At 72.3% G+C, this 56,367-nt stretch carries 53 protein-coding genes (2 of these 53 only partly in view); 30 read left to right on the plus strand and 23 right to left on the minus strand.

Going from position 1 to position 56,367, the window contains the following annotated elements:
- From ACFZAM_RS25180 to ACFZAM_RS25195, 4 genes are all read right to left on the minus strand, one after another.
- A protein-coding gene (locus ACFZAM_RS25180) for an arylamine N-acetyltransferase (protein ID WP_391049484.1) crosses the window boundary here: on the minus strand, positions 1 to 695 show its 5' portion. 142 nt of this gene lie to the left of the window's left edge; 695 of the gene's 837 nt are visible here — the first part of the coding sequence; its start codon is at positions 693 to 695; its stop codon lies beyond the left edge, outside the window.
- Between the two features lie 47 nt (positions 696 to 742).
- Positions 743 to 1,642 carry an aminoglycoside phosphotransferase family protein gene (locus tag ACFZAM_RS25185; protein ID WP_391049486.1) on the minus strand — a complete coding sequence of 300 codons (900 nt, stop codon included), beginning with the start codon at positions 1,640 to 1,642 and terminating at the stop codon, positions 743 to 745.
- 112 nt (positions 1,643 to 1,754) lie between these two features.
- Entirely contained in the window at positions 1,755 to 3,302 is a 1,548-nt protein-coding gene (locus tag ACFZAM_RS25190) for a lysyl oxidase family protein (RefSeq protein WP_391049488.1), read from the minus strand.
- A 181-nt stretch (positions 3,303 to 3,483) separates the two neighbouring features.
- Positions 3,484 to 4,029: a CchlQ gene (locus tag ACFZAM_RS25195; RefSeq protein WP_188285437.1), complete on the minus strand. Its 546-nt coding sequence runs from the start codon at positions 4,027 to 4,029 to the stop codon at positions 3,484 to 3,486.
- A gap of 188 nt (positions 4,030 to 4,217) precedes the next feature.
- On the opposite strand from ACFZAM_RS25195, the gene ACFZAM_RS25200 reads away from it, so the two are divergent.
- Positions 4,218 to 5,351: a Rieske 2Fe-2S domain-containing protein gene (locus tag ACFZAM_RS25200; RefSeq protein WP_391049490.1), complete on the plus strand. Its 1,134-nt coding sequence runs from the start codon at positions 4,218 to 4,220 to the stop codon at positions 5,349 to 5,351.
- Here the strand turns inward: ACFZAM_RS25200 and iolD are convergent.
- The 5 genes from iolD to ACFZAM_RS25225 are packed head-to-tail and all read right to left on the minus strand — an operon-like array spanning position 5,348 to position 11,134.
- A complete protein-coding gene (iolD, locus tag ACFZAM_RS25205) occupies positions 5,348 to 7,213 on the minus strand; it encodes a 3D-(3,5/4)-trihydroxycyclohexane-1,2-dione acylhydrolase (decyclizing) (RefSeq protein WP_391049492.1) in 1,866 nt (621 codons plus the stop codon). The genes ACFZAM_RS25200 and iolD overlap by 4 nt on opposite strands.
- On the minus strand, positions 7,210 to 8,106 hold the full coding sequence (iolB, locus tag ACFZAM_RS25210; RefSeq protein WP_391049494.1) for a 5-deoxy-glucuronate isomerase: 897 nt from the start codon (positions 8,104 to 8,106) through the stop codon (positions 7,210 to 7,212). Before iolB ends, iolD begins: the two co-directional genes overlap by 4 nt.
- Positions 8,103 to 9,188, minus strand: coding sequence for a 5-dehydro-2-deoxygluconokinase (gene iolC / locus ACFZAM_RS25215; protein ID WP_391049496.1), 1,086 nt, complete (start codon positions 9,186 to 9,188; stop codon positions 8,103 to 8,105). Before iolC ends, iolB begins: the two co-directional genes overlap by 4 nt.
- Positions 9,185 to 10,033, minus strand: a complete 849-nt coding sequence (locus tag ACFZAM_RS25220) for a TIM barrel protein (protein ID WP_391049498.1) — start codon at positions 10,031 to 10,033, stop codon at positions 9,185 to 9,187. Before ACFZAM_RS25220 ends, iolC begins: the two co-directional genes overlap by 4 nt.
- Positions 10,034 to 10,093: 60 nt before the next feature.
- Positions 10,094 to 11,134, minus strand: a complete 1,041-nt coding sequence (locus ACFZAM_RS25225; RefSeq protein ID WP_391049500.1) for a Gfo/Idh/MocA family oxidoreductase — start codon at positions 11,132 to 11,134, stop codon at positions 10,094 to 10,096.
- 131 nt (positions 11,135 to 11,265) lie between these two features.
- Between ACFZAM_RS25225 and ACFZAM_RS25230 the strand changes: the two genes are divergently transcribed.
- The 15 genes from ACFZAM_RS25230 to ACFZAM_RS25300 all read left to right on the plus strand — a co-directional run bounded on the left by ACFZAM_RS25230 (position 11,266) and on the right by ACFZAM_RS25300 (position 24,195).
- Positions 11,266 to 12,099, plus strand: a complete 834-nt coding sequence (locus ACFZAM_RS25230) for a UTRA domain-containing protein (protein ID WP_391049502.1) — start codon at positions 11,266 to 11,268, stop codon at positions 12,097 to 12,099.
- 217 nt (positions 12,100 to 12,316) lie between these two features.
- Positions 12,317 to 13,324 (plus strand): substrate-binding domain-containing protein, encoded by a 1,008-nt coding sequence (locus ACFZAM_RS25235; protein ID WP_391049589.1) that lies wholly within the window; start codon positions 12,317 to 12,319, stop codon positions 13,322 to 13,324.
- Positions 13,325 to 13,365: 41 nt separating this feature from the next.
- The gene (locus tag ACFZAM_RS25240; protein ID WP_391049591.1) at positions 13,366 to 14,400 is read left to right on the plus strand and encodes an ABC transporter permease; all 1,035 of its coding nucleotides are present in this window, start codon (positions 13,366 to 13,368) and stop codon (positions 14,398 to 14,400) included.
- Positions 14,397 to 15,254: an ATP-binding cassette domain-containing protein gene (locus ACFZAM_RS25245; protein WP_391049504.1), complete on the plus strand. Its 858-nt coding sequence runs from the start codon at positions 14,397 to 14,399 to the stop codon at positions 15,252 to 15,254. The genes ACFZAM_RS25240 and ACFZAM_RS25245 overlap by 4 nt, the downstream gene beginning before the upstream one ends.
- Positions 15,251 to 16,390, plus strand: a complete 1,140-nt coding sequence (locus ACFZAM_RS25250) for an ROK family glucokinase (protein ID WP_355339048.1) — start codon at positions 15,251 to 15,253, stop codon at positions 16,388 to 16,390. Before ACFZAM_RS25245 ends, ACFZAM_RS25250 begins: the two co-directional genes overlap by 4 nt.
- Positions 16,387 to 17,022 (plus strand): hypothetical protein, encoded by a 636-nt coding sequence (locus ACFZAM_RS25255; protein ID WP_355339051.1) that lies wholly within the window; start codon positions 16,387 to 16,389, stop codon positions 17,020 to 17,022. Before ACFZAM_RS25250 ends, ACFZAM_RS25255 begins: the two co-directional genes overlap by 4 nt.
- A 121-nt stretch (positions 17,023 to 17,143) precedes the next feature.
- Entirely contained in the window at positions 17,144 to 18,415 is a 1,272-nt protein-coding gene (locus ACFZAM_RS25260; RefSeq protein ID WP_391049506.1) for an alpha/beta fold hydrolase, read from the plus strand.
- A gap of 138 nt (positions 18,416 to 18,553) precedes the next feature.
- Complete coding sequence (locus tag ACFZAM_RS25265; RefSeq protein ID WP_391049508.1) at positions 18,554 to 19,186, plus strand: MBL fold metallo-hydrolase; 633 nt, start codon at positions 18,554 to 18,556, stop codon at positions 19,184 to 19,186.
- 49 nt (positions 19,187 to 19,235) lie between these two features.
- On the plus strand, positions 19,236 to 20,015 hold the full coding sequence (locus ACFZAM_RS25270) for an exodeoxyribonuclease III (RefSeq protein ID WP_355339059.1): 780 nt from the start codon (positions 19,236 to 19,238) through the stop codon (positions 20,013 to 20,015).
- Positions 20,016 to 20,110: 95 nt separating this feature from the next.
- The gene (locus ACFZAM_RS25275; protein WP_391049510.1) at positions 20,111 to 20,551 is read left to right on the plus strand and encodes a DUF6278 family protein; all 441 of its coding nucleotides are present in this window, start codon (positions 20,111 to 20,113) and stop codon (positions 20,549 to 20,551) included.
- A 175-nt stretch (positions 20,552 to 20,726) separates the two neighbouring features.
- Positions 20,727 to 20,978 carry a TfoX/Sxy family DNA transformation protein gene (locus ACFZAM_RS25280; RefSeq protein WP_188285422.1) on the plus strand — a complete coding sequence of 84 codons (252 nt, stop codon included), beginning with the start codon at positions 20,727 to 20,729 and terminating at the stop codon, positions 20,976 to 20,978.
- Positions 20,979 to 20,986: 8 nt separating this feature from the next.
- The gene (locus ACFZAM_RS25285; RefSeq protein WP_188285421.1) at positions 20,987 to 21,730 is read left to right on the plus strand and encodes an amino acid ABC transporter ATP-binding protein; all 744 of its coding nucleotides are present in this window, start codon (positions 20,987 to 20,989) and stop codon (positions 21,728 to 21,730) included.
- A gap of 17 nt (positions 21,731 to 21,747) precedes the next feature.
- Entirely contained in the window at positions 21,748 to 22,695 is a 948-nt protein-coding gene (locus tag ACFZAM_RS25290; protein ID WP_355339066.1) for a glutamate ABC transporter substrate-binding protein, read from the plus strand.
- A gap of 16 nt (positions 22,696 to 22,711) precedes the next feature.
- Positions 22,712 to 23,356, plus strand: coding sequence for an ABC transporter permease subunit (locus ACFZAM_RS25295; protein WP_391049513.1), 645 nt, complete (start codon positions 22,712 to 22,714; stop codon positions 23,354 to 23,356).
- The gene (locus tag ACFZAM_RS25300; protein ID WP_355339072.1) at positions 23,353 to 24,195 is read left to right on the plus strand and encodes an amino acid ABC transporter permease; all 843 of its coding nucleotides are present in this window, start codon (positions 23,353 to 23,355) and stop codon (positions 24,193 to 24,195) included. Before ACFZAM_RS25295 ends, ACFZAM_RS25300 begins: the two co-directional genes overlap by 4 nt.
- Before the next feature lie 22 nt (positions 24,196 to 24,217).
- Here the strand turns inward: ACFZAM_RS25300 and ACFZAM_RS25305 are convergent, their stop codons facing one another.
- Positions 24,218 to 25,864 (minus strand): CocE/NonD family hydrolase, encoded by a 1,647-nt coding sequence (locus ACFZAM_RS25305; protein ID WP_391049515.1) that lies wholly within the window; start codon positions 25,862 to 25,864, stop codon positions 24,218 to 24,220.
- Between the two features lie 284 nt (positions 25,865 to 26,148).
- On the opposite strand from ACFZAM_RS25305, the gene ACFZAM_RS25310 reads away from it, so the two are divergent.
- The 4 genes from ACFZAM_RS25310 to ACFZAM_RS25325 are packed head-to-tail and all read left to right on the plus strand — an operon-like array spanning position 26,149 to position 31,034.
- The gene (locus tag ACFZAM_RS25310) at positions 26,149 to 28,023 is read left to right on the plus strand and encodes a transketolase (RefSeq protein ID WP_355339077.1); all 1,875 of its coding nucleotides are present in this window, start codon (positions 26,149 to 26,151) and stop codon (positions 28,021 to 28,023) included.
- A complete protein-coding gene (locus ACFZAM_RS25315; RefSeq protein WP_355339080.1) occupies positions 28,020 to 29,210 on the plus strand; it encodes a cation diffusion facilitator family transporter in 1,191 nt (396 codons plus the stop codon). Before ACFZAM_RS25310 ends, ACFZAM_RS25315 begins: the two co-directional genes overlap by 4 nt.
- Positions 29,211 to 29,230: 20 nt before the next feature.
- Positions 29,231 to 30,226: a GDSL-type esterase/lipase family protein gene (locus ACFZAM_RS25320; protein ID WP_391049518.1), complete on the plus strand. Its 996-nt coding sequence runs from the start codon at positions 29,231 to 29,233 to the stop codon at positions 30,224 to 30,226.
- Between the two features lie 55 nt (positions 30,227 to 30,281).
- Positions 30,282 to 31,034, plus strand: coding sequence for a ZIP family metal transporter (locus ACFZAM_RS25325; protein WP_355339086.1), 753 nt, complete (start codon positions 30,282 to 30,284; stop codon positions 31,032 to 31,034).
- On the opposite strand, the gene ACFZAM_RS25330 is transcribed toward ACFZAM_RS25325, so the two are convergent.
- Positions 31,003 to 31,779, minus strand: a complete 777-nt coding sequence (locus tag ACFZAM_RS25330) for a hypothetical protein (protein ID WP_391049520.1) — start codon at positions 31,777 to 31,779, stop codon at positions 31,003 to 31,005. The two genes, ACFZAM_RS25325 and ACFZAM_RS25330, sit on opposite strands and share 32 nt — an antisense overlap.
- 109 nt (positions 31,780 to 31,888) lie before the next feature.
- Here ACFZAM_RS25330 and ggt point away from each other — a divergent pair, with 109 nt between their 5' ends.
- A complete protein-coding gene (ggt, locus tag ACFZAM_RS25335) occupies positions 31,889 to 33,883 on the plus strand; it encodes a gamma-glutamyltransferase (protein ID WP_391049522.1) in 1,995 nt (664 codons plus the stop codon).
- A gap of 24 nt (positions 33,884 to 33,907) precedes the next feature.
- Here ggt and ACFZAM_RS25340 read toward each other — a convergent pair whose 3' ends face one another.
- Entirely contained in the window at positions 33,908 to 34,474 is a 567-nt protein-coding gene (locus ACFZAM_RS25340) for an isochorismatase family protein (protein WP_391049523.1), read from the minus strand.
- 68 nt (positions 34,475 to 34,542) lie between these two features.
- Entirely contained in the window at positions 34,543 to 34,980 is a 438-nt protein-coding gene (locus ACFZAM_RS25345) for a MarR family transcriptional regulator (protein WP_391049525.1), read from the minus strand.
- 150 nt (positions 34,981 to 35,130) lie between these two features.
- Here ACFZAM_RS25345 and ACFZAM_RS25350 point away from each other — a divergent pair, with 150 nt between their 5' ends.
- The 7 genes from ACFZAM_RS25350 (at position 35,131) to ACFZAM_RS25380 (ending at position 43,979) form a co-directional block, all read left to right on the plus strand.
- Complete coding sequence (locus tag ACFZAM_RS25350; protein ID WP_391049527.1) at positions 35,131 to 36,705, plus strand: hypothetical protein; 1,575 nt, start codon at positions 35,131 to 35,133, stop codon at positions 36,703 to 36,705.
- A 177-nt stretch (positions 36,706 to 36,882) separates the two neighbouring features.
- Entirely contained in the window at positions 36,883 to 37,725 is an 843-nt protein-coding gene (locus ACFZAM_RS25355; RefSeq protein ID WP_355339104.1) for a nitrilase-related carbon-nitrogen hydrolase, read from the plus strand.
- A gap of 3 nt (positions 37,726 to 37,728) precedes the next feature.
- On the plus strand, positions 37,729 to 39,087 hold the full coding sequence (locus ACFZAM_RS25360) for an aspartate aminotransferase family protein (protein ID WP_355339107.1): 1,359 nt from the start codon (positions 37,729 to 37,731) through the stop codon (positions 39,085 to 39,087).
- On the plus strand, positions 39,084 to 40,490 hold the full coding sequence (gene hydA, locus ACFZAM_RS25365; RefSeq protein WP_391049529.1) for a dihydropyrimidinase: 1,407 nt from the start codon (positions 39,084 to 39,086) through the stop codon (positions 40,488 to 40,490). The genes ACFZAM_RS25360 and hydA overlap by 4 nt, the downstream gene beginning before the upstream one ends.
- Before the next feature lie 28 nt (positions 40,491 to 40,518).
- Positions 40,519 to 41,532 carry a TIGR03842 family LLM class F420-dependent oxidoreductase gene (locus ACFZAM_RS25370; protein ID WP_188281266.1) on the plus strand — a complete coding sequence of 338 codons (1,014 nt, stop codon included), beginning with the start codon at positions 40,519 to 40,521 and terminating at the stop codon, positions 41,530 to 41,532.
- Positions 41,533 to 41,673: 141 nt separating this feature from the next.
- Entirely contained in the window at positions 41,674 to 42,552 is an 879-nt protein-coding gene (locus tag ACFZAM_RS25375) for an inositol monophosphatase family protein (protein WP_391049532.1), read from the plus strand.
- Positions 42,553 to 42,563: 11 nt separating this feature from the next.
- Positions 42,564 to 43,979 (plus strand): NAD(P)/FAD-dependent oxidoreductase, encoded by a 1,416-nt coding sequence (locus ACFZAM_RS25380; RefSeq protein ID WP_355339509.1) that lies wholly within the window; start codon positions 42,564 to 42,566, stop codon positions 43,977 to 43,979.
- Between the two features lie 367 nt (positions 43,980 to 44,346).
- Here ACFZAM_RS25380 and ACFZAM_RS25385 read toward each other — a convergent pair whose 3' ends face one another.
- Positions 44,347 to 45,210, minus strand: a complete 864-nt coding sequence (locus tag ACFZAM_RS25385; protein ID WP_391049534.1) for a nucleotidyltransferase domain-containing protein — start codon at positions 45,208 to 45,210, stop codon at positions 44,347 to 44,349.
- 145 nt (positions 45,211 to 45,355) lie between these two features.
- Here ACFZAM_RS25385 and ACFZAM_RS25390 point away from each other — a divergent pair, with 145 nt between their 5' ends.
- Positions 45,356 to 45,823: an SCP2 sterol-binding domain-containing protein gene (locus ACFZAM_RS25390; RefSeq protein WP_355339117.1), complete on the plus strand. Its 468-nt coding sequence runs from the start codon at positions 45,356 to 45,358 to the stop codon at positions 45,821 to 45,823.
- Here ACFZAM_RS25390 and ACFZAM_RS25395 read toward each other — a convergent pair.
- Both ACFZAM_RS25395 and ACFZAM_RS25400 read right to left on the minus strand, forming a co-directional pair.
- Positions 45,796 to 46,692: a TIGR02569 family protein gene (locus ACFZAM_RS25395; RefSeq protein ID WP_391049536.1), complete on the minus strand. Its 897-nt coding sequence runs from the start codon at positions 46,690 to 46,692 to the stop codon at positions 45,796 to 45,798. The genes ACFZAM_RS25390 and ACFZAM_RS25395 overlap by 28 nt on opposite strands.
- A gap of 268 nt (positions 46,693 to 46,960) precedes the next feature.
- On the minus strand, positions 46,961 to 47,464 hold the full coding sequence (locus ACFZAM_RS25400) for an NUDIX hydrolase (protein ID WP_355339123.1): 504 nt from the start codon (positions 47,462 to 47,464) through the stop codon (positions 46,961 to 46,963).
- Between the two features lie 133 nt (positions 47,465 to 47,597).
- Here ACFZAM_RS25400 and ACFZAM_RS25405 point away from each other — a divergent pair, with 133 nt between their 5' ends.
- On the plus strand, positions 47,598 to 48,767 hold the full coding sequence (locus tag ACFZAM_RS25405) for a glycerate kinase (protein ID WP_355339126.1): 1,170 nt from the start codon (positions 47,598 to 47,600) through the stop codon (positions 48,765 to 48,767).
- A 145-nt stretch (positions 48,768 to 48,912) separates the two neighbouring features.
- On the opposite strand, the gene pssA is transcribed toward ACFZAM_RS25405, so the two are convergent.
- From pssA to ACFZAM_RS25440, 7 genes are all read right to left on the minus strand, one after another.
- Complete coding sequence (pssA, locus tag ACFZAM_RS25410) at positions 48,913 to 49,797, minus strand: CDP-diacylglycerol--serine O-phosphatidyltransferase (RefSeq protein WP_391049537.1); 885 nt, start codon at positions 49,795 to 49,797, stop codon at positions 48,913 to 48,915.
- Positions 49,784 to 50,440, minus strand: coding sequence for a phosphatidylserine decarboxylase (locus ACFZAM_RS25415; RefSeq protein ID WP_355339132.1), 657 nt, complete (start codon positions 50,438 to 50,440; stop codon positions 49,784 to 49,786). Before ACFZAM_RS25415 ends, pssA begins: the two co-directional genes overlap by 14 nt.
- Before the next feature lie 193 nt (positions 50,441 to 50,633).
- Positions 50,634 to 51,845, minus strand: coding sequence for an acyl-CoA dehydrogenase family protein (locus tag ACFZAM_RS25420; protein ID WP_355339135.1), 1,212 nt, complete (start codon positions 51,843 to 51,845; stop codon positions 50,634 to 50,636).
- Between the two features lie 3 nt (positions 51,846 to 51,848).
- Positions 51,849 to 52,355: a MaoC family dehydratase gene (locus ACFZAM_RS25425; protein WP_355339138.1), complete on the minus strand. Its 507-nt coding sequence runs from the start codon at positions 52,353 to 52,355 to the stop codon at positions 51,849 to 51,851.
- A 1-nt stretch (position 52,356) separates the two neighbouring features.
- Positions 52,357 to 54,372, minus strand: a complete 2,016-nt coding sequence (locus ACFZAM_RS25430; protein ID WP_391049541.1) for a methylmalonyl-CoA mutase family protein — start codon at positions 54,370 to 54,372, stop codon at positions 52,357 to 52,359.
- Positions 54,369 to 55,745, minus strand: coding sequence for a crotonyl-CoA carboxylase/reductase (gene ccrA / locus ACFZAM_RS25435; RefSeq protein ID WP_355339144.1), 1,377 nt, complete (start codon positions 55,743 to 55,745; stop codon positions 54,369 to 54,371). The genes ACFZAM_RS25430 and ccrA overlap by 4 nt, the downstream gene beginning before the upstream one ends.
- Positions 55,746 to 56,146: 401 nt before the next feature.
- Positions 56,147 to 56,367 carry the final stretch of a TetR family transcriptional regulator gene (locus ACFZAM_RS25440; protein WP_355339147.1) on the minus strand. It continues 571 nt past the right edge of the window, so only the last 221 of its 792 coding nucleotides appear in the window; its start codon lies off the right edge, out of view; it ends in the stop codon at positions 56,147 to 56,149.

Genomic DNA, 56,367 nt, shown 5'->3' on the forward strand with positions numbered 1-56,367 from the left:
GTGCGCCCGCTGAGCGTGGCGCGCCCCTCGGGGGTGAGGCGGGAGCAGATGAGGGACGTGCGGAAGTGCGAGACGGGCGAGGTGCGCTGCCACCAGCAGGTGGCCTCGAAGTCCGCCAGCAGCCGGGGCCGCCGCTCCAGCAGATACTGCGGCTCACCGTCGCGCACGACGACAAGATCCCCCGCGTCCGAGTGGGCGTCGGCGTCGGCATCGGCGTCAGCGTCGGCATCGGCGTCCGCGATCCGGAACACCCCTCCCGGATCGCCCTGTTCACCCCGCTCGGCGTAGCGCAGCGGAAAGTGACTGTGGCGGCCGAAGCCGACATCGGCCAGCCACGTCTCGCCGTCCGCCGTCCGTACCCGCAGCGCGAGATGGTCGTACGGCGGCCCGAGGCGGCCGTCCTTCCCGTACACCCGTGCGGCCAGCAGCTCCACCCCGTAGCCGAGCGAGCGCAGCAGCGCGCCGAAGGCGCCGTTCAACTCGTAGCAGAATCCGCCCCGTCGGTCCGTGACGACCTTCTCGAAGAGCGCGGGCTCGGTGAGCACGATGTCCTGGCCGAGGTGGATCGACAGGTTCTCGAAGGGGACGGCGAGCTGGTGCCGCAGGTGCAGTTCGCGCAGCCCCGCCGCGTCGGGGACGGCGGGCCGTTCGGCCCCGATGCGCTGGAGGTAGGCGTCGGCCTGCGAGGAGTCCATGCGCTCCTTTATACGTCCGCGCGCCCCGGCATCGGTGATCCCGGCCCTCAGACGAGCAGGTCCGCCAGGACATCCGTGGCCCGCACCACCCAGTCCGGATCACCATGCCGCCGCCCCCACACGGCGGCCGTCACCGCGCGGTACTGCGCCCAGCGGCGGGCCCGTTCGCGGTCGATCCCGGCCGCGTCGGCGAAGACCGCGACGCGGCGCAGCAGGGCCGCCTTGAGGTCGGGCGCGGCCAGCAGGTCCTCGTAGCGGCCGCGCAGCAGCGTGGCCGTGTCGTACGCCGGGTCGCCGACGTACCCCTTGGGGTCGATGGCCAGCCACGGCTCGCGTGCGGAGGCCAGCACATTGGTGAAGTGCAGGTCGCCGTGGACGAGGGTGTCCGGCTGGTCGGGGCCCAGCTCCGCGAGGGTGGCGAGCGCGGCGTCGACGGTACGGGCGGGCAGCGGCTGCGCCAACTCGGCGCGGTCCGCGCGCAGTTCGGTCGCCCAGGGCTCCGCCTGGTCGCGCAGCCTGGGCAGTTGGGCGGGCGCGGGCACGGCCAGCCGCCGCGCCAGGGCGCCCGCGAGGGCCACCGCCTCGTCCACGTCGGGGACTTCGGCGAGCGAGCGCGGCTCGGCCCGCTCCAGCAGCATCGCGAACCGCGCGTCGTCGCGCGCGTACAGCCGGACGGCGCCGCGCCCGCGCCACACGGCGAAGGCGTCCGGCTCGTGGACGTTCCCGGGGTGGGGGAAGGAGACCTTGAGGACGGCGGACCGGCCCTCGCCGTCGCGTACGGGCAGCACCACGCCGACCTGCCCGTGGACGACGGCCGCCTCCGGTACGCAGTCCCAGCGCTGGAGCAGTTCGTCGACGAGCGTCGGCAGCCCGGCGATCCACTCGCGGCCCCGGTCCGCCTCCCGCGCCACCGTGCCGCGCGCGAAGTCCTCGGGAATCTCGATCATCACGTCACCCTAGCCCGCGGCCCGCGCGCGAAGGACGCGAAGGACGCGAAAGAAGGGGCCCGGCCGCGAGGAGGGGAGGCGGCCGGACCCCGGATGGTCAACGCGCGCTGGATCAGGGCGCGTTGACCAGCTCGTACGCGGGCACCTTGACCGTGCGGTGCCCCGGCGTGCCGCCGAGGATCACCTTGCGCACCGCCACGTTGTTGCCGTAACTGCTCTCCTTGAGCCGGTGGTCGGGGTTGGCGATCACCTGGATGTAGTACGTGCCGTTCGCCAGCTTGCTGATGTCGAAGGACTGGCCGGGGCGGTACTGCGAGTACGTGTCGCCGTTGCCGACGTCCAGCACCTCGCGCACCGACAGCGCGCTGTGCTCACCGCAGGCGGTCGCCAGATCGGTGTTGTTCGGGTGCCAGTTGGCGTTCTTCACCGTGTAGTCGATGGCGTCGGTGTTGGCCAGGCAGAAGGCTTCCTTGCCGCTGCGGACGATCAGCTTCTTGTCGGAGCTCAGCAGCCGGTAGCTGGCGAAGTCCGAGAAGTGCCAGTGCTGGTGGCCGACGCGCGGGTCCCACTCCATGGTGCCGGTGGGCGTGTAGCCGACCTGCTTGCCCTTGGCGTCGTAGAAGTACTGGTAGGCGTCCATCTTCTCCTTGCCGGGAGTCCGGAAGCCGTCCACGACCAGCGGCGCCGGGCCCGCGTCCCACACGGTGGCGCTGAAGGCCAGGTAGTCGGTGCCGGTGGCCGGGGTGTCGCCCTCACCGCCGTCGCTGCCGTCGGTGATCGCGATGCCGTACGCGGGCAGCGCCCGCAGGTCCGGCTTCGGCACGTTGGACGGCACGCCCGCCGCGCCCGTCGGCCGGTGCGCGGCGGCCCTGAGCGTGCCCGGCGCGGAGCCCGCGCGCGGCTGTCCGCCCGGCAGCGCGGCCGACAGCCGCGACCGCGCCGCGCCCGACCCGTCCTGCACGGTCCGCACGGTCACCTTCACCGTCGGCTGGTCGTTCGGAATCCCGAACACGTCCCGGTACTTCTTCGCCACGGAGATCTTCGCGGTGTACGTGCCGGCCTTCAGGTCGACCCCGCCGTCCGGGCCGATGCCCTGCGAGGCCGCCGCGGCCCAGCCCTTCTGGACGCCCCACACCGAGCCGAGCGTGAACGGGTTGTCGGAGCAGCCGTCCGGGTACGGCGAGGTGGCCGGGGCGTCCGGACGGATGCGGCCCGACGCGGAGTTCGGGCAGAAGGTGTCGCTGGTGCTCGCGACCTTCACGCCCTTGCTGTCGGTGATGGTCACCTGGAGGAAGCCCGGCAGCCCGGCGAAGTCCTTGACCAGCCCGGCGGGCAGCTTCTTCGTGACCGTCTTCGAGCCGCCGCGCGTCACCTGCGCGACGACCACCGGGTCCTTGTACGACTTACGGGTCACGCGGAGTTCGAACGGCGCCTTGTCGGCGGTGAGGTACGCGCCGAGGTCCAGGTAGACGCCGGTGTCGCCGTCGTAGCGGTCAGCGGTGACCGAGGTGGAGGCGGCCACCAGCTTCAGCTTGGGGGTCACGGGCGTCGCCGCTCCGGCGCCGGGTGCGGCGCCGACGCCGCCCGCGACCACGGCGAAAGCCGCCGCGGCCACGAGAGCCGAGCGCCTGAGACGTCGGCTGCCTTGGGTATGCGTCATCGAATTCCTCGCGTCCAGGTGCGGTTGGGTCTACCTGCGAACAGGGACGCGAGCGCGCACAGGTTGCCGCGCGGGCGAAAGAACGCCAATTTCTGTCCTGATAATGCCTTTACGGCATGTCGGGTGTACGCGGGCCGCGCCGTGTGCCCGTTCCGGAATCAGCTCGCGCCGAGCGGGGTCATCAGCTCGCGCCGAGCGCGGCCCGGCAGATCGGGCACCGGTCCTTGCCGTCCCACTCGGACCAGCCGAAAGCCTCCGGTGAAAGGGAAAGACCTTCCAACTCCCTGCGCACGGCCACCCGGTAGGTCCACACCGCGCCGAGATAGGGGTGATAGACGTCGTGGAAGGCGACGGACGTCGAAGCGGCCCCCGCCGCGACCGCCCGCTGAACGGCGCGCAAGTGCTCGAACATCGCCTGGCCCGCGCCCGCGACGGCGGTGGAGGCGTCGATGAAGAGCCGCTCGCGCGCCTCGTAGATCCCGGCGTCGTCGAGCGCGGCGCGCGACGCGGCGTCCACGTCCGGCTCCGCGCCCGGGTTCTGGGCGATCCGGCGCAGGCCCGCGTGGCAGACCCCGGTGGCGCTGATGAAGTCGATGTAGACCGCCCGGCGCCGCGCGTCGGTGCCCCGGCCGTCCTCGTGGCGGCGGCGCAAATGGTCGGCGAGCACGGTGCCGGAAATGGCGATGCCACCGCCGCTGAGCGTCGCGACGAGCGTTCCCCAGTCCACATCTGCCCCCAGTGATGTTCCGCGCCGCCGGTCCCCGTGCCGGGCCCGGCGGAATTCCGCCGCCGGTCCCGGAGATGATCACGACATCGGCACCGGAAATCTACGTGTGGACGCGGACTTGACCAAGTCATGACGATTTGGTGAGGCCGCCACGCGAACGTACTGACCGGTACGTTCGTATTTCTGGTATGACGCTCCCGCAGACGAAGCCCCCATTGCGCAAATACCGCGACGTGGCACCGGAGGAGGACGTCCCCACCACCCGCACGACCGGACTCGACCCGGACTTCTGGTATCCGCTCGCCCGGTCCCGCGACCTCAAGAGCGGCAAGACGCTGGCCGTGAAGTACGCCGGGACGGAGATCGTCCTGGTCCGGCCGGAGAAGGGCGCGCCGTACGCCCTGGAGGACCGCTGCGCCCACCGCCAGGTCCCGCTGAGCATGGGCGTGGTGAAGGACGAGCGGCTGCTCTGCGGCTACCACTGCTGGACATACGACCGCACGGGCGCGTGCGTGAACATCCCCTATCTGGACCGGAAGCGGAAACTGCCCAACGGCGTGCGCAGTTACGCGTGCCGCGAGGCGTACGGATTCGTCTTCGTCTTCCCCGGCGATCAGGAACTGGCCGAGGTCACGCCGATGCCGGAACTGCCCTCGTACGCCGACCGCCGGTACAAGACGCGCGTGCTCGACCGGGACATCGCCTGCCACTACTCGTTCATGCACGAGAACCTGATGGACATGAACCACCAGTTCCTGCACCGCAGTCTGATGGGCCGGATCCGGGCCAAGCTGCTGGACGTCCGCGAGGGCGAGGACTGGCTGGAGGCCGACTACTCCTTCTCGCGCACCGAGGGCAAGCAGTCCCTCGGCGAGCGCCTGATCATCGGCAGCGGCAACGACGACAAGTACGCGGACCTGATGACGATCCGCACCGGCTACCCGTACCAGACGCTGCGGTACTGGACCGACGGCAAGCGCGAGGAGCCCCCGGCCCTCGACCTGTGGAACGCCTACATGCCCACCGACCAGGCCCAGCACCACAATCACACCTACGGTCTGATCATGATCCAAAAGCCCCCGGTCCCCGGCGTGATCCACCTGCTGTGGCCGGTCATCACGCTCTTCACCGAGGGCATCTTCGGCCAGGACCGCGTCATCGTCGAGGCGGAACAGCGCGCCTACGAGAGCCAGGGCGCCGACCTCAACAACGAGGTCTTCCCGATCATCCAGTCCCTCAAGTCGCTGCTCGCCCGCAAGGGCGTGCCGATCCCGCCCGCCGCATGCGGCGGCCCGGCCCAGGGCCCCTCGGACAGGCCCTAAAGACGGGGCCGGGTCCCGGGCGCCGGGCGCGCCCGGTCGTACGCCTCGCGGGCGGCCCGCGTGGCCGGGCGGTCCGACACCTCGGCGACCGGGACGTCCCACCACGCCTCGGCGCCGGGTCCGGGCCGCGCGGGGTCGGTCTCGACGTACACGGCCGTCGCCCGGGGCGACTCGCGGGCGGCGGCCAGCGCGGCGCGCAACTCCTTGGCCGTACGGGCGGTGAAGACCTCGAGGCCGAGGCTGGCGGCGTTGGCCGCGAGGTCCACCGGCAGCGGCTCGCCCGCGAAGGACCCGTCAGGGGCGCGGAACCGGTAGGCGGTGCCGAAGCGTTCGGCGCCGACCTGCTCGGACAGGCCCCCGATGGAGGCGTATCCGTGGTTCTGGACGATCACCACATTGATCGGAACGCCCTCCTGGACGGCGGTCACGACCTCCGTCGGCAGCATCAAGTACGTGCCGTCGCCCACGAGCGCGAACACCTCGCGGTCGGGCGCCGCCAGCTTCACGCCGATCGCGGCCGGGATCTCGTACCCCATGCAGGAGAAGCCGTACTCGACGTGATACTGCCCCACGTCCCGCGCCCGCCACAGTTTGTGCAGGTCACCCGGGAGGGAACCGGCCGCGTTGACCACTACGTCCCGGTCGTGCAGCACCGCGTCCAGCGCCCCGACGACCTCGCTCTGCGACGGCGGTCCCTCGCCGCCGCCGTCACCGAAGGCAGCGTCCGTACGGGCGCGCCAGTCGGCCAGCGCCCGGCGCGCTTCGGAGGTCCGCCCCGGTGCCTGATGGCCCGTCAACTCGGCGGCCAGGGCGGCGATTCCGGCCCGAGCGTCGCCGACGAGCGCCAGTCCGGCCATCTTGTGGCCGTCGAAAGAGGCGATGTTGAGACTGACGAAGCGCGCGTCGGGCGCGAAGAGCGCACCGGACGCCGTGGTGAAGTCCGTCCACCGGGTGCCGACGCCGAGCACCACGTCGGCCTCCCGCGCCGCCGCGTCGGCGGGCGCCGTACCGGTGTGCCCGATGCCGCCGAGCGCCTGCGGATGGTCCCACCGCAGCGCGCCCTTGCCTCCTTGCGTCTCGGCCACCGGAATGCCGGTCGCCGCCGCCAACTCGGCCAGCGCGGACGCCGCTTCGGAGATCCGCACCCCGCCGCCCGCGACGATCAGCGGCCGACGCGCGCCGCGCAGCAGGGCGGCGGCCTCGGCCACCGCGTCCGCGTCCGGCACGGGCCGCCGCACCTGCCAGACCCGCTCGCGGAACAGCTCGTCCGGCCAGTCGTACGCCTCCGCCTGCACGTCCTGCGGCAGCGCCAGCGTCACCGCGCCCGTGTCGACGGGGTCGGTCAGCACCCGCATCGCCTGGAGCAGCGAGGCGGGCAGCATCTCGGGCCGCCAGATCCGGTCGAACCAGCGCGACACCGGCCGCAGCGCGTCATTGACGGTGATGTCGTACGCCCAGGGCACTTCGAGCTGCTGGAGCACCGGGTCGGCGGGGCGGGTCGCGAAGACGTCACCGGGGAGCAGCAGCACCGGCACCCGGTTGATCGTCGCGAGCGCCGCGCCCGTGACGAGATTGGTCGCGCCGGGACCGATCGACGTCGTGCACGCCATCGCCGAGAGCCCGTGCCGGGTCCGGGCGTAGCCGACGGCCGCGTGCACCATCGCCTGCTCGTTGCGCCCCTGGTGGTACGGCATCGCCTCGGGCCCGGCCGCCAGCAGCGCCTGGCCGACGCCCGCGACATTGCCGTGCCCGAAGATGCCCCACATCCCGGCCACCGACCGGTGGCGCACGCCGTCCCGCTCGGTGAACTGGACGGACAGGAACCGGACGAGGGCCTGTGCGACGGTGAGTCTGACGCTCATACGGTGCCGCCCTCCTGCTTCGTGACCGGCGCCTCGTACAACGGCAGCCGGGGGTCGGGGAGTTGGTCCGCCCATGACGCGCGGACCCACGCGTGTGCCGGGTCGTCGCTGATCAGCCAGGCCCGTTCGGCGCCCGGGCCCGCCATCACGTTCAGGTAGTACATGTCGTAGCCGGGGACCGCCATGCTCGGGCCGTGCCAGCCGTCGGGGATCAACACCGCGTCGCCGGTGCGGACTTCGGCGAGGACGTCGGTGGCACCTGCGGGGGAGGGGTAGACGCGCTGGTAGCCCAGCGCGGCCGGGCCGCCGCCGAACTCGTAGTAGTAGATCTCTTCGAGGACCGACTCGTGCGGGCCCGCCTCGTCGTGCTTGTGCGGCGGGAACGACGACCAGTTGCCGCCCGGTGTCAGCACCTCCACCGCGATCAGCCGGTCGCAGGCGAAGACGCCGGCCGCCGCGAAGTTGTTGACCTGGCGGCTCGCGCCGCCCGCCCCGCGCAGCTCCACCGGCACCGCGGAGGCCGGGCCGTACCGCGCGGGCAGCCGCCGCTCGCAGCGCGCCCCCGCCAGCGCCAGGCGGCTGCCGCCGGGGCTGACGACGGTGACCTCCGCGTCGCGCGGCACATACGCGAAGTCGCTGACGCCGCTGAACACGCTGACCCGGCCGCGCAGTTCGAAGGCGGCCTCGGTGCCGTCGGCCTGCGTCACCGTCACCGCGCAGCCGCCCGCCAGCGGCAGCACGATCCACTCGCTGTCCCCGGCCGCGAAGCGGCGCAGGGCGCCCGGCGCCAGGGTCAGGGTCCGCAGGGACGAGTACGACCAGCCCGCGACGGCCGGATCCACCCACAGGTCGAAGCCGTCCTTTTCCGCGGTGCCCGCGGCCAGATGGGTCACTGGGGCTCAACTCCTTCGGCGGGCGCGGCGGGCGCGGCGGGCGCGGTGGGCGCGGTGGGCGTGCCGGGCGCGGTGGGTGGCGCGAGCACGGGGGGTGGCGCGGGCTCGCGCAGCAGCTCGTCGATCTCCCGGCGGGTCGGCATCGCGTCGGCGCACGCCAGGCGGGAGGCGACCAGGGCACCGGCCGCGTTGGCCGCCCGGAGCACATCGGGCAGCGGCTCCCCGGACAGCAGGCCCGCGCACAGGGCTCCGCCGAAGGCGTCACCGGCCCCGAGGCCGTTGACGGCCTTCACCGGGACCGGCGGCACCGAGTGCTGCTCGCGGGCGGTTCTGCCCAGCACTCCGGCCGGGCCCTGCTTGACGACCGCCGTCCGCACGCCGCGCCGCAGCAGCAGCCCGGCCGCCGTCTCCGGGTCGCGGCTGCCGACCGCGATCTCCGTCTCGTCCAGATTGCCGACGGCCACCGTCGCGTACGCCAGCGCGCGGGCGTACAGCGCGGGGGCCTGCGCCGGGTCCTCCCAGAAGCCGGGGCGCCAGTCCAGGTCGAACCACACCTCGCCGCCCTCGCGGGCGTCAAGCGCCGCGAAGACGGTCGAGCGCGTCGGTTCCACCGCGAGGGCCGAGCCGGTGATCCACAGGGCCCGCGCCGTCCTGACCGCCGCGCGGTCCAGCGTGTCCGGTTCGAGGCACTGGTCGGGCGCGACCGGGCGCCGGTAGAAGTAGATCGGGAAGTCGTCGGGCGGGAACAACTCGCAGAACACGACGGGGGTTTGCACCCCGGGCACGGTCGTGACCAGCTTGTCGTCCACGCCGAAGCCTTTGAGCGCCGTGCGGACGTACGTGCCGAACGGGTCGTCACCCACGCCCGTCAGCACGGCCGTTCGCAGCCCGAGGCGGGCCGCTGCCACCGCCACGTTTCCGGCCGTCCCGCCGAGCGATTTCGCGAACGTCCGCACCTCCGCGAGCCCCACCCCGCTCTGCTCGGGATAAAGGTCCACCCCCACCCGCCCCAACGTCACCACGTCATACGCCCCGCCCTCAGTGAGCGGGGAGATGTGCCTCTTGTCGGTAGGGGAGGTCATTGGTGGGTGAGCCAGTGGAGGGAGGCGCGGATGGCGGGGAGGGGGCCTTGGCCGGGGGGTGGGGGGGCGGTCAGGACGGTGTCCTGCTCCATGACGTACCAGCCGGGGTAGCCGGCGGATTCGAGGTGGGTGATGAGGGCGCTGAGGTCGAGGCCGCCCTCGCCGAGGGGGCGGTAGAGGCCCTGCTGGACGGCGGAGGTATAGGTGGTGCGGCCGTCCCGGACGGCGTCGGCGGCGGCGGGGTCGACGTCCTTGAGGTGGACGTGCGTGACGCGGGAGGCGGCCCGGCGCGCGAGGGCCACCGGGTCGGTGCCGCCGATGAGGAGGTGCCCGGTGTCGAGGCAGAGCCCGATCCGGCTGCCGTCGAGGACGCGGTCGACCTCGGCGGGCCCTTCGACGACGGTGCCGACATGGGGGTGGAGGGCGGCGGTGACGCCGAGCGAGGCGGCGAGGTCGGTGACGGCGTCGAGCCGGTCCAGCAGGGTGCGCCAGCCGTCGGCCGACACGGCGGGACGTTCGTCGTAGCCGTCGAGCCCGGTGGCCGCGGCCAGGACGAGCGTGCGGGCGCCCGCGGCGGTGAAACGGTCGAGGTCGGCCCGGATGTCCGGCAGCGGATCGTGGCCGGGATCGTGCAGCACGGCGGGCACGAAGCCGCCGACCGCGGTGACGCCGTGGGCGGCCAGCAGCGGCCCCGGCAGAAAGCCGTCGGGCCCGAACTCACTGGCGGTGATGCCCAGCTCCGTCATCTCCGCCAGCACCCGCTCGGGCGTCAACTGGTGCCCCCAGCCGGGCACTTCGCACACACCCCAGGAAATCGGCGCCCCCGCGATCCGCTCCCGCTTCATGCCGTCACCACCTCCGGTGTCCCGTGGACCCGCCCCGCGGGCGCCGCCGTCCTGCCCGGCTCATGCCACCACTCCGCTCACGTCGCCCTCACGTACGCGCATGCCCACGTCGGCGACCGTCACCGGACGTCTCTCGCGGCGCGAGACCTCGCACGCCTCGGCGACGAGCAGCGCGCGCAACGCCTCCCGACCCTCGCAGGGATTCGGCTCCAGGCCGCGTACGACGCGCAGGAAGGCGGCCAGTTCGGCCCGGTAGGCGGCGGCGAAACGGTCGAGGAAGCCGGGCCAGGGCGCCGTGGGCAGGGCCGCGACCGCGACCGGCTCCATCGAGCGCAAGGGCGTCCGCGGGCCGACGCCCACCGCGATCTGGTCGTCGGTCCCGGCCAGCTCCATCCGGACGTCGTACCCCGCGCCGTGGTAGCGGGTCGCCGTCGCCGTCGCGAGGACACCGCCCTCCAGGGTGAGCAGCGCCGCCGCGGTGTCGGCGTCGCCCGCCGCGCGGAAGAAGTCGTCGCCGCCGTTGGCGCCCGCCGCGTACACCTCGGTGATCTCCCGGCCGGTGACCCAGCGCAGCACGTCGAAGTCGTGGATGAGGCAGTCGCGGTAGAGGCCGCCGGAGAGCGGGACGTACGCGGCCGGCGGCGGCGCCGGGTCAGAGGTGACGGTGCGCACGGTGTGCAGCCGGCCCACCCTGCCCGCCCGTACGGCCTCGCGCGCCGCGCGGTACCCGGCGTCGAAGCGCCGCTGGAAGCCGATCTGGAGCACGGCGCCCGCGGCCTCGACGGCGTCGAGCGCCGCCACCGTACCGGCGAGGTCGAGCGCCACCGGCTTCTCGCAGAAGGCGGGGACACCGGCGCGGGCGGCGCGGGTGATCAGCGCGGCGTGCGACGCGGTGGCGGAGGTGATGACGACGGCGTCCGGCGCGCTGTCGAAGAGCGCGTCCACCGAAAGGGCCGCGCGCCCGCCGACCGACGCGGCGACCTGCCGGGCGCGTACCGCCTCGGTGTCGGCGACCGTCACCTCGTCGACGTCCTCGTGGGCGGCCAGCGTGGCGGCGTGGAAGGAGCCGATCCGCCCGGCGCCGATGAGTCCGATCCGCATAGCTGCTACTTGCCCCTTCACCGCGGGAGACGTGCGCGCTGTCCCAACCTCCCGCGCCGCCCGCCCCCTGTCAACGCTTTGTCCGGACATAAGGACTTCCGGTGATCATGGGTGGCCGATACGCTCCCTCCGTGCCCAAGCAGGAGCCCACGCACGCACCCCCGCACGAACCAGGCCGCGAAGCCGTGCCGCCCGGCCGTGGGCGCCCGCAGGCCCGGCCCGTCCACCGCGATCTGCGGCTGGCCGTCGACCGCGCCAGCCCCGTACCGCTCTACTTCCAGCTCGCCCGGCAGCTCGAAGCCGCCATAGAAGAGGGCGCGCTCGCCCCCGGCAGCCTGCTCGGCAACGAGATAGAGCTGGCCGCGCGGCTCGGCCTGTCCCGGCCGACCGTCCGGCAGGCCATCCAGTCGCTGGTCGACAAGGGCCTGTTGGTGCGCCGCCGGGGCGTCGGCACCCAGGTGGTGCACAGCCATGTCGCCCGCCCGCTGGAACTGAGCAGCCTGTACGACGACCTGCTCGCCGCGGGCCGGCACCCGAGCACCCGGGTGCTCGCGAACGCCCGCGGGCCCGCGCCCGCCGCGGTCGCCGCCGCCCTGGGCCTGCCGGAGTCCTGCCAGGTCGCCGTCGTGCACCGGCTGCGCCTCACCCACGGCGAGCCGATGGCGTACCTGTGCAACTACCTCCCCTGCGACCTGCTGGAACCGGCCACCGGCGAGCTGGAGACCAACGGTCTGTACGCGCTGATGCGGCACCACGGCATCACCCTGCACAGCGCGGAGCAGACCGTGGGGGCCCGCGCGGCCACGGCCGAGGAGAGCCGGCTGCTGGCCGAGCCGCCGGGCGCGGCGCTGCTGACGATGCAGCGCACCACGTACGACGACCGGGGCCGCGCGATCGAGTTCGGCTCCCATCTGTACCGGGCCTCGCGCTACACCTTCGAGTTCCGGCTGCTGGTCAGAGCCTGAGGCAGGACCGGTGCGAAGACGCCCGCCGACCGCGTACGGACCCCCTCGCCGACTCCGGGAAGGCACCCTCTACCGCACCCCCGCCAACCCGCCGCACCGGCCCGCCGGGCATCGCGCCGTACCCCTTGACGGATACTTGGGCCGCCGGGATGGTCGCTCGCAACACTCTCATCCCGGCAGTAACAGGAACCGCAGGGAAAGGCAGGGCCTCGTGGCGATGGCAAGGGCGGGAACACGGGTGGTGGGCGTGCTGACGGCGGCGGTGCTCGGCGCGGTCTGCCTGGCCGGGTGCAGCAGCACCGGCGGCAAGCGCGCGGAGGACCGGGCCAAGCAGGCCGCGGCCAACGGCTCCGCCGTCAACACCCCGCACTGGACCTTCGCGATGGTCACCCACTCCGGCGCGGGCGACACCTTCTGGGACATCGTCCAGAGCGGCGCCAAGCAGGCCGCCGACAAGGACAACATCAAGTTCCTCTACTCCAACAGCGACCAGGCCAACGAGCAGTCGCAGCTCGTCCAGGCCGCCATCGACCAGCACGTGGACGGGCTGATCGTCACGCTCGCCAAGCCCGACGCGATGAAGGCCGTCGTGCTCAAGGCGGAGAAGGCCGGTATCCCGGTCATCACGATCAACTCCGGCTCGCAGGAGTCCAAGGAATTCGGCACGCTCGGCCACATCGGCCAGGACGAGACCATCGCGGGCCGCGCGGTCGGCGACGAGCTGAACAAGCGCGGCAGGAAGCACGCCCTGTGCGTGCTCCACGAGCAGGGCAACGTCGGCCACGAGCAGCGCTGCGCGGGCGCCAAGGCCACCTTCTCCGGGACGATGGACAACCTCTACGTCGACGGCACGAACATGCCCGACGTGCAGTCCGCCGTCCAGGCCAAGCTCCAGGCCGACAAGAGCATCGACTCCGTCGTCACCCTCGGCGCGCCCTTCGCGGCCACCGCGGTCAAGGCCAAGGACCAGGCGGGCTCCTCCGCCGAGGTCGACACCTTCGACCTGAACGCGCAGGTCGCCGCCTCCCTCAAGGCGGGCACCATCGGCTTCGCGGTCGACCAGCAGCCGTACCTCCAGGGCTACGAGGCGATCGACCTGCTGTGGCTGTACCGCTACAACGGCGACACCCTCGGCGGCGGCCAGCCCGTCCTGACCGGGCCGCAGATCGTCACCAAGGACGACGCGGAAGCCCTGCTGTCGTACACCAAGCGGGGCACCCGTTGAGCGGGCAGAGCACGCGCACCCCGGACGGCGGCGCCCCCGACCTGCTGGTGAGCCCGGTGGACGACGAGCGGCTGGCGCCGAGATCCGTCGTGCGCGCCCTGCTGGCCAGGCCCGAGCTGGGCTCCGTCGTCGGCGCGGTCGCCGTCTTCGTCTTCTTCTCCGTCGTCGCCGACGCCTTCCTGCGGGCGTCCAGCCTCGGCACGGTGCTGTACGCGTCCTCCACGATCGGCATCATGGCCGTCCCCGTGGCGCTGCTGATGATCGGCGGCGAGTTCGACCTGTCGGCCGGTGTCCTGGTGACCAGCTCCGCGCTGGTCTCCTCGATGTTCAGCTACCAGATGACCGCGAACGTCTGGGTCGGCGTCGGTGTGTCGCTGCTGGTCACCCTCGCCATCGGCTTCTTCAACGGCATCCTGCTCGTGCGCACCAAACTGCCCAGCTTCATCATCACGCTGGGCACCTTCCTGATGCTCACCGGCCTCAATCTGGGCTTCACCAAGCTCATCAGCGGCACCGTCTCCACCAAGACGATCGCCGACATGGAGGGCTTCCCGACCGCCCGCGACCTGTTCGCCTCGCACTGGACGATCGGCTCCGTCGACCTCCAGGTCACCATCTTGTGGTGGCTCGGCCTGGTCGCCGTGGCCACCTGGGTGCTGCTGCGCACCCGCGCGGGGAACTGGATCTTCGCCGCGGGCGGCAACGCGGACGGGGCCCGCGCGGTCGGCGTCCCCGTCGCCCGTACCAAGATCGGCCTGTACATGGCGGTCGCCTTCTGCGCCTGGATCTCGGGACAGCACCTGCTGTTCTCGTTCGATGTGGTGCAGTCGGGCGAGGGCGTCGGCAACGAATTCCTGTACATCATCGCGGCCGTCATCGGCGGCTGCCTGATGACCGGCGGATACGGCAGCGCCATCGGCTCGGCGGTCGGCGCGTTCATCTTCGGCATGACCAACAAGGGCATCGTGTACGCCCAGTGGAATCCGGACTGGTTCAAGTTCTTCCTCGGCGCGATGCTGCTGCTCGCGACGCTGCTGAACGCCTGGGTCCGCAAGCGGGCGGAGGCCGCGGCATGAGCGCAGAACCCGTCCTCGGCAAGGTCCCCGCGCCCGTCGGCGCCCCGCTGGTCGAGCTGACCGACGTCTCCAAGTCGTACGGGAACGTCCGCGCGCTGCGGGACGTCTCCCTCGAAGTGCGCGCGGGCGAGATCACCTGCGTCCTCGGCGACAACGGCGCGGGCAAGTCCACCCTCATCAAGATCATCGCCGGGCTGCACCAGCACGACACGGGCCGCTACGCCATCGAGGGCGAGGACGTACGGCACAGCTCGCCGCGCGAGGCGCTCGACCGCGGCATCGCCACCGTCTACCAGGACCTGGCGGTGGTCCCCCTGATGCCGGTCTGGCGGAATTTCTTCCTCGGCTCCGAGCCCACCCTCGGCCGCGGCCCGCTGCGCAGGCTCGACGTGGCCGCCATGCGCGCCACCACCCACCAGGCGCTGCTGCGGATGGGCATCGACCTGCGCGACGTCGACCAGCCGATCGGCACCCTGTCCGGCGGCGAGCGCCAGTGCGTGGCCATCGCCCGCGCCGTGCACTTCGGCGCGAAGGTGCTGGTCCTGGACGAGCCGACGGCCGCCCTCGGCGTCAAGCAGTCGGGTGTGGTGCTGAAATACGTGGCCGCCGCGCGCGACGCGGGGCTCGGTGTGGTACTCATCACGCACAATCCGCACCACGCGTATCTGGTCGGTGACCGGTTCATTCTGCTCAAGCGAGGCGCGATGTCGGGCAGCCACCTGAAGAAGGACATTACGCTGGACGAGCTGACCCGAGAGATGGCCGGGGGCAGCGAGCTGGACGAGCTGACCCACGAACTGATGCGCCGGACGACCACCACACCACCGGCGACCGACCCGGAGACCTCCGCTTGAGTGCCAATCGTGAACGTGTGTACCGCGGCGGCGCCGCCAGGGCGACGGTGCTCCAGACCGTCGGCCGCCGCGAGAGGCGCTCGCATCTGACCGCGCCCCGCGTCCCCACCGTCGGTATCGACATCGGCGGCACCAAGGTGATGGCCGGGGTGGTCGACGCGGACGGGGTGATCCTGGAGAAGATCCGCACCGAGACGCCCGACAAGTCCAAGAGCCCCAAGGTCGTCGAGGACACCATCGTCGAGCTGGTCCTGGACCTGTCGGAGCGGCACGACGTGCACGCGGTCGGCATCGGGGCGGCGGGCTGGGTCGACGCCGACCGCTCGCGGGTGCTCTTCGCCCCGCACCTGTCCTGGCGCGACGAGCCGCTGCGCGACCGGCTCGCCGAGCGCCTGCTGGTCCCCGTCATGGTCGACAACGACGCGAACACCGCGGCCTGGGCCGAGTGGCGCTTCGGCGCCGGGCGCGGCGAGGCCGACCTGGTGATGATCACCCTCGGCACCGGCATCGGCGGCGCGATCCTGGAGGACGGCCAGGTCAAGAGGGGCCGCTACGGCGTCGCTGGCGAGTTCGGCCATATGCAGGTGGTGCAGGGCGGTCACCGCTGCGCCTGCGGCAACCGCGGCTGCTGGGAGCAGTACAGCTCGGGGAACGCGCTGGTGAGGGAGGCCCGCGAGATGGCCGCCGCGGATTCCCCGGTCGCCTACGGGATCATCGACCGGGTCGGCGGCAGCATCAGCGAGATCACCGGACCGCTGATCACCGAGCTGGCCCGCGAGGGCGACGCGATGTGCGTCGAGCTGTTCCAGGACATCGGCCAGTGGCTGGGCATCGGCATCGCCAACCTCGCCGCCGCCCTCGACCCGTCCTGCTTCGTCATCGGCGGCGGCGTCAGCGCCGCCGACGACCTGCTGATCAACCCGGCCAGGGACGCCTTCCGGCGCAATCTCACCGGCCGCGGCTACCGGCCGGAGGCGCGGATCGCCAAGGCCGAGCTGGGCCCCGAGGCCGGTATGGTCGGCGCCGCCGACCTGGCCCGGCTGGTCGCCCGCCGCTTCCGCCGCGCCACCCGCCGCCGCGTCGAGCGGTACGAACGCTACGGCCGGGTCTACGGACGGCAGGGAGCCCAGTCGTGACCACCACACCCTTCGACCAGGACACCCTGGAGCCGGGCCCCGAGTCCGACGGGGGACCGCCCGCGGACGGCGACGCGGGCCGGGCGCGGCTCGCACCGCCGCCGCGGAACCCGCCGCGCTGGGTCCGCTGGACCGTCGTCCCGCTGCTCGTCCTCGTACCGATCGGGTACGTGCTGATCTCCGCCGAGCAGAGCCGGGACAGCGGGGTCACCAAGCAGAAGGAGGCGGCCCTCAGCCATCTGGAGCTGGCCGTTCCGACCATCCTCCAGCGGCAGATATACCAACTGCCCTTCCCCGACGGCACCACGGGCCCCGGCTACCTGGAGACCAACTCCTGGGACACCAGCGCGCTGTACGTCCAGTTCACCACCACCTCCGGCGGCCTGGACACCTTCCTCGCGCAGGTCGGCAGCGCCCGGAACGTGCTGCGCGGTGGCAAGGACGCGATCACCGCCGCGCAGGCCAGGACGGCGGGCTGGGACTTCCTCACCGGCCGCACGTATGTGGGCATCAGCATGCACCAGGCCGGCGACAAACCGGACCGCAACATCGTGGTGGACCTCACCGACCCGGACGTCCCCACGGTGTACGCGGTCTCCACCGTCAACTTCCGGCACGGCTTCAAGGGATGACGGCGGCGGGGCGCCGATGTCAGGGGCGATGACAACGATGGCCCATGACAGTCCTCGCGGGCCCGCGGAAGCGGGCCACTCGGATTTCGGAAGCACACACTCCACTCGGTAGCGTGAGGCGATGAGCGACTCGACCGACGGCGATCTGGACCCGCGGCCCCCCCTTCAGCACCGCTTCGACGGCCCGGCCGACGCCCCCGTCCTGATCCTGGGCCCGGCCCTCGGCGCCACCTGGCACATGTGGGACCGGCAGCTCCCGGCGCTCACCGAGCAGTGGCGGGTGCTGCGCTACGAGCTGCCGGGCCACGGCGGCGCGCCCGCGCACCCCGCGGCCTCGGTCGACGACCTGGCCGCCCGGCTGCTCGCCGTCCTGGACGACGAGGGCGTCGACACCTTCGGCTACGCGGGCTGCTCGCTCGGCGCCGCCATCGGCGCCCGGCTCGCGCTGCTGCGCCCCGACCGGGTCGCCGCCCTCGCCCTGGTCTCGGCCGCCGCGCGGTACGCCACCGCCGACGTGTGGCGGCAGCGCGGCGTCGTGGTCCGCGCCAACGGCCTGGACCGCACGGCGCTGGCCAGCCCCGAGCGCTGGTTCACCGGCCCCTTCCTCGCCACCCAGCCCGCGATCACCGACTGGGCCGTGCAGATGGTCAGGACCACCGACGCGGACTGCTACATCGCCGGGTGCGAGGCGCTGGCCGCCTTCGACATCCGGGACGCGCTCGGCAGCATCAAGGTGCCGACGCTGGTGGTGGCGGGCGCCGACGACACCGAGACCCCGCCCGCCGACGCCCGGCTGCTGGTCGCCGGAATACCGGACGCCCGGCTCGCGGTCGTCCCGGCCACCGGCCACCTGGCGCCCGTCGAGGAGCCCGTGGCCGTCGGCGACCTGCTGGCGACGCACTTCGGCAGCGTGTGGACCGAGCCGGTGTCCGTGTCGACCGGCTCCGTCGCCGTACCCCCGGCCCCCGTCGTACCGCCGCAGGCCGTCGCCGCGCCGCCCGCCGCGGTGGCGCCCGACACGTACGAGGAAGGGCTGCGGATACGGCGCGAGGTGATCGGTGACGCGGAGGTCGACCAGGCGCTGGCCCGCGCCGAGGACTTCGGCGCCGACTTCGACAGCTTCCTGACCCGCTACGCCTGGGGCGAGGTCTGGTCGCGGCCCGGCCTCGACCGGCGCACCAGGAGCTGCGTGACGCTGACCGCGCTGACCGCCACCGGCAGGCTGGAGGAGCTGGCCGACCACACCAGGGCGGCGCTGCGCAACGGCCTGACCCCGGCGGAGATCGAGGAGGTCCTGCTGCACACCGCGCTCTACTGCGGCCTGCCCGCCGCCAGGGCCGCGGTGGACACCGCGCGTACGGTGATCCGGCAGGAGACCGGGGCGCACCCGTAGCAAGATGGAGGCGTACCGGAAAACGCCCAGCACGAAGACCCAGCATCCGAAGATCCAGCATCCGAAACGCCCAGCATCCGAGAACCCCAGCACCCGAGTACCAGAGAAGCCCAGAACGCGCTGCCGAGGACGGACCCTGTGAAGCTCACGAAGAAGCGCCACGCCTGCATCCGGCTGGAGAAGGACGGGCGCACGCTCGTCATCGATCCGGGCACCTTCAGCGAGGAGGACGCGGCGGTCGGCGCCGACGTCATCCTGGTCACGCACGAGCACCTGGACCACTTCAACGCCGACCGGCTGCGCGCCGGGCTCGAAGCCAATCCGGGCGCGGAGCTGTGGACCCTGCGCGCGGTGGCCGACGAGGTCTCCGCGGCCTTCCCCGGCCGCGTGCACACCGTCGGCGACGGCGACACCTTCACCGCCGCGGGCTTCGACGTCCAGGTGCACGGCGAGCTGCACGCCGTGATCCACCCGGACATCCCGCGGATCACCAACGTCGGCTACCTGATCGACGGTTCGCTCTTCCACCCCGGTGACGCGCTGACCCTGCCCGGCACCGCCGTGGACACCCTGCTGCTGCCCGTGCAGGCCCCCTGGAGCAAGATCTCCGAGGTCATCGACTACGTCCGCGAGGTCAAGCCGCGCCGCGCCATCGACGTGCACGACGCGCTGCTGACCGACCTGGCCCGGCCGATCTACGACACGCAGATCGGCGGCCTCGGCGGCGCCGACCACGTACGGCTGGCGCCCGGCGACAGCACGCAGGCGTAGCAGCGCCGCCACCGGGTCACTGTCGGACCCACCGGTTAGGTTGGGGAGCATGCGCATCGCGACCTGGAACATCAACTCGATCACCGCCCGCCTTCCGCGGCTGCTCGCCTGGCTGGAGAGCAGCGGCACCGACGTCCTGTGCCTCCAGGAGACCAAGTGCACCGCCGAGCAGTTCCCGCGCGACGAGCTGCGCGAGCTGGGGTACGAGTCGGCGGTGCACGCCACCGGCAGGTGGAACGGGGTGGCGCTGGTCTCCCGCGTGGGCCTGGAGGACGTGGTCGAGGGCCTGCCCGGCGGACCCGACTGGGAGGGCGTGCACGAGCCGCGTTCGGTCTCCGCGACCTGCGGCGCGGTCCGTCTCTGGTCGGTCTACGTGCCCAACGGCCGTGAGGTCGACCACCCGCACTACGCGTACAAGCTCCAGTGGTTCGAGGCGCTGCGCGCCGCCGTCGCGCAGGACGCGGCTGGTCCGCGGCCCTTCGCGGTGCTCGGCGACTTCAATGTCGCGCCGGTGGACGAGGACGTGTGGGACCTGTCGGTCTTCGAGGGCCAGACGCATGTCACCGCCCCCGAGCGCGCCGCGCTGGCCGCCCTGCGCGAGACCGGCCTCACCGATGTGATGCCGCGCCCGCTGAAGTACGACCGCCCGTACACGTACTGGGACTACCGGCAGCTCGCCTTCCCCAAGAACCGCGGGATGCGGATCGACCTGGTGTACGGGAACGAGCCGTTCGCCAAGGCCGTCGGCGACGCGTACGTGGACCGCGAGGAGCGCAAGGGCAAGGGCGCCTCCGACCACGCGCCGGTCGTGGTGGACCTGGAGGTCTGACCGGGGGCCGCCGCAGCGCGCGGGGGCGCTCCGGCGGCCGGTCCCGGCACGCGCGCCTGTGGTCGCGGCGGCACGGCAGGTGCGACGCTGACCGCATGGACATCCCCCTGATCGGCAAGTGGCGCAGAAGACACGGCGTCGCCCGCGGTTTCGCCGTGTACACCGACGGCGCCCCCGACGCGACCGGCGTCGCGGAACTGCTCGGCGAGTGCGAACTGCTGCGCGCCCGCGCCGCCGACGACGGGGTGGACCTGGACGACACCCCCGAATCGCTCGCCGCCCTCGACCAGTTGGCGCCGAGCTGGCGGGACGACGAAGAGGTGCTGTCGGACCTCGGCAACGACGCGGGTCTCTACCTCGGCACCGTCATGGTGCTCACGGTCCCCGACGCGGCGTGGGAGATCCTGCCCAACGGCCGTCCCGTGGTGCGGCTCGCGTCCGGCCGCGAGATCGACACCGTGGCGATCGGCCACGCCTGGGCCGAGAGCGGCAGCCCCGAACTGTCCCAGGTGCTCGCGGAGTCGTCGGAAGACTGAGCCCGTACGGCGGTGCGGCTGTCACCCGATCCAGTGGTCATCACCACACAGTGGGGTGCGGTCCAGGGCGTGTCACCACGCGATGGCCGCGCAGGGCACTAGAGGACGTGCATGATGGCGCCGAAGGTCCCCCTTTTCGCACCAGTCCCCACCAGCTCGGTACCGGAGGCACGACGTGGACTCCCTTCAGCAGCTCCCGAACATCGGGTCGGTCCTGGCCGACCGCCTGCGCCGCGCGGGCGTCGACGACGCGGGCGAACTGCGACGGCTGGGCTCCGGCCGCGCCTTCGAGAAGATCCGGCCCGAACTGCCGGAAGACGCCTGCACGCACACGCTGCTCGCGCTGGAGGGCGCGCTGCGCGGCATGCGCTGGACCGCGATCCCGCAGACCGAACGCGACACCCTCGTCCATCGCGTGCTGGGCTGAGCGCGCGGATGACCCGGGAACCCCTGATCGTCCTGCGCGGAGTCAACAAGCACTTCGGCCCGCTGCACGTGCTCAAGGACATCGATCTGACCATCGGCCGCGGCGAGGTCGTCGTGATCATCGGTCCCTCGGGTTCCGGGAAGTCCACGCTGTGCCGGGCCATCAACCGCCTCGAACCCGTGGAGTCGGGCACGATCACCATCGACGGCGTGCCGCTGCCCGCCGAGGGCCGCGAGCTGGCCCGGCTCCGCGCCGATGTCGGCATGGTCTTCCAGTCCTTCAACCTCTTCGCGCACAAGACCGTCCTGCAGAACGTGATGCTCGCGCCGGTCAAGGTGCGCGGCCGGGGCAAGGCCGAGTCGGAGCGGCAGGCCCGCGAACTGCTGGACCGGGTGGGCCTGGTGGGGCACGAGGACAAGTTCCCCGCGCAGATGTCCGGCGGCCAGCAGCAGCGGGTGGCCATCGCCCGCGCACTGGCCATGAACCCCAAGGCGATGCTCTTCGACGAGCCCACCTCGGCCCTCGACCCCGAGATGATCAACGAGGTGCTGGAAGTGATGCGGCAGCTCGCCGAGGAGGGCATGACCATGGTCGTGGTCACCCACGAGATGGGCTTCGCCCGGTCCGCCGCGCACCGGGTGGTCTTCATGGCGGACGGCCGGATCGTCGAGGACCGGGTGCCGGAGGAGTTCTTCACCGCGCCGCGCAGCGAGCGCGCCAAGGACTTCCTCTCCAAGATCCTGCACCACTGATCAGCACCTGGACCGCCATGCGACGCACTCACCGGCCCGCCCGCCCGGCGCGCCCGGCGGCCGTGGCCCGTCTCGCGGCGCTGGCCGCGGTGACCGGGCTGGCCGCGCTGACCGCTGTGACCGGCTGCGGCAAGCAGGGCAGCCCGCCCGCCAAGGGCCCCCGCGCCGACGCCCTGCCCGCCTACCGGGTCAACCGCGACTTCTCGCTGCCCGCCTCCGCCACCTGGTCGGCCGCCCACCGGCGCGGCAGGCTCGTGGTCGGCGTCAAGGACGACCAGCCGTATCTCGGCGAGCGCGACCCGGCCACCGGCACGTACTCCGGTTTCGACATCGAGATCGCCAAGATGATGGCCGCCTCGCTCGGTTTCGCGGCCGACCGCGTGCAGTACAAGCCGATCGCCTCCGCCAACCGGGAGACCGCCCTGAGCAACGGCCAGATCGACTACTACGTCGGCACGTACACCATCAACGCGCTGCGCAAGAAGCAGGTCGGCTTCGCGGGCCCGTACTACATGGCCGGGCAGGGCCTGCTGGTGCGCAAGGACGAGAAGGACATCAACGGGCCGCAGGACCTGAAGGGCAAGAAGGTGTGCTCGGCGGCCGGTTCCACCCCGATCCAGCGGATCGAGCGCGACTACCCCGACGCCACGCCGGTCACGTACGACACGTACTCGGTGTGCGTGGACAATCTGCTGACCTACCAGGTCGACGCGGTCACCACCGACGACTCGATCCTGCTGGGCTACGCGGCCAAGGCGCCGAACGAGATGAAGCTGGTCGGCAAGCCGTTCTCGAAGGAGCCGTACGGCATCGGACTGGCCAAGGGCGACACGGCGCTGCGGGGCGCGCTGGACGACGCGATCGTGGCGCACGAGCGCGACGGCGACTGGAAGAAGGCGTACGCGGCGACGCTGGGTCTGTCCGGGGTCCCGGCGCCCGTACCGCCGCCGGTCGACCGGTACTGAGGGGGAGACACACCGCGTGAACGTCCTGACCGACAACTACTCGCTCTTCGGCAAGGGCCTGTGGGGCACCGTCCAGCTCACCCTGCTCGCCGGGGCGCTCTCGCTGGTCGTCGGGGTGATCGTCGCCGGATTCCGGGTGTCGCCCGTCAAAGCGCTCCGGGCGTTCGGCACCGCCTGGGTGACGGTGCTGCGCAACACCCCGCTGACGCTGCTGTTCTTCGCGGTGCTGCTCGGCCTGCCGCGCTTCGGACTGGTGCTGCCCTTCCGGGTGTTCGCGATCCTGGCGCTGGGCGCGTACACCTCGGCGTTCATCTGCGAGGCGGTCAGGGCCGGGATCAACACCGTGCCGCTCGGCCAGGGCGAGGCGGCCCGCAGTCTGGGCATGACCTTCACGCAGACGCTGAGCCTGGTGGTGCTGCCGCAGGCCGCCCGCGCGGTGATCTCGCCGATCGGCTCCACGCTGATCGCTCTGGCCAAGAACTCCGCCATCGCCGGGTCCTTCTCGGTCACCGAACTGCTCGGCACGTACAAGCCGCTCAACGAACTGGGCTACAGCATCGTGTGGACCTTCGTCTGGATCGCCGTCGGCTATCTGATCGTCACGTTGACCATCAGCGCGGTCTTCACCGTGCTGGAGCGGAAGCTGGGGGTCGCGCGATGAGCGGGAGCAGCGCGCTGTACGACATTCCGGGGCCCAAGGCGCTGGCCAGGCACCGACTGTACGCGTGGCTCACCACGGCGGTGCTCGCGGCGCTGGTCGGCTTCGTCGTCTACAAGCTCGTGGACACCGGGCAGTTCTCCGCCGTGAAGTGGCGGCCCTTCGCATACGCGGGCATCCAGCGGCTGTTGCTCAAGGGCCTGGCCAACACGCTGAAGGCGTTCGCCTGGGCGGCGGTCCTCTCGCTGGTCTTCGGCGCGGTCTTCGCCGCCGGACGGCTCTCGGACCACCGGCCGGTGCGCTGGTTCAGCACGCTGGTGGTGGAGTTCTTCCGCGCGATGCCGCTGCTGGTGATGATCTTCTTCATCTTCATCGCCCTCAAGCTGGAGCCGATGACGGCCCTGGTCATCGGCCTGACGCTGTACAACGGCTCGGTGCTCGCCGAGGTGTTCAGGGCCGGTGTCAACTCCGTGCCGCGCGGCCAGGGCGAGGCCGCCTTCGCGCTCGGCATGCGCAAGACGCAGGTGATGGCGCAGGTGCTGGTGCCGCAGGCGGCCCGCGCGATGCTGCCCGCGATCGTCAGCCAGCTCGTGGTGGCCCTCAAGGACACCTCGCTCGGCTACCTCATCACCTACGAGGAGTTCCTGTACGCGGGCAAGCTGATCGCCACCAACCTCGACTACGACCTGCCCTTCATCCCGGTCGTGATGGTGATCGCGCCGATCTACATCGGGATGTGCATGCTGCTGTCGTGGTTCGCCAACTGGCTGGCGCACCGTGAACGGCACAGCCCCAAGGTCAAGGACGTGCCGGTCACGGTCGCCACACCGCCGGAGATCTGAGCCCGACGTCCCGCTCAGCGGTTCACCTGTCGTCGAACGGGACCGACAGTGTCGAGGGGTCGCCGGCCGGGGAGGAGAAGCCCACCGTCGCGAACGCCGGATTCTCCCCGATGTAGAGCGGGTCGACGGTGTCGACGACCAGCGCGAGCCGGTGCCCGGCCGGTACGTCGTACGCCGTCGCCTGGAGCGCGATGTCGGTGCCGAACGCCTTCCCCGGCGTCTTCCCGATCCAGGTGTACGGCGCGTGCGCGACGAGCTTGCCGGTGCCGAGCGCGTCCACGTCGTAGAGGTACGCGATCACCGTGCCGTTGGCCGCGGACGGGGTGAGCGTGGTGTGCAGCACGCTCGTGCCGCGCACGTGCCGGGCGGTGGCGTACGGCTGCGACTGCCACACCCCGGCGAAGGCGCGCGGCAGCAGCGGGATCGACGCGGTGGGCGGGGCCTTGGCGAACTGGTCGAGCAGGCTGGACAGGAAGATGACGCCGCCGTCGGCGCCGGAGTCCACGCCGGTGCCGATCGTGGTGTGCCAGCCGGTGCCCGCGTCGCCGCCGAGCGCCCCGGTGCGCGCGCCCTTGGCACCCAGCGCCAGCTTCTCGGTCCGCGACGGCACCGAGGACCAGTCGGCGTACCCCTCGTAGGCCCCGGTGGAGCGGGAGGTGAGCTGGACCGGCGGCTGGCGGTCGATCCCGTTGTCGGTGCCCTTCAAATAGTGGTCTAGCCAGGCGCGCGCGTCGGTCCAGGTGTCGTTGGGCAGCCCGAGCAGTCCGGTCGCCTCCGCCGTGGCGTGGTCGCCGGGCCGGAACTCCAGCCGCTTGGGGCCGGTCAGCCTCTCGTAGAAGTCCGCGTACTGGTTGGGCGGGAAGAGGCTGTCGCCCCAGGCGTTGGCGAGCATGACGGCGGTGTGGTTGGCGTTGAGCCGGTCCACGTAGGTCAGCGGGGAGCGGAGCTTCGCCCAGGCGATCATGGTGTCCTCCGACGCCAGGTTCGCGCTGAGGAAATTGGCGAGGATCGACTGGAGTTCGGCGCTGGGGCGGCCGGTCAGATAAGCGGAGCCGCCGAGCAGGGCCGCCGCCTGGAGGTGCGGGGTGCGGCCCTGGTAGATCGACTCGACGAGGTCGGCCCAGCCGCTGAGCGCGGCCACCGCCTTGATCCGCGGGTCGTGCGCGGCCCCCAGCAGCCCGATCCCGGCGCCGTACGAGACACCGGCCATGCCGATCCGCGCCGGGTCCGCCGGGGTGTTGGCGAGGGTCCAGTCGATGACCTTCGAGACGTCGGCGACGTCCGGCGGGCCCGCGGTCTCGATCTCGCCACCGGAGAGCCAGAAGCCGCGGCTGGTGTAACTGACCACGACATAGCCGGAGTCGGCGAGCAGTTTCTCCTGGGCGAGGTACTCCAGGTCGTTGATCGCCCAACTGCTGGGCAGGACGACGACGGGGTAGCGCTGCGAGCCGTCGTAGCCGCCGGGGGTGTAGACGTTCGCCTTGAGGGTGATGCCGCCGGAGCCGGGGATGTCGACGAAGCGCAGGGCCGACGCGGCGGCCGGGGCCGCGGCGGCGGACACCTTCGGTACGGGGTCGGGGGCGGGGGCCGCGGTCGCGGCGGGGGCGAGGCCGAGGGCCGTGGAGGCGAGCAGCGCCGCGCCGACGACACCCGCTGTGGTTGCTCTCATGGACTGCTCCTGACACGCCGGATGCGAAGTGACTGGAGAGTAACCACGCGGACTTACCGAAGGTAACTCGCGTGCATGTTACGCACGGGTAACGATTGATGGGGAAGGTGCGACACCAGGGGCGCGACAGACCGCGCCGCCGCCCCGTTTGTCCGGCCCCGGGCCGGGCAGCCGCACCGCGGGGGGACAGCGGCCGAACGCGGGGGAAAGCAGGAAGAGCGGCACACACGGGAGCGGGTGGCGGCACGAGGCGGCCACCACGCCACGAAGGGAGAGACGCCGCCATGAACGACGTCACCACGCACGACACCGAACCGGTCGACACGGCCGAGCTCACCGAACTCGCCCAGCAGTTGCGGGTGGACGCGGTACGCGCCGCCGACGCCGCCGGGTCCGGCCACCCCACGTCGTCGATGTCCGCGGCCGATCTGGCCGCCGTCCTCTTCGCCCGCCATCTGCGCTACGACTTCGACCGCCCCGACCACCCCGGCAACGACCACCTGATCCTGTCCAAGGGCCACGCCTCACCGCTGCTCTACGCCGCCTACAAGGCCGCGGGCGCGATCACCGACGAGGAACTGCTGACCTTCAGGAAGCTCGGCAGCCGCATGGAGGGCCACCCCACGCCCCGGCTGCCCTGGGTCGACGTCGCCACCGGATCGCTCGGCCAGGGGCTGCCGATCGGCGTCGGCGTCGCGATGTCCGCCAAGCGCCTGGAGCACCTGCCGTACCGCACCTGGGTGCTGTGCGGGGACAGCGAGCTGGCCGAGGGCTCGGTGTGGGAGGCGTTCGAGCACGCCGGCATGGAAGGGCTCGACAATCTCACCGCGATCCTCGACGTCAACCGGCTCGGCCAGCGCGGCCCCACCCGGCACGGCTGGGACCTGGGCGCCTACACCCGCCGTATCCGCGCCTTCGGCTGGAACACCGTCGAGATCGACGGCCACGACATCGCCGCCGTGGACGAGGCGATGACCACCGCGCGCACCAACCGCGGCGCGCCCACCGCGATCATCGCCAGGACCCGCAAGGGCCGCGGCGTCGCGGCCGTCGAGGACCGCGAGGGCATGCACGGCAAGCCGCTGCCGGACGCCGAGGCCGCGATCCGCGAGCTCGGTGGCGTACGCGACCTGCGGGTCCACGTACGCCGTCCGCCGGACGCCGAGCGGCGCGAGCGCGGCGGGAACCCGTCCGCGGCGCTGCCGGAGTACCGGATCGGCGAGGACGTGGCCACCCGTACCGCCTTCGGCGAGGCGCTGGCCGCGCTCGGCACCCGGCGCGAGGACGTCGTGGTCCTGGACGGCGAGGTCGGCGACTCCACCAAGGCCGAGCTGTTCTCCAAGGAGCACCCCGAGCGGTACGTGGAGTGCTACATCGCCGAGCAGCAGCTCATCGGCGCCGCGGTCGGCTTCGGCGTACGCGGCTGGACACCGTACGCGGCCACTTTCGCCGCGTTCCTGACCCGCGCGCACGACTTCCTGCGGATGGCCGCGGTCAGCCGCTCCGACCTCAACGTCGTCGGCACGCACGCGGGCGTCGCGATCGGCGAGGACGGCCCGTCGCAGATGGCGCTGGAGGACCTGGCGATGATGCGCGCGGTGCACGGCAGCACCGTGCTGTATCCGTGCGACGCCAATCAGACGGCCAAGCTCGTCGCCGCGCTGGCCGACCGCACCGGCGTCGGCTATCTGCGGGCCACCCGCGGGGCCACCCCGGTGATCTACGGGCCCGAGGAGGACTTCCCGATCGGCGGCAGCAAGCTGCTGCGCGAGCACCCCGAGGACCAGGTCACCCTCATCGGCGCGGGCGTCACCCTGCACCAGGCGCTGGCCGCCGCCGACCGGCTCGTCGCCGACGGCATCCGCGCCCGTGTGCTCGACCTCTACTCGGTCAAGCCCGTCGACACCCAGGCGCTGCGCGCCGCCGCGCGGGCCACCGGCCGCTTCGTCACCGTCGAGGACCACCACCCCGAGGGCGGCCTGGCCGACGCGGTCCTGGAGTCCTTCGGCAACGGTCACCCGATGCCGCTGCTCACCCGCCTGGCCGTCCACACCATGCCCGGCTCCGCCACCCCCGAGGAACAGCTCCACGCGGCGGGCATCGACGCCGACGCCATCGCCGCCGCGGCCCGGACGCTGATCGGGCACACACACGAATGAGTGGAGAGCACACCCTGACCAGCACCGACCAGGACCTGACCGGCGACGCCCCGGAACCCTCCGGGCACACCGGAACGGGCGAGACGGAAACCGGCGACACGGAGACCGGCGACACGGCGGCAGGCGGCACGGAGGCGAGCGGTACGGACGCCGGTGACACGGACACCGGCCGTGCGGCGTCCGGACCGCCGAAACCCGGCGCGGACGACACCGGCGGCGAGCGCGACGAGGGCACCAAGGGAGCGGTGCTCGTCGCGCTCGGCGCCAACCTGGTGATCGCCGCCGCGAAGACCGCCGCGGGCCTCTTCTCCGGATCGCCCGCGCTGCTCTCGGAGGCCGCGCACTCGGTGGCGGACAGCCTCAACGAGGTGTTCCTGCTGCTGTCGCTGCGCCGCAGCCGCCGCGCGCCCGACAGCGACCACCCCTTCGGCTACGGCAAGGAGCGCTACTTCTGGTCGCTGCTCGCCGCCGTCGGCATCTTCGTGCTCGGCGGCTGCTTCTCCTTCTACCAGGGCATTCACGCGCTCGGCGGCACGGAAGACGAGTCCCGCAGCGGATACGTGGCGGGTCTGGCCGTCCTGCTGATCGCGCTGCTCGCCGAGGGCGCTTCGCTGCTCAAGGCGGTGGTCCAGGCGCGCCGGTCCGACGAGGGCGCCGACGACCCGGCGCTGCGGACGGTCCTCGCCGAGGACAGCACCGCCGTGATCGGTGTGCTGTTCGCCGCCGCCGGCATGGTCATCCACATGACGACCGGCAACGCGCTGGGCGAGGCCATCGCCTCGATGGCGATCGGCGCCCTGCTGATGGTCGTCGCGTTCACCCTCGGCCGCACCGCCCACCACCAGCTCATCGGCGTCTCGGTCGACGCCGAACTGCGCGACGGCATCCGCGAACTGCTCCTGGGGCAAGGGGAGATCGACACCGTCGAGGAACTGCTCACCATGCGGCTCGGCCTGGACTCCACGCTGGTGGCCGCCAGGATCGACCTGGTGGGCGGCCTGGACAGCGAGCGGGTCGAGGAGGTCAGCCTGCGCATCCGGCGCGACATCCACGCCAAGTGGCCCACCGCCGACCGGGTGTTCCTCGACATCACCGACGCCGGAACGGAACGTGAAGCCCGAACGACGCGGGAGCGACGGGCCATTGACAGCGATGCGAGCACACCCGAGCCTGAGCATCGTCAATGACGACACCAGGGGAGGGCTCGATGGCCGCAGGTCTGGGCAACGGAAACGGCACCGCGGGCGACAAGGACACCGACACCGGGAGCGTACGGGGCAGGACGTCCGGCAGGCGCACCGCCGTCACCGTGGCCGCGGCCCTCGGCGGGGCGCTCGCGCTCACCGCCGCCACCGTCTCGCCCGCGGCGGCCCACTCAGGAGGCCGCCCGCCCTGGCACGGGCACCCGGCACCGGCCGTCCACTATGTCGCGCTCGGGGACTCGTACACCTCAGGCCCGGCCATCCCCACCCAGGTCGACGCCAACTGCGCGCGCTCCGACCGCAATTACCCGTCGCTGGTGAACGACGCGAACGCCTTCGCGTCGTTCACCGACGTGAGTTGCGGCGGCGCCACCACCGCCGAGATGTGGAAGCCGCAGGGCACCAACGGCCCGCAGCTCGACGCCGTCCACCGGGACACGACGCTGGTCACCGTGCAGATCGGCGGCAACGACGTCGGCTTCGGCCCGATCATCGCCACCTGCGCGGGGCTGAGCGTCACCGACGTCACGGGCAGCCCGTGCAAGGACCACTACCGGGCCACGGGCGTCGACCAGCTCACCGTGACCATCCTCAAGACGGCCCCCAAGATCGCCCAGGTGCTGCGCGCGGTCCACAGCAGGGCGCCGCACGCGGAGGTCGTCCTGGTCGGCTACCCCGACCTGCTGCCCGACGACGGCGTGGGCTGCTTCCCGTCCGTGCCCTTCGCGGCCGGGGACTTCCCGTATCTGAGGGACGTGGAGAAGAAGCTCAACGCGATGCTGCGGGTCGAGGCGCTGCTCGGCGGGGCGCGCTACGTCGACACGTACAAGCCGACCGTCGGACACGACATGTGCAAGGCGCCCGCCGACCGCTGGATCGAGCCGCTGGCCCCGGCGTCACCCGCCGCGCCCGCGCACCCGAACGCCAAGGGCGAGCAGTCGATGGCCCGGGCGGTGCTGAGGACGGTCGGGACGGGACACCGCGCCGGTCACGGTCGGTAAGGCTCAGGGGTACCCCTGAGTCGCGGGCGCGCCGGGCGTCATGGATCATGACCTCATGCCGGTCCTGATAGCCGCGTGCGCGTTCGCGATGACCTTGGTGGGCGGGTTCGTCGCCCAGCGCATCGGCGACCGCAGGCACCTCGTCCTCGGCCTCGCTGCCGGTCTGATGCTGGGCGTCGTCGGCTTCGACCTGCTGCCCGAGGCGCTGGACATGCAGCCGCGGGACGTCTTCGGCGTCCCCGCCGCGCTGCTGATGTTCGTCGCCGGCTTCCTGGCCCTGCACATCGTCGAGCGCTCGGTGGCGATCCACCGGGCGCACGAGGGCGAGTACGCGCCGCACGCGCACGGCCACGGGCACGCCCACGCCCCGGTCAAGGGCATCGGCCTCACCGCGGGCGCCGCGCTCGTCGGGCACAGCGTCATGGACGGCTTCGCGATCGGCGCGGCCTTCCAGGCGGGCAGCACCGTCGGCATCGTGGTGGCCATCGCGGTCGTCTCGCACGACTTCGCGGACGGCTTCAACACGTACACGATCACCCGGATGTACGGGAACGACCACAGCAGGGCGCGGCTGCTGCTCGGCGCCGACGCGCTGGCGCCGGTGGCGGGCGCCGCGGTCACCCTCGCCTTCACCATCCCGGCCGGTGTCCTCGGCCTCTACCTCGGCTTCTTCGCCGGTTTCCTGCTCTACCTGGCGACCTCGGACATCCTCCCCGAGGCGCACAGCCCGCACCCGTCGACCTCGACGCTGCTGTGCACGGTCGGCGGAGCGTCCCTCATGTGGCTGGTGATCGGTCTGGCGGGATGACCTTGCCGCCCTTGGGCGCCTTCGGCGCCGTCGTCGCGGCCTTGGTGACGTCCGCGACCAGCTCCACCACGTCGGAGCCGTACGCCTGCGAATTGACCACCTTCAGCAGCAGGCAGAAGGTCGCGTCGGCGCCGTGCTTGCGGGCCAGCCGCACCTGGTGCCTGGCCAGATAGCGGACGGCGGCCTGGTTGGCGATGCCGCGCTGGCCGGAGGAGAGGAAGACCGGGCGGTCGTTGCCCGAGTCGCGGGCGGCGGCCAGCCGGGCCAGCAGCACGTACTCGACGGCGCCCTTCTCCATCAGGTACGTCTCGCCGCCGACGCTGATCGCGCCCTGCTCGGGCCCCGGCGCCGGGTCGGTGTCGATCTCGACGCCCGGCAGCATCGAGCGCAGATGCGCGGCCAGCCGGAGGTTGGCGGCCGGGCCGCCTATGCAGAATTCGGTGCGCGCGCCGAAGCCCTGCCAGGCCGTGTCGTGCGCCAGCACCTCGGCGTGCGCCCCGCACTCCTTGATCACCGCGGCCAGCTCCAGCAGCGCGAAGGCGTCGTGCCTGGCCAGGCTCCAGCCCCGCGAGCCGGGGTCGCGCGGCACCACCAGCAGGCACTCGGAGTCCTTCGGCAGGCCGAAGAAGCGCTGCTTGCGCTGGAGCCTGCGGCTGAGCAAGTAGGTGCGCGCGAACCAGCCCAGGGCGGCGCCGATGGCGAGGGCCACCAGGCCCAGGACGAGATTGCGGAGGTCGTCGCTCATGGCGCGGCATCGTAGCGGTGTTCGACCCACCGCGGGGATACGCGGTCCTGACGGGACAGGAGAGGTGAAGTTACGCTTCCGGGACGCCCGTTGAGTGGAGGACTCCGCAATGCGACGCACAAGTGACAGCAGTGGTGGCGACACCGGTCTCCGTAGCGGCCCGGGCGGCAGCCCCGGCGGCGCCCGGGGCAGGGCCGCGGGCACGCGTTCTGACAGCGGACCGGACGGCGGTCCGGACGGCGGTCCGGGCGGCGGTCAACGCGCATCCCGTACGGCCGTCCGCGGGTCCCGCGTCCGCAGGACCGCCGTCCGCGCGGTCGCCGCGCTCGCCGTCACCGCGGCGGTGGCGGCGGTCACCGCCGCGGCGCCCGCCCGGCACGGCGGCCCCGCGCATCCGCCCGGCTCCACGGCCAAGACCCCGCTGGCCGTCGGCTACGGGGGAGCGGTCGCCAGCGTGGACGCCGACGCGTCGGCCGCCGGCATCGAGGTGCTGCGGCGGGGCGGCAACGCCGTGGACGCGGCCGTCGCCACCGCCGCCGCCCTCGGCGTGACCGAGCCGTACTCCTCGGGCATCGGCGGAGGCGGCTACTTCGTCTACTACGACGCGCGGCAGCACAAGGTCTCCACCATCGACGGCCGCGAGACCGCCCCGCGCAGCGCCACCGACCAGCTCTTCGTCGAGAACGGCCAGCCGCTCGCCTTCGCCGACGCGGTCACCAGCGGGCGCAGTGTCGGCGTGCCCGGCACCGCCGCCACCTGGCAGACCGCCCTGGACTCCTGGGGGAGCCGCTCGCTCGGCGACGTCCTCAAGCCCGCGGAGCGGATCGCCCGCGACGGCTTCACCGTGGACGCGACCTTCAACTCCCAGACCGCGGCGAACCAGGACCGCTTCAAGGACTTCCCCGCCACCGCCGCGCTCTTCCTGCCCGGCGGACAGGCCCCGGCGGTCGGCTCCACCCTGCGCAACCCCCAACTGGCGGCCACGTACAAGGAGTTGGGCCGCAAGGGGATCAACGCGATCTACCGCGGCGACATCGGCGCGGACATCGTCAGGACCGTACGCAAACCCCCGGTCGACCCGGCGTCCACCCGCGTGGTGCGCACCGGTGACCTGACCGCCGCGGATCTTGCCGCCTACCACGCCAAGACCCAGGCGCCGACGCACACGACCTACCGCGGCCTCGACGTGTACGGGCCCGCGCCCTCGTCGTCCGGCGGGACCACGGTGGCCGAGGCGCTGAACATCCTGGAGCACACCGACCTGGCGCACGCCGGCCAGGCGCAGTATCTGCACCACTACATCGAGGCCAGCCGGATCGCCTTCGCCGACCGGGGCCGCTGGGTCGGCGACCCGGCGTTCGAGCAGGTGCCGACCGCGGGGCTGCTCTCCAAGGGCTTCGCCGCCTCGCGGGCCTGCCTGATCAAGGACGACGCGGCGCTCACCAGCCCGCTCCCGCCCGGCGACCCGGCGCACCCCACCCCGTGCGCCGCCACCGGCAAGGCCGCGCCGACCACCTACGAGGGCGAGAACACCACGCACCTGACCGTGGCCGACAAGTGGGGCAACGTCGTCGCCTACACCCTCACCATCGAGCAGACCGGCGGCAGCGCGATCACGGTCCCGGGCCGCGGCTTCCTGCTCAACAACGAGCTGACGGACTTCTCCTTCGTGCCCGCCAGCCCGGCCGTGCACGACCCGAACCTGCCGGGGCCCGGCAAGCGGCCCCGCTCGTCGATCTCGCCGACGATCGTGCTGAAGAACGGCCGGGTGGACTTCGCGGTCGGCTCGCCCGGCGGCGCGACCATCATCACCACCGTGCTCCAGGTGCTCACCGAACACGTCGACCGGGGCCTGCCGTTGGTGGACGCCATCGCCGCGCCGCGCGCCAGCCAGCGCAACGCGGCGGCGACCGAACTCGAACCGGCCCTGTGGAACAGCCCGCTCAAGGCCCAACTCGAAGCCCTCGGGCAGCACTTCACGCAGAATCCGGAGATCGGCGCCGCCACCGGTGTGCAACGGCTCTCCGACGGCCGGTGGTTGGCCGCGGCGGAGCCGGTACGGCGCGGCGGCGGCTCGGCGCTGGTGGTGGTTCCCACGCGCTGACCTGCCTCGACGCGGCTACTCCGCTCAGGCGGCCGGGGCGGCGGGCAGCAGGGCGATGATCTCGTCCGTGCCGGCCGTCTCGGCCAGCCGCGGGAAGATCTTGGCGAACGCGTGCGCGTGGGACTCGGCGTCGGTGTCGGTTACCGCGTCGGCGGCGACCGTCACGTGGTAGCCGTGTTCGTGGGCCGCGCGGGCGGTGGACTCGACGCCGATGCTGGTCGATATGCCGGCCAGCACGATCTGCGTGACCCCGCGGCGGCGCAGCTCCAGGTCGAGCGCGGTGCCGTGGAAGGCGCCCCACTGGAGCTTGGTGATTTTGATGTCGCCGTCCTGGACATCCAGTTCGTCCACCAGCTCCGTCCAGTCGGCGGGCAGCGAACCGCTCATGGCCGGGCCCTCGTTGCGTCCTGGCGGGCCCCCGGCCACGTTCACCAGCACGACCGGCAGCCCGCGCTCGCGGAAGGCGGCGGCCAGCTTCGCGGCGCGCGCGACGACCTCGCGGGCCGGGTGCGCGGTGGGCAGTGCGACGATGCCGCGCTGGAGGTCGATGACGACAAGGGCGGTGCGGGGGTCGATCGTTGTGGCGGTCATGCGGGTAACTCCCTGTGCGGTGAACGGTGTTGCCGTGCTGTTCGGGTCGCGGGGTCGTGGCTGTGCGGTCACGCCTTGACCAGGCGCTGGAGGATGCCGAGCGCCTCGGTCAGCCGCCGCTGGTCCTCGGCGGACAGCTCGGTGCCGATCGCCTCGGCGAGCCAGCCGCGCCGGGCCCGGCGGCCGGTGCCGCGCAGCCGGACCCCTGCCTCGGTGAGGGAGAAGACGACCTGACGGCCGTCGGTGGGGTGCGGCGAGCGGGCGACGAGGCCGCGTTCCTCCAGGGCCGCGAGCGTCATCCGCATGGACTGCGGCCGGACGATCTCGGCGCGGGCCAGGGCGGCGGTGGTCGCCGGACCCTCGCTGCCGATCCGCCCCAGCACCGAGACCTGCGAGGGCGTGAGCGCGCCCTGCGCCGAGGCCGACGCGGTGCGCAACCGGCGCTGGAGCTGCGCGATCACCGTGGTCAGCTCGTCGGCGACCCGCGCCTGGTCCTGAGTGGGCATGGTTGCACCGTACGACCTCGACAGAAAAACTTGCAAGTTTGACTGTCGAAATCGTCCGCCGTTGAAAACTCCCCGTAGCAGCGCCGTAACACTGTGGGTGTCGAATGCCCACCGGGCGCGGGGAGCGGGGGCGGCGGATGCGAGGGTGTGATGACAACGGAACTGGCCGGTGCGGCAACGGAGTTCACGTTCTACTTCCGGTCGATGGTGGCGGCGCTCGGGGACCGTCCCGGCTGGTACGGGGTGTTCGCGGGGCGTGAGCCGGAGGCCGCGCACGCCTACGAGGGCGGCGCGGACATACCGCCCTGGGACGTCGTCGGGGCCGTCCTGCACGATCTGGCCGCCGCCGTCCGGGCGCCGCTCGACGAGGCGGAGGTGTCCCGTGCCCGGGTCCTGCACCGCGCCGCCGTCGCGGAGTGGGACGCCGCGCCCGGCGCGGAGAGCGCGCTCCGCCTCCGGCTCGAAGTGACCTCGCGGGCCCGCGACATGGCGCTGCTGCGCGAGCGCGAGGCGGCCCGCGCCCTCGACCAGGCCCCCGCCGACCCGGCGGGAGCCGCCACCGCCCGGCTCGCCAACATCCTCGCCTGGGCCCGCGACGACCGTGAGCGGGCCGCCGCCCGCTGCGACGAACTCCGCGCCCGGCTGGCCGCCTTCACCGCGCCCCCGGCCGCCGACTGGTTCCGCCAGACGCCCGAGCGGCATCCCGCCGCCCAGCCCTCCCCGCCCGCCGAGCGCGACCCCGCCGCCCAGCTCTCCCCGCCCGCCGAGCGGCATCCCGCCGCCCAACTGTCCCCGCCTCCTGAGCGCGACCCCGCCGCGCCCGCCGCCCAGCCCTCCTCGCCCCCCGAGCGCGACCCTGCCGCGCCCGCCGCCCGTACCGCCTCCTGGGCCCGCGACCCCCGCCCCGAGGAAGCCGCGCGACCGCGGCCCGCCAAGGCGACCGGCGCGCGCACCAAGGGCGCCTCCCGCCCGCGCGGCGCACGCTTCGCCGGGGCATTCGAGGAGGCGGCGGGCGCCGAGGAAACGCCCCTGGAGCGGTCGGTGCCGCGCGGCGCGCGTTTCGCGGGCGCCCCCGCCGCCCCGGCCCCGCAGGCGGAGACCGCCCAGGGACCCGTACGCGCCACCCCGCGCGGCGCGCGCTTCGCCGGCGCTCCGGAGAGCGCGGAACCGCGCCAGGCGCGGCCCACCCTCGACCCGCGCTGGCTGGCCGAGGCGCGGCAGGAGGCCGCGCGCCTCGGCGAGCTGCGCCGTACCGGGCAGAGCGGCGCCGCCTACGTCGTCATCTGCGAGGCGGCGGAAGGCCCGGCCCCCCGACTGCCCTACCTGCTCAGGGAGTTGGAGCGCACCGAACTGGCCGCCGATGTGGCCACCCTGCTCTGGGAGGTCGCCGCGCTGCCCGGCGCCCCGCTGGCCGCCGCCGCCTCTGAACTGGCCGCCGCGGGCCGTACCGGCGACTGCCGCACGCTTCTGCACCAGGCCGCGTCGCGCCCGCCCGCCGACCTGGCCACGATCGCGGGCGACCTGGCCGACGCGGGGCGCCACGAGGAGGCGGGCGAACTCCTGCGGACGCTCGCCCGGGCGCGTCCGCCCGAGGACGCCGCCGCCGTGGTCAGAGCCCGCCCCGGCCTGGCCGTTCCCGTCCTGGACGCCGCGGAAGCCGTCTCCAAGTCCCGCCGCCGCGACATCGTGGCCGCCCTGCGCCGGGCGGGCCTGCCCGGCGGCTGACGCGGGCGCGCGCCGCCGAACGGGTTCCCCGAGGGGGAAACGTGATCGTCTTCGCCCGGTAACGGTAGCGGTCTTGCCACAGTGGGTAGGGCGCTTCTACGTTCTTCCCCACGGCTGGGATCTACGGGCGTAGAACGGGACTACCGGCGTGAAGCTGCCACGTCTGAGGAGCTGCTCATGAGCAATGTCGTGCGTGCCGCGCTCGTCCAGGCCACCTGGACCGGCGATACGGAATCGATGATCGCGAAGCACGAGGAACACGCCCGGGCCGCCGCCGCGCAGGGCGCGAAGGTGATCGGCTTCCAGGAGGTGTTCAACGCCCCCTACTTCTGCCAGGTCCAGGAGGCCGAGCACTACCGGTGGGCGGAGCCCGTCCCCGACGGGCCGACCGTCCAGCGGATGCGGGCGCTGGCCCGCGAGACCGGCATGGTCATCGTCGTGCCGGTCTTCGAGATCGAGCAGCCCGGCGTCTACTACAACACCGCGGCCGTGATCGACGCGGACGGCACCGTCCTCGGCAAGTACCGCAAGCACCACATCCCGCAGGTCAACGGCTTCTGGGAGAAGTACTACTTCAAGCCGGGCAACCTCGGCTGGCCGGTCTTCGAGACCGCCGTCGGCCGGATCGGCGTCTACATCTGCTACGACCGCCACTTCCCCGAGGGCTGGCGCGCTCTGGGCCTCGCGGGCGCCCAGATCGTCTACAACCCGTCGGCCACCAGCCGCGGCCTGTCGGCGTACCTGTGGAAGCTGGAGCAGCCCGCGGCGGCCGTCGCCAACGAGTACTTCATCGCCGCGATCAACCGGGTCGGCCGCGAGGAGTACGGCGACAACGACTTCTACGGCACCAGCTACTTCGTCGACCCGCGCGGCCAGTTCGTGGAGGGCACCGCCTCCGACACCAAGGAGGAACTGCTGGTCCGCGACCTGGACCTGGACCTGATCGACGAGGTCCGGCAGACCTGGGCCTTCTACCGCGACCGCAGGCCCGACGCCTACGGCGACCTGACGGAGGGCTGAGCGATGGCCACCGCGACCGAGAGCGCGCACGCCGCGCTGCACGCCCGCCACCGCGCCGTCCTGCCCGACTGGCTGGCCACGTACTACGCCCGGCCCATCGAGCTGACGCACGGCGAGGGCCGCCACGTCTGGGACGCCGAGGGCAACCGCTACCTGGACTTCTTCGGCGGCATCCTCACCACGATGACCGCGCACGCGCTGCCCGAGGTCACCGCGGCCGTCGCCGAGCAGGCCGGGAAGATCCTGCACTCCTCGACGCTCTACCTCAGCCGCCAGGCCGTGGAGCTGGCCGAGCGGATCGCCCGGCTGTCCGGCATCCCCGACGCCCGGGTCTTCTTCACCACCTCCGGCACCGAGGCCAACGACACGGCCCTGCTGCTGGCCACCGCCTACCGCCGCTCCAACCAGGTGCTGGCGCTGCGCAACAGCTACCACGGCCGCTCCTTCACCTCGATCGGCATCACCGGCAACAGCGCCTGGTCGCCGACCAGCCTGTCCCCGCTCCAGACGCTGTACGTGCACGGCGGGGTGCGCAGCCGCGGGCCGTACGCGCATCTGACGGACGCCGAGTTCACCGCCGCGTGCGTCGCGGACCTGGAGGACATCCTCGGCCAGGCCAACGGCACGGTCGCCGCGCTCATCGCCGAACCCGTGCAGGGCGTCGGCGGCTTCACCTCGGGCCCCGACGGGCTGCTCGCCGCCTTCAAGCGGGTCCTGGACCGGCACGGCATCCTGTGGATCACCGACGAGGTGCAGACCGGCTGGGGCCGTACCGGCGACAACTTCTGGGGCTGGCAGGCGCACAGCGGCTCCGGCGCGCCCGACATCCTCACCTTCGCCAAGGGCATCGGCAACGGCATGTCCATGGGCGGCGTGGTGGCCCGCGCCGACGTCATGAACTGCCTGAACGCCAACTCCATCTCCACCTTCGGCGGCAGCCCGATCACCACCGCGGGAGCGCTGGCGAATCTCACCTACCTCCTCGACCACGACCTCCAGGGCAACGCCCGCCGGGTCGGCGGCCTGCTCAAGGCTCGCCTCACCGCCGTCTCCGCCGGCCTGGGCATCGTCCGCGAGGTGCGCGGACGCGGCCTGATGCTCGGCGTCGAACTGGTCGAGCCGGGCACCGACACCCCGTCCCCCGCGGCGGCCTCCGCCGTACTCGAAGCGGCCCGCGCGCACGGCCTGCTGATCGGCAAGGGCGGCCTCGCGGGGAACGTCCTGCGGATCGCCCCGCCGCTCTCGCTCACCGTCGCCGAGGCCGAGGAGGGCGCCGACCTGCTGGAGGCGGCCCTGAAACAGGCGCAGAGCGAACTCGCGGACCAGGCACCGGGCGAATCCGAAGGAGGGACCGCGCAGTGACCGCGACCCGTACCGTGATCCGCGGCGGCCTCGTCATCACCGCCGCCGACGAGATGCACGCCGACGTCCTGATCGAGGGCGGCAGGATCGCCGCCCTCGCCGCCCACGACAGCGACACCGCGGCGGGCTGGACCGCCGACACCGTCATCGACGCCACCGGGAAATACGTCATCCCCGGCGGCGTCGACGGGCACACCCACATGGAGATGCCGTTCGGCGGCACCACCGCCTCCGACACCTTCGAGACCGGCACCCGCGCCGCCGCCTGGGGCGGCACCACCACCATCGTCGACTTCGCCATCCAGGGCGTCGGCGCGTCGCTCCGCTCCGGGCTCGACGCCTGGCACGCCAAGGCCGACGCGCAGTGCGCGATCGACTACGCCTTCCACATGATCGTCTCCGACGTGAACGAGCACTCGCTCAAGGAGATGGACATCCTGGTCGAGGAGGGCGTGACCAGCTTCAAGATGTTCATGGCCTACCCCGGCGTCTTCTACAGCGACGACGGGCAGATCCTGCGCGCCATGCAGCGCGCCGCGGGCAACGGCGGCCTGACGATGATGCACGCCGAGAACGGCATCGCGATCGACGTCCTCGTCCAGCAGGCCCTCGAAGCGGGGAAGACCGACCCGCGCTACCACGGCGAGGTCAGGCACGCCCTGCTGGAGGCCGAGGCCACCCACCGCGCCATCCAGCTCGCCCGCGTCGCCGGCGCCCCGCTCTACATCGTGCACGTCTCCGCGCAGCAGGCCGTCGCCGAACTCACCGCCGCCCGCGACCTGGGCCTCAACGTCTTCGGCGAGACCTGTCCGCAGTACCTGTTCCTGTCCACCGACAACCTCGCCGAACCCGGCTTCGAGGGCGCCAAGTACGTGTGCAGTACCCCGCTGCGCCCCCGCGAGCACCAGGCCGCGCTCTGGCAGGGCCTGCGCACCAACGACCTCCAAGTGGTCTCCACCGACCACTGCCCGTTCTGCTTCACCGGGCAGAAGGACATGGGCGTCGGCGACTTCTCCAAGATCCCCAACGGCATGCCCGGCGTGGAGAACCGCATGGACCTCCTCCACCAGGGCGTCGTGGACGGGCACATCAGCCGCCGCCGCTGGATCGAGATCGCCTGCGCCACCCCGGCCCGGATGTTCGGCCTCTACCCGCGCAAGGGCACCATCGCGCCGGGCGCCGACGCCGACGTGGTGATCTACGACCCGCACGCCGAGCAGGTCATGTCCGCCGAGACCCACCACATGAACGTCGACTACTCCGCCTACGAGGGCAAGCGGACGACCGGCCGGGTCGAGACCGTGCTGTCCCGCGGGGTGCCCGTGATCGAGGGCCGGTCGTACGTGGGCCGGGCCGGTCACGGCCAGTACACGCCGCGCGGCATCTGTCAGTACCTGATCTAGCCCTCAGCCTCACAGAAGGAGCGGCGCCATGGACTTCGGCCTCGTGCTGCAGACCGATCCACCCGCCTCGAACGTCGTCGGCCTGATGCGCCGCGCCGAGCGCAACGGCTTCACGTACGGCTGGACCTTCGACTCCGCCGTGCTGTGGCAGGAGCCGTTCGTCATCCACAGCCGCATCCTCGACCACACCGACCGGCTCAAGGTCGGCACGATGGTCACCAACCCCGGCACCCGCACCTGGGAGGTGACCGCCTCCACCTTCGCCACCCTCAACTCGATGTACGGCAACCGCACGGTCTGCGGCATCGGCCGCGGCGACTCGGCGATGCGGGTCGCCGGGCGCAAGCCCAACACCCTCGCGCGGGTCGGCGAGGCGATGACCGTCATCCGCGACCTCGCCGAGGGCCGCGAGGCCGTGGTCGACGGCACCCCGCTGCGGCTGCCGTGGGTCGAGAACGGCGAACTGCCGGTCTGGATGGCGGCGTACGGCCCGAAGGCGCTGGCGCTGACCGGCGAGAAGGCCGACGGCTTCATCCTGCAACTCGCCGACGTCTACCTCACCGAATGGATGGTGAAGGCGGTACGGGACGCGGCCGAGAAGGCGGGCCGCGACCCGGCCTCGGTCACCGTCTGCGTCGCCGCGCCCGCCTACGTCACGGCCGACGACTCGCCCGAAGCCCTCGCGCACGCCCGCGAACAGTGCCGCTGGTTCGGCGGCATGGTCGGCAACCACGTCGCCGACCTCGTCAGCCGTTACGGCGAACACTCCGACCTGGTGCCGGAGGAACTGACCGAGTACATCGCCCAGCGGCACGGCTACGACTACGCGCACCACGGCCGCTCGGGCAACCCCGACACCGCCTTCGTGCCCGACGAGATCGTGGACCGCTTCTGCCTGATCGGCCCGGTCGACCGGCACCTGGACAAGCTGCGGGCCCTGCGGGACCTGGGCGTCGACCAGTTCGCGGTCTACGACATGCACGACGCGAAGGAGGCGACGATCGACGCGTACGGCGAACACATCATCCCGGTGCTGGGCTGAAGCGCGCGGCCGGGTCCCGGCGCGTGGCTGACCTGGGGGAGCGGGCCCGCGGCGGCAGCGCCGCGGCTGCCCGCGCCCGTGGGACGGCCGTTGTCCACAGGGCGGGAACCGCGCGGCGCCCGGGTCTGATTGGATGGCGGCATGGGCAATGAGGTCGGTGCGGTATCGGGTGACGCGGCGGGCGCGGACGGCGTCGGCGACGGCGTGGACGACGCACTGCTCGCCGCCGTCGAAGACGTGATCAGAGCGGTGGTCGCCGCCGAGGTGGTGCCGCGCTGGCGGCGGCTCGGCGACGACGACATCTCGCGCAAGAGCGGCCCGTACGACCTGGTCACCACCGCCGACCGGCGCGCCGAGGAACGGCTCACCGAAGAGCTGACCGCGCTGCTGCCCGGCTCCGTCGTGGTCGGCGAGGAGGCGGTGAGCGCCGACAGCGGCGTACTGGAACGGCTGGGCGGCGACGACCCGGTGTGGGTGGTCGACCCGGTCGACGGCACCTCCGCCTTCGTCCGCGGCGAGGACGGCTTCGCCACCCTGGTCGCCCTCGTGCACGACGGCGTACCGCTCGCCTCCTGGACGTACGCCCCGCAGCGCGGCCTGTTCGCCACCGCGCGGCGCGGCCGGGGCGCGCATCTGGACGGCGAGCGGCTGCACACCCGCACCCCCGAGGCGGGCGAGCCGCTGCGGCTGTCCACCTCCAACCCGGTCTACCGCACCGGCTACGAACGCGACGCCCTGACCCGGCTGGACGCCTCGGGCGCGGTCTGCACCCCCTGCACCTGCGCGGGCCTGGCCTACCTGGACGTGGCCCGCGGCGCGATCGACGCTGTCGCCTTCTTCTGGGAAGCGCCCTGGGACCACGCGGCGGGACTGCTGCTCGCCACCGAGGCGGGCGGCGTCAGCCGTACGGCGTCCGGCGCGCCCTTCTCGATCCCCGGCGGCAACGAACTGCCCTTCACCCTCGCCCGCGACGAGGCCACCGCACGGCAGGTCACCGAGCTGATGGCGGCCGGAAGGTGAGCCGCGCGGTCGTGGCCGACGCCGTCGTCGTCGGCGCGGGTCCCAACGGGCTGACGGCGGCGGTGGAGTTGGCCCGCGCCGGGCTCTCCGTGCAGATCTACGAGGCCGCCGACACCGTGGGCGGCGGCGCCCGCACCGAAGAGCTGACGCTGCCGGGCTTCCGGCACGACCCCTGCTCCGCCGTGCACCCCTTCGGCATCGGCTCGCCCGCCTTCGGCGCGCTGCCGCTCGCCGAGCACGGCCTGGAGTGGCTCCAGCCGGAAGTCCCGATGGCGCACCCGTTCCCCGACGGCACCGCCGCCGTTCTCGCCCGCACGGTCGGCGAGACCGCGGCCTCGCTCGGCGCGCGCGACGCGGGCACCTACCGGCGGCTGCTCGCGCCGTACACCGGTCACTGGGACACGCTCGCCGCGGACTTCTTCCGGCCGCAGTGGGCCGGGATACCGCGTGACCCATATCGCTTCCTCCGGTTCGGCCTGACCGGCACGCCGCCCGCCGCCGTCCTCGCCCAGCGCTTCCGCGACCCCAAGGCGCGGGCGCTGATCGCCGGGCTCGCCGGGCACGCGATCACCCGGCTCACGCAGCCGTTCACCGGGGCGATGGCGATGATGTTCGCGCTCGCCGCGCACGAGAACGGCTGGCCGGTCGCCCGCGGCGGCTCCCAGGCCATCTCCGACGCGCTGGCCGGGCACCTCACCGAACTGGGCGGCGTCATCCGCACCGGCGTCACCGTCCGCAAGCTCGACGAGCTGCCGCCCGCCCGCGCCTATGTCTTCGACACCTCGCCGACCGCGCTCGCCCGGATCGCCGGACTCGGCGACGCGTACCGCGGCTACCGCTACGGCGCCTCCGTCTTCAAGATCGACTACGCGCTGGACGGGCCGGTGCCGTGGACGTCCCCCGACGCGCGGCGCGCGGGCACCGTGCACATCGGGCCCAGCTACACCGAGATCGGCGACGCCCTCAACCGGGCCGTGACCGGGCGCCCGCCGCAGACGCCCTTCCTCATCACCGCCCAGCCGTCCGTGATCGACCCCTCCCGCGCCCCCGAGGGCAAGCACGTCTTCTGGGCCTACGGGCACGTCCCCCACGACTGGCACGGGGACGCCACCGATGCCGTCGAGCGCCAGATCGAGCGCTTCGCGCCGGGCTTCCGTGACCTCGTCCTCGCCCGCGCCGTCACCGGGCCCGCCGGTCTCGCCGCCCGCAACGCCAACTATGTCGGCGGTGACATCGCCTGCGGCGCCTACTCCGGACTCCAGTCCGTCATCCGGCCCCGCCTCGCCGCCAATCCCTACACCACCATCCGCCCCAACCTCTTCCTCTGTTCCTCTGCCACCCCGCCCGGCCCCGGCGTCCACGGCATGCCCGGCCACCACGCCGCCCGCGCCGTCCTCCACCACCTCCGCCGCGCCGCCCGCCGCTAACCCCGCCGCGCGGCGCCTATCCCGAGGGCGGCACCCCGATCTTTTCAGGGGCGCGGCGCCCGGGCGGTCACTCTGCTGTGGGCGGCACCCCGATCTTTTCAGGGGCGCGGCGCCGGGGCGGTTTCTCTGCTGCGGGCGGCACCCCGATCTTTTGAGGGGCGCGGGGAACTGCGCGCCCAGCCACCGCCGGGCTTTCAGCCCGAAAACACACAGCAACTGCCCCGCTGGGGCCGGTATTTACAGCTCGCCACGGCTGGTGGCTGGGCGCGCAGTTCCCCGCGCCCCTCAAGCAGGCCCTGCGCCAGCCCGGCGCAGTTCCCCGCGCCCCTAAGAACAGGCCCTGCGCCAGCCCGGCGCGCAGTCCGGGTCAGGGGAGGGGGAGGCCGCGGCGGGCCTCGTGGACCAGGCGGGCCGCCGAGGCCACGGTGGCGGAAAGCTCCTCGGCCGAGAGCCCACTGCGACCGAGAAGAACGCCGACCTCGTCGGCGAACCCCGCGGGAGCCCCGGAAAGCACCGCGGCCGCGGGAAAGGCCCCCTTCTCGTTCAGGCACCACACCCGGTTCCAGGCGTGCAACGCCTGCGCGAGGACACCGAAGGCCCGCGACAGGCAGAGGGACACGTGCACGTGATCCCCCTTGACGGCCGACTTCGCGGCAGCGGCCACCGTGAACTCCGCCTCCCACGCGGCCTCGACCAGCGCCCGCCGCAACGCCTCGGGATACACCCGCGTCTCGGCCCGGAGCGCCGCCAACTCCCCGTCGGTGTCGGCGAGTACGTGCCCGAGGGCGACCTCGCCCGGATAGCAGGGCGACCAGAAACCGAGCGGGTGCCCCGGCTGGATACCGACCTCGTAGCGGCCCTCGCGGCAGTCCTGCCACACCCGCCGGACGCGGTCGACGTCCCGCAGGATCCAGTCGACGGCGACCCCGTCCACGCGCAGCCACGCCCCGGCGTTGACCCACGGCCCCCACCCGCCCGGCGCGGCCACCTCCACCGGTTCCCCGGTGAACTCCCGCGCGAGCGCGGCCAACGCGGCCACATCCGGCTCGCCCCGGTAGTACACCCCGAGGTCCCAGTCCGAGTCCGCGCGGTGCGTCCCGCGCGCACGGCTGCCCCCGAGCAGCACCCCGACCACCCCGGGCACCTCCCGAAGGGCTTGGGCCATGGCGACCACGGGAACGTCCGGCGCGGCGGCGAGGACTTCGGGCAACGGCGGCTGATCAGCATGCATGCCGTGACGGTACGGGAGGGCGGGGCGGCCCCGCGCGCCTATTTCCGCTGCCCGCGCGGTGCCCGAGGCGACGCCTTGCCACGGTGCCGCGCCATACCTATCCTTACTCACCAGTAAACTTACTCTGGAGTCAGGAAGGCCCGACATGGCGGCGCTCGACGACATCGACCTCGAACTCCTCGACTTCGGCACGGTCGAGCCGAAGGAATTCGCGCGGATCGTACGGGATCTTCCGGCCCGCCGGATCGCGGAGTTCATGAACGGAGCGCAGCGCCGACGGGTCCTGGACGAGGTCTTCCACCGGATGGGCACCCTCTTCAAGCCGGAGTCGGCGGGCCGCCGCGACGCCCTGATCCGCTGGCGGATCACGGCGGGGGACGAGGCGCCGGACGTCTACGAGACGCACATCGCGAACGGCGCCTGCGCGGTCACGGCCGAGGACACCGGACGTACGCCGCAGCTCACCCTCACGATGGCCGCACCGGAATTCCTCAAGCTGGTCTCGGGCAACGCCTCGGGCCCGGCGCTGTTCTTCACCCGGAAGCTGAAGGTGCAGGGGGACATCCGGCTGGCCGGCGGCCTGACCTACTTCTTCGACATCCCCAAGCCCTGACCGCCCGCCGCCACATACGCCCGTGCGGCCGCGACCGCCGCCCGCTCGTACGGTCGCGGCCGCGCGTCCGGGCCGAGCACGGCGCCGGTGACCAGCCGGAACAGCAGGGCGCGGACGAGGAGTTGGGCCCACGCGTCGGGGTCGGGGACCTGGCCGTCCCCGGCGGGGCCGAGCGCGAGGACCGCGGGCCCCGCCCCGTACCAGAGCAGCGCGTCGACCACCACGACGGCCGCCGCCCAGTCGGCGGGGTACCAGTACGGCGGCCAGTCGATGACCGCGGGCGGCAGGCCGTCCGCGAAGAGCACATTGCCCAGCAGGTCGCCGTGCACGACCTGCGGCGCCGGTGCGCCGGACGGCTCGAACGGGCGGCGTTCTGCGGCCAGTTGGGCGATGAGCGCGGCCACCTCGGCGTCACCGCCGCCCCCGTCGTCCAGCGGCGACTCCTCCCAGGCGACCCGGGCCGCGTACGACCACGGGCCCTCGCGCGTGTCGAGGAAGCCGGGGCGCGGTACGTCCGCGAGCGCCGCGTGGAAGGCGGCGGCCGTCCGCAGCACATCGGCGGGCCGCCCCGGGTCGGACCGGCCGGCCACGTACTGCCACGCCTCCCAACCCTCCGCCGTCCAGCCGCCGTTCGCCGCCCGGACCGGCCGCGCGACCCGGAAGTGCGGGGACGCGGGCAGCGCGGTCAGCACCTCGGCCCGCCACGCGGTCTCGGCCGCGAGCCCGGTCGGCTTGAGCACCACCTCGCCGTCCCGCCAGGTCTGCCCCTGCCCGCCCGGCAGCGGCACCGGCCGCCCCGGCGCGCCGAAGGCCGCGAGCACGGCGGCAGACGGCGGGGCCGATTCGGATGGCTGGGTGGATTCGATCATGAGGCAGGATCCTAGGTCCGGGGTCGCGGACCCGGCGACGGATATACCGCGCGGCGGCACGAGCCGGACGGTTCCCCGCGCCCCTGGCGGAGCACGTTCCGCGCAGGACCGGCCCGTAGGGGTGCACCCTTGAAAAGCCTCCCGGTGCGACCGGATGGCAGGACGGTTCGACGGCACATGCGCCGCAGGCGAACTCGCCCCGCCGACCCGGCCCCCGACCTCGGCCATGTCCCCAACAGGCCCCGCCGCACAGCCGGTTGACGTGACGTCAGTTGACGCCCGCGCGGCGGCCGTTCTCCAGCTCCACAGGACCGGCGCCCGCGGCGAGCGCGGCCAGGGCCGCGTGGACACGGCGGGCGGCGCCCGGCGAGAAGTAGGAGTCGATCTCGTCGGCCGGGACCAGTTTCCAGGAGTCCAGTTCCTCCTCCTGGAGCCGTACCGCCGCCAGCCGCGTCTCGTCCAGCACGCCGCCGTCGTAGAGGTAGCTGGCCAGCGGCGGCCTGCCGGGCCCCGTCACCCAGTCGACGGCGAGCAGCGGGCCCGGCTCGATGTCCAGACCGATCTCCTCCGCGCTCTCCCGGCGGGCGGCCTGCCGCGGCGTCTCGTTCAGATCGGACTCGATGGTGCCGCCCGGCAGCGTCCAGGTCCCGTCGTCGCGGTAGTTCGGCTCGACGATGAGGATCCGGCCGTCGGCGGACCTGAAGAGGGTGTTCGCTCCCGAAATGATCTTCGGCAGCCCTGCGATGTACGTGGCGAAGTCGGTCGTCGTCATGCCGCCAAACCTACGGCCACGGGCCGCGCGGCGGACTCGCGATCCGGTGATCGCGCGGTGACACAGCGCGGTGCCCATGGGCAGGCGGGCCCGGCCGGGATAGGGTCCCACCGGCGCGATGTTCCGTTTTCGGATGGGGAGTACGACAGTGTCCGACGCTGCAACAAGATCCACGGGACGTGTGCTGATCGCCGCGGACAAGTTCAAGGGCTCGCTGACCGCGGTGCAGGTGGCCGCGCATGTCGAGGCGGGGCTGCGCAAGGGCGCGCCTGGTGTGACCGTCACCTCCGTACCGGTCGCCGACGGCGGTGACGGCACCGTCGAGGCCGCCGTCACCGGCGGTTTCGAGCGGCGCACGGTACGCGTCACCGGACCGCTGGGCGAGCCGGTCGACGCCTCGTACGCGCTGCGTGACCGTACCGCCGTGGTTGAGATGGCCGAGGCGTCCGGCCTCCAGCACCTGCCGTCCGGCGTCTTCGCGCCGCTCACCGCGACCACGTACGGCACCGGCGAGCTGCTGAAGGCCGCGCTCGACGCGGGCGCCCGCACCATCGTGCTCGGCGTCGGCGGCAGCGCCACCAACGACGGCGGCGCGGGCATGCTCAGCGCGCTCGGCGCCCGGCTGCTGGACCGCGACGGCGCGCCCGTCGCGCCCGGCGGCGGCCCGCTGGCCGCGCTCGCCACCGCCGACCTGTCCGGGCTCGACCCGCGGCTGGTCGACACCGAGATCGTCCTCGCCAGCGACGTCGACAACCCGCTGCTCGGGCCCAAGGGCGCCGCCGCCGTCTACGGGCCGCAGAAGGGCGCCTCCGAGGCCGACGTCGCCACGCTCGACGCCGCCCTCGGGCACTACGTCGACGTCCTCGCCCTCGCCGAGGGTCCGACCGCCGCCGCGGCGGCCGACGCCCCCGGCGCGGGCGCCGCGGGCGGCATCGGCTACGGGGCCCTCGTCGGCCTCGGCGCCACCTTCCGGGCCGGTATCGACGTCATGCTCGACGTCCTCGGCTTCGCGGCCGCCCTCGACGGCGTCGACCTCGTCATCACCGGCGAGGGCTCCCTCGACGAGCAGACCCTGCACGGCAAGGCGCCGGTCGGCGTCGCCCAGGCCGCCCGCGCCCGTGACATCGACGTCGTCGCCGTCTGCGGCCGTCTCGCGCTCAGCCCCAGCGCCCTCGGCTCCGCGGGGATCCGCCGCGCCTACCCGCTCTCGTCCCTGGAACCGGACCCGGCCGTCTCCATCCCCAACGCCGGCCCGCTCCTGGAACAGCTCTCCGCCGAGCTGGCCCGCGACTTCCTGACCTAGCAAGCCCCCAGCGCCAGCGCCCCAGCCCCCAGCCCCCCAGCCCCAGCGCCAGGCGCAGGCGTGCGGAAACGACTGCGGCCCCTCCGCCGAGAGCGGAGGGGCCGCGGGCCGTAGCGGCGCACCGGGGGCTCACCCCGGAGACGTGTCAGCGCAGAGCGTCCGCCCTTGCCTCACGGCGATTGGCCCGCATCGTATTGACGCGGCGCGTGGTCGCGAAGCAGGGGATGACCGCCGCGGCCACGCACTGGAGGGCGGCGCCCGTCTGGAGGAGCAGGTGGCCGCCGGGGACGTCGAGGGTCCAGGCGGTCAGGCAGCCCATGCTGATGAGGATCCAGCCGAGGGTGATGACGGCGAGGCGTCCGCGCGGCTTGGGGTACTCCACGCGGCTCACCATGAGCCAGGCGACGCCGACGATGGCGACGACGGTGGGGATGAAGGGCAGTTCCAGCAGGACGACGGAGACGACCGTCATCGCCCCGAAGGGGCTGGGCATGCCCTGGAATACGCCGTCCCTGATCGTGGTGCAGGAGAAGCGGGCGAGCCGCAGCACCACGGCCAGGACGACCATCACCGCGGCGGCGGCCGACACCTTGCCGTGGGCGTCGTCGGCGACCAGACCCCAGACGACGACGAAGTAGGCGGGCGCGAGGCCGAAGCTGATCAGGTCGGAGAGATTGTCCAGCTCGGCGCCCATCGCGGAGCTGCGCAGCTTGCGCGCGACCAGCCCGTCGAAGAGGTCGAAGACGGACGCGAGCAGCATGAGCGTCACCGCGGTGGCGGCGCTGTGCTTGGACATGCCGCCGACGGTGGTGCCCATCAGGTGCGGGACCAGGACTCCGGTGGTCGTGAAGTACACGGCCATGAAGCCACAGATCGCGTTACCGAGAGTGAGCGCGTCGGCGATGGACAGCCGGGTGGACAGCGGAAGGTCGGCTACCTCGTCCTCCAGCTCGGTGACCCAGTGCGACTGCGCCTGCACCGGAGTGTGAGTGTGGGCCTTTGCCTGCGTGTCGGGTTCAACCACGGTCAAGGCGAGTCACCCCAGCCGTGGTGGTCTGCCCGACCTCGACGTCGGGCTCGATGCCCTCCGGCAGGTACACGTCGACCCGCGAGCCGAACCGGATCAGGCCGATCCGCTCGCCCTGTTCCACCTTGCAGCCGCGCGGCACGTACGGAACGATCCTGCGCGCCACCGCGCCGGCGATCTGCACCATCTCGACATCGCCGATCTCGGTGTCGAAGTGCCAGACCACCCGCTCGTTGTTCTCGCTCTCCTTGTTGAACGCCGGTACGTATCCGCCGGGGATGTGCTCGACGGAGGTGACCGTGCCCGCGAGGGGCGCGCGGTTCACGTGGACGTTCAGCGGGCTCATGAAGATCGCGACGCGGGTACGCCCGTCCTTCCACGGCATGATGCTCTGCACCACACCGTCCGCGGGACAGATCACACGGCCCTCGGCGATCTCGCGCTCGGGGTCGCGGAAGAACCACAGCATGCCCGCGGCGAGCGCGGTGGCGGGGACGGCCACCGTCGCCCAGCGGCCTGAGCGGCGCGCGCGGACAAGGCTTACCGCCGCGGTGGCGACGGTCGGGAGGAGCCACGGCGACGCTCCGCGCGCGAGTCGTACGCCGACAAGGCCGTCGCGTGGTGCAGAGGAATGGCTGTGGGGCATGGAAGACCTTCGTAGCGGAGGGTGCCGCGAATTACTTCTGGGGACGGCGGCTTTAACCCGATGGTATCGGTTGACACGGGCAACTCGGCAAGCTCAAGGGCGAGTCGATGGCTGGTTCCCGTGCCGCGACGGCTCACGCAGTGTGACCTTCCCCTCGGGTAAATGTCAATAAATACGGACATTCTTCCTTCGGTTATCCCTGGAGACGATACTCCTCCAGCAGTCGCCGCCCGATGATCATTTTCTGGATCTCGGCGGTCCCCTCGCCGATCAGCAGCATCGGCGCCTCCCGGTACAGCCGCTCGATCTCGTACTCCTTGGAGAAGCCGTAGCCGCCGTGGATGCGGAACGCGTCCTCCACCACTTCCTTGCAGAACTCCGCGGCCAGGTACTTCGCCATCCCGGCCTCCAGGTCGTTGCGCTCGCCCGAATCCTTCTTACGTGCGGCGTTGACCATCATCCGGTGCGCGGCCTCCACCTTGGTGGCCATCTCGGCGAGCTTGAACTGGATCGCCTGGTGCTGTGCGATGGGTTTGCCGAACGTGTGCCGTTGCTGTGCGTAGGCGATGCCCAGTTCGAACGCCCGCTGTGCCACACCGCAGCCGCGCGCGGCCACATTGACCCGGCCGACCTCGACGCCGTCCATCATCTGGTAAAAACCCCGGCCGCTCTGTCCGCCGAGCACCCGGTCGGCCGGAACCCTCACGTCCTGGAGGATCAGTTCCGTGGTGTCGACGCCCTTGTAGCCCATCTTGTCGATCTTCCCTGGCACGGTGAGGCCGGGGACCGAGGCGTTGGCGCCGAAGCCGGGCTCCTTCTCGATCAGGAAGGTCGTCATCGACTTGTGCGGCGGCGCGTCCTCCGCCTGCCCCTCGTCGGTCCTGCACAGCACCGCGACCAGATGGGAAGAACCGCCGTTGGTCAGCCACATCTTCTGGCCGTTGACGACGTACGCGTCCCCGTCGCGTACGCCCTTGGTGCGGATCGCCGACACGTCGGAGCCCAGTTCCGGCTCCGACATCGAGAACGCGCCACGCACGTCGCCCGCCGCCATACGCGGCAGGAAATGGTCCTTCTGCTCCTGTGTGCCGTGCTGCTTGATCATGTAGGCGACGATGAAATGGGTGTTGATGATGCCGGACACGCTCATCCAGCCGCGCGCGATCTCCTCGACCGTCAGCGCGTACGTCAGCAGCGACTCGCCGAGGCCGCCGTACTCCTCGGGAATCATCAGGCCGAAGATGCCCAGTTCCTTGAGTCCTTCGACGATGTCCGTCGGATATTCGTCGCGGTGCTCCAACTCCGTGGCGACCGGCAGGATCTCCTTGTCCACGAAGGAGCGGACGGTGGAGAGGATCTCCTTCTGGACGTCGGTCAGCCCGTCGGTCTGCGCGAGGCGGCTCATGACTCAGCTCTCTCCCAGCTCGGGACGGCCGGGCTGTTCCCCGCCGCGCTCCTTGATGTACGTGGCGGTCGGCACCAGCACCTTGCGGCGGAAGACGCAGACCAGGGTGCCGTCCTGCTTGTAGCCCCGGGTCTCCACCTCGACGATGCCGCGGTCGTTCTTCGACTTCGACGGGCGCTTGTCGAGCACCGTCGTCTCGCCGTAGACCGTGTCGCCGTGGAAGGTCGGCGCCACGTGCTTCAGCGACTCGATCTCCAGATTGGCGATGGCCTTGCCCGAGACATCGGGCACCGACATCCCGAGCAGGAGCGAGTAGATGTAGTTGCCGACGACGACATTGCGGCCGAAGTCGGTTGTCTTCTCCGCGTAGTTGGCGTCCATGTGCAGCGGATGGTGATTCATCGTGAGGAGGCAGAAGAGGTGGTCGTCGTACTCGGTGACGGTCTTTCCCGGCCAGTGCTTGTAGATCGCACCGACCTCGAACTCCTCGTAAGTGCGGCCGAACTGCACGTCATACCTCCAGCTTTTCCAGCTTGTTCGCGAGCCGGATCTCGTCCACGATCCGGCCGATGATCCCGGTGATTCCGAAGTCCTTCGGGGTGAAGACGGCCGCCACTCCGGCCTCGATCAGCGCCTTGGCGTCCGCCGAGGGGATGATCCCGCCGACGACCACCGGGATGTCGTCCACCCCGGCCCCGCGCAGCCGCTCCAGCACGTCCGGCACCAGAGCGGCGTGCGAACCGGACAGGATCGACAGACCCACGCAGTGCACGTCCTCGGCCACCGCCGCCGACACGATCTGCTCGGGTGTCAGCCTGATCCCCTGGTAGACCACCTCGAAACCGGCGTCGCGGGCGCGTACGGCGATCTGCTCGGCGCCGTTGGAGTGCCCGTCGAGACCCGGCTTGCCGACCAGCAGCCGCAGCCGTCCGCCGCCCAACTCCTTGGCCGTCTCGGCGACTTTGCGCCGTACCTCGGCCATCGGACTGCCCTCCTCGGTGGCCACCGCGACCGGCGCGCCGCTGACCCCGGTCGGCGCCCGGAACTCACCGAACACATCGCGCAGCGCCCACGACCACTCGCCGGTCGTCACCCCCGCCCGCGCGCAGTCCAGCGTCGCGGGCATCAGATTGTCGGTGCCCGCCGCGGCCGAGCGCAGCGCGGTCAGCGCCTCCTGCGCGCGCGCCTCGTCACGCGCCACCCGCCAGTCGTGCAGCGCGGCCACCACCCGCGCCTCGTTGGCCGGGTCGACGGTCATGATGGCCGTGCCGAGGTCGGCGGTCAGCGGACTGGTCTCGGTGGTCTCGTAGACGTTGACGCCGACGATCTTCTCCTCGCCGGACTCGATCCGGGCCCGGCGCTCGGCGTGCGAGGACACCAACTCCGACTTCAGATAGCCCGATTCGACCGCCGCCATGGCGCCGCCCAGCTCCTGGATGTGCTCGATCTCGGCGGTGGCGAGCGCCACCAGCTCCTCGACCTTCGCCTCGATCACATGGCTGCCGTCGAAGATGTCCTCGTACTCCAGCAGGTCGCTCTCGTGCGCCAGCACCTGCTGGATGCGCAGGCTCCACTGCTGGTCCCAGGGCCGGGGCAGCCCCAACGCCTCGTTCCACGCCGGGAGTTGCACCGCACGGGCACGGGCGTCCTTGGACAGCGTGACGGCCAGCATCTCCAGCACGATCCGCTGGACGTTGTTCTCCGGCTGCGCCTCGGTCAGGCCGAGCGAGTTGACCTGCACGCCGTAGCGGAAGCGGCGCTGCTTGGCGTTCTCGATGCCGTACCGCTCGCGGGTGACGGTGTCCCAGATCCGGCCGAAGGCGCGCATCTTGCACATCTCCTCGACGAAGCGCACGCCCGCGTTCACGAAGAAGGAGATCCGCGCGACGACATCGCCCCTGCGCCCCTCCGGGACCTGCCCCGAGGCGAAGACCGCGTCCAGGACGGCGATCGCCGTGGACATCGCGTAGGCGATCTCCTGGACCGGCGTGGCCCCGGCCTCCTGGAGGTGGTAGCTGCAGATGTTGATCGGGTTCCACTTGGGGAGGTGGTTGACCGTGTACGTGATCATGTCGGTGGTCAGCCGCAGCGAAGGGACCGGCGGGAAGACATGCGTCCCCCGTGACAGGTACTCCTTGACGATGTCGTTCTGCGTCGTGCCCTGGAGCGCGGTGAGGCCCTCCTCGCCGAGTCCTTGCTCCTCGGCGACCACCTGGTAGAGCGCCAGCAGCCACATGGCGGTGGCGTTGATGGTCATCGAGGTGTTCATCCGCTCCAGCGGAATGTCCTGGAACAGCCGCCGCATGTCGCCGAGATGGGCGATCGGCACGCCGACCCGGCCGACCTCGCCGCGGGCCAGCACGTGGTCCGCGTCGTAGCCGGTCTGGGTCGGCAGGTCGAAGGCGACGGACAGGCCCGTCTGGCCCTTCTCCAGATTGCGCCGGTACAGCTCGTTGGACGCCTCCGCGGTCGAGTGCCCCGCGTAGGTCCGCATCAGCCAGGGCCGGTCCTTCTGACGCCCTGTCATCGGGCGTCCCCGGCAGGGGAGTCGGGGACACCGGACGTCGCGTCGCGGAACAGGTTGATCGAGGGCAGGTGCTTCGCGCGCAGCTCCGGGTCGGTGACGCCCATGCCCTCCTCGGGGGCCAGCGCGAGGACGCCGACCTTGCCCTGGTGGAGATTGCGGTGCACGTCGTACGCCGCCTGCCCGGTCTCGGCCAGCGTGTACGTCCGCGACAGCGTCGGGTGGATCTTCCCCTTGGCGATCAGCCGGTTGGCCTCCCACGCCTCGCGGTAGTTGGCGAAGTGCGAGCCGACGATCCGCTTCAGGCTCATCCACAGGTAGCGGTTGTCGTACTCGTGGGTGTAGCCGCTGGTGGACGCGCAGGTGACGATCGTGCCGCCCTTGCGGGTGACGTAGACCGAGGCGCCGAAGGTCTCGCGGCCGGGGTGCTCGAAGACGATGTCGACGTCCTCGCCGCCGGTCAGTTCGCGGATCCGGGCGCCGAACCGCTTCCACTCGCGCGGGTCCTGGTGGTGCTCGTCCTTCCAGAACCGGTAGCCCTCGGCGCTGCGGTCGATGATCGCCTCCGCGCCCATCGCCCGGCAGATGTCCGCCTTCTGCGGGCTGGAGACGACACAGATCGGGGTGGCGCCGCCCGCCAGCGCGAACTGCGTGGCGTACGAGCCGAGTCCGCCGCTCGCGCCCCAGATCAGCACGTTGTCGCCCTGCTTCATGCCCGCGCCGTTGCGCGAGACGAGCTGGCGGTAGGCCGTGGAGTTGACCAGTCCGGGCGCCGCGGCCTCCTCCCACGTGAGGTGCTCCGGCTTGGGCATGAGCTGGTTGGACTTGACCAGCGCGATCTCGGCGAGGCCGCCGAAGTTGGTCTCGAAGCCCCAGATCCGCTGCTCGGGGTCGAGCATCGTGTCGTTGTGCCCGTCGGCGGACTCCAGCTCCACGCTCAGGCAGTGCGCGACGACCCGGTCACCGGGCTTCCAGGCGTTGACCCCGGCGCCGGTGCGCAGCACGACGCCCGCCAGGTCGGAGCCGATGACGTGGTACGGCAGGTCGTGCCGCTTGGCGAGCGGCGACATCCTGCCGTAGCGCTCGAGGAAGGAGAAGGTCGAGACCGGCTCGAAGATCGAGGTCCAGACCGAGTTGTAGTTGACCGAGCTGGCCATCACCGCCACCAGGGCCTCGCCGGGCCCGAGTTCGGGCAGCGGGACCTGGTCGAGGTGGAGCGAGGTGCGGGGGTCCTTCTCGCGGGTGGTGAGTCCGGCGAACATCTCGGCCTCGTCCTTGCGGACGGTGACGGCGCGGTAGGACTCCGGCAGCGGGAGGGCCGCGAAGTCGGCGGCCGAACTGTCAGGCGCGAGGATCGCGTCCAGGATTTCCTTCATGGTGTCTGACCTCCGGCGAAGCGTGCTGCTGCTGCGTTGGCGCTGGGGGAACGCAGGGGCGGATGGCTGGGGGTGCCGTCGTCGGTCCGGCGGGTACGGCGGTGGAACTGACCATGTGCGCGGTGGCGCGGGGATACCTGTGACGCAGGCGGGTCCGGGCCTTGGGGACAGTCGGCGTACGCGGGATATCCGTACGCCGGCCGCCCGGACTACCGTCACGGTATGGCACGCAGTGCCAGTCGTAAAGACACTGCGTGCCAAAAATTTGTCTCACGTGTCACCGGGACGCCACAAACGAGCGGCAGCGGCCGACCGGGGTTCCGGTCGGCCGCTGCCGTGGTTGCGGGTGCGGTGGGGCGGGCGCTCGGGCGCCGGGCGGGCGCCGACGGCACCCGGGGCGCTCAGGCGCGGCGCAGGGCCTGCTCTATCGTCCGCAGGATCTCGGCCGGGGAGGCGTCGGTGCGGGCGACCGCGACCACCACCTCACCCTGCCGCGACACGGTCGCCGCAGGCTCCACCGCGACCCGCGACGGTATCCGGCCCGCGCCGATGCCGCTGCCGAAGGTGGCCTTGATGACGTCGAAGGCGTGGTTGAGCTGCGCCTCCACATCGCCCTTGCCGT

The organism is Streptomyces sp. NPDC008079, from assembly GCF_042957385.1.
Lineage (GTDB): Bacteria > Actinomycetota > Actinomycetes > Streptomycetales > Streptomycetaceae > Actinacidiphila.

Coding starts and splice junctions, on each gene's coding strand:
- ACFZAM_RS25260 (WP_391049506.1), top strand. CDS start 17,144: ATGAGCGACTCGACCGACGGCGATCTGGACCCGCGGCCCCCCCTTCAG.
- ACFZAM_RS25330 (WP_391049520.1), bottom strand. CDS start 31,779: ATGAGCGACGACCTCCGCAATCTCGTCCTGGGCCTGGTGGCCCTCGCC.
- ACFZAM_RS25290 (WP_355339066.1), top strand. CDS start 21,748: ATGCGACGCACTCACCGGCCCGCCCGCCCGGCGCGCCCGGCGGCCGTG.
- ACFZAM_RS25200 (WP_391049490.1), top strand. CDS start 4,218: ATGACGCTCCCGCAGACGAAGCCCCCATTGCGCAAATACCGCGACGTG.
- ACFZAM_RS25385 (WP_391049534.1), bottom strand. CDS start 45,210: ATGCATGCTGATCAGCCGCCGTTGCCCGAAGTCCTCGCCGCCGCGCCG.
- ACFZAM_RS25310 (WP_355339077.1), top strand. CDS start 26,149: ATGAACGACGTCACCACGCACGACACCGAACCGGTCGACACGGCCGAG.
- ACFZAM_RS25270 (WP_355339059.1), top strand. CDS start 19,236: ATGCGCATCGCGACCTGGAACATCAACTCGATCACCGCCCGCCTTCCG.
- iolC (WP_391049496.1), bottom strand. CDS start 9,188: ATGACCTCCCCTACCGACAAGAGGCACATCTCCCCGCTCACTGAGGGC.
- ggt (WP_391049522.1), top strand. CDS start 31,889: ATGCGACGCACAAGTGACAGCAGTGGTGGCGACACCGGTCTCCGTAGC.
- ACFZAM_RS25405 (WP_355339126.1), top strand. CDS start 47,598: ATGGGGAGTACGACAGTGTCCGACGCTGCAACAAGATCCACGGGACGT.
- ACFZAM_RS25220 (WP_391049498.1), bottom strand. CDS start 10,033: ATGAAGCGGGAGCGGATCGCGGGGGCGCCGATTTCCTGGGGTGTGTGC.
- ccrA (WP_355339144.1), bottom strand. CDS start 55,745: ATGAAGGAAATCCTGGACGCGATCCTCGCGCCTGACAGTTCGGCCGCC.
- ACFZAM_RS25350 (WP_391049527.1), top strand. CDS start 35,131: ATGACAACGGAACTGGCCGGTGCGGCAACGGAGTTCACGTTCTACTTC.
- ACFZAM_RS25370 (WP_188281266.1), top strand. CDS start 40,519: ATGGACTTCGGCCTCGTGCTGCAGACCGATCCACCCGCCTCGAACGTC.
- ACFZAM_RS25235 (WP_391049589.1), top strand. CDS start 12,317: ATGGCAAGGGCGGGAACACGGGTGGTGGGCGTGCTGACGGCGGCGGTG.
- ACFZAM_RS25345 (WP_391049525.1), bottom strand. CDS start 34,980: ATGCCCACTCAGGACCAGGCGCGGGTCGCCGACGAGCTGACCACGGTG.
- ACFZAM_RS25315 (WP_355339080.1), top strand. CDS start 28,020: ATGAGTGGAGAGCACACCCTGACCAGCACCGACCAGGACCTGACCGGC.
- ACFZAM_RS25185 (WP_391049486.1), bottom strand. CDS start 1,642: ATGATCGAGATTCCCGAGGACTTCGCGCGCGGCACGGTGGCGCGGGAG.
- ACFZAM_RS25320 (WP_391049518.1), top strand. CDS start 29,231: ATGGCCGCAGGTCTGGGCAACGGAAACGGCACCGCGGGCGACAAGGAC.
- ACFZAM_RS25390 (WP_355339117.1), top strand. CDS start 45,356: ATGGCGGCGCTCGACGACATCGACCTCGAACTCCTCGACTTCGGCACG.
- ACFZAM_RS25275 (WP_391049510.1), top strand. CDS start 20,111: ATGGACATCCCCCTGATCGGCAAGTGGCGCAGAAGACACGGCGTCGCC.
- ACFZAM_RS25420 (WP_355339135.1), bottom strand. CDS start 51,845: ATGAGCCGCCTCGCGCAGACCGACGGGCTGACCGACGTCCAGAAGGAG.
- ACFZAM_RS25305 (WP_391049515.1), bottom strand. CDS start 25,864: ATGAGAGCAACCACAGCGGGTGTCGTCGGCGCGGCGCTGCTCGCCTCC.
- ACFZAM_RS25285 (WP_188285421.1), top strand. CDS start 20,987: ATGACCCGGGAACCCCTGATCGTCCTGCGCGGAGTCAACAAGCACTTC.
- ACFZAM_RS25430 (WP_391049541.1), bottom strand. CDS start 54,372: ATGACAGGGCGTCAGAAGGACCGGCCCTGGCTGATGCGGACCTACGCG.
- ACFZAM_RS25190 (WP_391049488.1), bottom strand. CDS start 3,302: ATGACGCATACCCAAGGCAGCCGACGTCTCAGGCGCTCGGCTCTCGTG.
- ACFZAM_RS25225 (WP_391049500.1), bottom strand. CDS start 11,134: ATGCGGATCGGACTCATCGGCGCCGGGCGGATCGGCTCCTTCCACGCC.
- ACFZAM_RS25375 (WP_391049532.1), top strand. CDS start 41,674: ATGGGCAATGAGGTCGGTGCGGTATCGGGTGACGCGGCGGGCGCGGAC.
- ACFZAM_RS25325 (WP_355339086.1), top strand. CDS start 30,282: ATGCCGGTCCTGATAGCCGCGTGCGCGTTCGCGATGACCTTGGTGGGC.
- ACFZAM_RS25355 (WP_355339104.1), top strand. CDS start 36,883: ATGAGCAATGTCGTGCGTGCCGCGCTCGTCCAGGCCACCTGGACCGGC.
- ACFZAM_RS25300 (WP_355339072.1), top strand. CDS start 23,353: ATGAGCGGGAGCAGCGCGCTGTACGACATTCCGGGGCCCAAGGCGCTG.
- ACFZAM_RS25400 (WP_355339123.1), bottom strand. CDS start 47,464: ATGACGACGACCGACTTCGCCACGTACATCGCAGGGCTGCCGAAGATC.
- ACFZAM_RS25415 (WP_355339132.1), bottom strand. CDS start 50,440: ATGCCCCACAGCCATTCCTCTGCACCACGCGACGGCCTTGTCGGCGTA.
- ACFZAM_RS25395 (WP_391049536.1), bottom strand. CDS start 46,692: ATGATCGAATCCACCCAGCCATCCGAATCGGCCCCGCCGTCTGCCGCC.
- ACFZAM_RS25245 (WP_391049504.1), top strand. CDS start 14,397: ATGAGCGCAGAACCCGTCCTCGGCAAGGTCCCCGCGCCCGTCGGCGCC.
- ACFZAM_RS25360 (WP_355339107.1), top strand. CDS start 37,729: ATGGCCACCGCGACCGAGAGCGCGCACGCCGCGCTGCACGCCCGCCAC.
- iolD (WP_391049492.1), bottom strand. CDS start 7,213: ATGAGCGTCAGACTCACCGTCGCACAGGCCCTCGTCCGGTTCCTGTCC.
- ACFZAM_RS25340 (WP_391049523.1), bottom strand. CDS start 34,474: ATGACCGCCACAACGATCGACCCCCGCACCGCCCTTGTCGTCATCGAC.